The 56,632-nt window shown below is 69.0% G+C and carries 54 protein-coding genes and 1 tRNA gene (2 of these 55 only partly in view); 31 read left to right on the forward strand and 24 right to left on the reverse strand.

The annotated features are described in order from the left end of the window. The 4 genes in view from D0D37_RS03900 to D0D37_RS03910 are tightly spaced (each overlapping or abutting the next) and all read left to right on the forward strand, a layout consistent with a single transcriptional unit that may run on beyond the window. On the forward strand, positions 1-415 hold the 3' portion of the coding sequence (locus D0D37_RS03900) for a hypothetical protein (RefSeq protein WP_116199111.1). Its footprint begins 281 nt before the window's first position; the window shows 415 of its 696 coding nt (coding positions 282-696); its start codon lies off the left edge, out of view; the stop codon is at positions 413-415. Next, entirely contained in the window at positions 408-2,501 is a 2,094-nt protein-coding gene (locus tag D0D37_RS03905) for a cell division protein FtsK (protein WP_116199112.1), read from the forward strand. Before D0D37_RS03900 ends, D0D37_RS03905 begins: the two co-directional genes overlap by 8 nt. Further along, on the forward strand, positions 2,498-2,659 hold the full coding sequence (locus tag D0D37_RS46445) for a hypothetical protein (RefSeq protein WP_162834071.1): 162 nt from the start codon (positions 2,498-2,500) through the stop codon (positions 2,657-2,659). The genes D0D37_RS03905 and D0D37_RS46445 overlap by 4 nt, the downstream gene beginning before the upstream one ends. Then, entirely contained in the window at positions 2,649-4,400 is a 1,752-nt protein-coding gene (locus tag D0D37_RS03910; protein ID WP_116199113.1) for a recombinase family protein, read from the forward strand. The genes D0D37_RS46445 and D0D37_RS03910 overlap by 11 nt, the downstream gene beginning before the upstream one ends. Here the strand turns inward: D0D37_RS03910 and D0D37_RS03915 are convergent. Beyond that, positions 4,382-4,465: transfer RNA gene (locus D0D37_RS03915), tRNA-Leu, on the reverse strand. The genes D0D37_RS03910 and D0D37_RS03915 overlap by 19 nt on opposite strands. Positions 4,466-4,995: 530 nt before the next feature. Beyond that, positions 4,996-5,892, reverse strand: a complete 897-nt coding sequence (locus D0D37_RS03925) for an LLM class flavin-dependent oxidoreductase (RefSeq protein ID WP_208719784.1) — start codon at positions 5,890-5,892, stop codon at positions 4,996-4,998. Positions 5,893-6,048: 156 nt separating this feature from the next. Here D0D37_RS03925 and D0D37_RS03930 point away from each other — a divergent pair, with 156 nt between their 5' ends. Then, positions 6,049-7,617: a carboxylesterase/lipase family protein gene (locus D0D37_RS03930; protein ID WP_116199181.1), complete on the forward strand. Its 1,569-nt coding sequence runs from the start codon at positions 6,049-6,051 to the stop codon at positions 7,615-7,617. Between the two features lie 49 nt (positions 7,618-7,666). Here the strand turns inward: D0D37_RS03930 and D0D37_RS03935 are convergent, their stop codons facing one another. The 4 genes from D0D37_RS03935 to D0D37_RS03950 form a co-directional block, all read right to left on the reverse strand. Next, positions 7,667-7,969 carry an antibiotic biosynthesis monooxygenase family protein gene (locus D0D37_RS03935; protein ID WP_116199115.1) on the reverse strand — a complete coding sequence of 101 codons (303 nt, stop codon included), beginning with the start codon at positions 7,967-7,969 and terminating at the stop codon, positions 7,667-7,669. A gap of 11 nt (positions 7,970-7,980) precedes the next feature. Continuing rightward, positions 7,981-8,913 carry a TIGR03621 family F420-dependent LLM class oxidoreductase gene (locus D0D37_RS03940; protein ID WP_116199116.1) on the reverse strand — a complete coding sequence of 311 codons (933 nt, stop codon included), beginning with the start codon at positions 8,911-8,913 and terminating at the stop codon, positions 7,981-7,983. Positions 8,914-8,942: 29 nt separating this feature from the next. Continuing rightward, positions 8,943-9,767, reverse strand: a complete 825-nt coding sequence (locus D0D37_RS03945) for an AfsR/SARP family transcriptional regulator (RefSeq protein ID WP_208719785.1) — start codon at positions 9,765-9,767, stop codon at positions 8,943-8,945. Positions 9,768-10,078: 311 nt separating this feature from the next. After that, positions 10,079-11,515 (reverse strand): DHA2 family efflux MFS transporter permease subunit, encoded by a 1,437-nt coding sequence (locus D0D37_RS03950; protein WP_208719786.1) that lies wholly within the window; start codon positions 11,513-11,515, stop codon positions 10,079-10,081. Positions 11,516-11,910: 395 nt separating this feature from the next. On the opposite strand from D0D37_RS03950, the gene D0D37_RS03955 reads away from it, so the two are divergent. The 12 genes from D0D37_RS03955 to D0D37_RS04010 all read left to right on the forward strand — a co-directional run bounded on the left by D0D37_RS03955 (position 11,911) and on the right by D0D37_RS04010 (position 23,977). Beyond that, positions 11,911-12,861, forward strand: a complete 951-nt coding sequence (locus tag D0D37_RS03955; protein WP_208719787.1) for an aromatase/cyclase — start codon at positions 11,911-11,913, stop codon at positions 12,859-12,861. Continuing rightward, positions 12,858-13,316, forward strand: a complete 459-nt coding sequence (locus D0D37_RS03960) for a nuclear transport factor 2 family protein (protein ID WP_208719788.1) — start codon at positions 12,858-12,860, stop codon at positions 13,314-13,316. The genes D0D37_RS03955 and D0D37_RS03960 overlap by 4 nt, the downstream gene beginning before the upstream one ends. 2 nt (positions 13,317-13,318) lie before the next feature. After that, on the forward strand, positions 13,319-13,834 hold the full coding sequence (locus D0D37_RS03965) for a flavin reductase family protein (RefSeq protein ID WP_116199118.1): 516 nt from the start codon (positions 13,319-13,321) through the stop codon (positions 13,832-13,834). A 26-nt stretch (positions 13,835-13,860) separates the two neighbouring features. After that, positions 13,861-14,913, forward strand: a complete 1,053-nt coding sequence (locus tag D0D37_RS03970; protein WP_116199119.1) for an LLM class flavin-dependent oxidoreductase — start codon at positions 13,861-13,863, stop codon at positions 14,911-14,913. A 21-nt stretch (positions 14,914-14,934) separates the two neighbouring features. Next, positions 14,935-16,554 carry an FAD-dependent monooxygenase gene (locus D0D37_RS03975; protein ID WP_208719789.1) on the forward strand — a complete coding sequence of 540 codons (1,620 nt, stop codon included), beginning with the start codon at positions 14,935-14,937 and terminating at the stop codon, positions 16,552-16,554. After that, positions 16,551-17,414 carry an NAD(P)H-binding protein gene (locus tag D0D37_RS03980; protein ID WP_116199120.1) on the forward strand — a complete coding sequence of 288 codons (864 nt, stop codon included), beginning with the start codon at positions 16,551-16,553 and terminating at the stop codon, positions 17,412-17,414. Before D0D37_RS03975 ends, D0D37_RS03980 begins: the two co-directional genes overlap by 4 nt. A gap of 152 nt (positions 17,415-17,566) precedes the next feature. Then, positions 17,567-18,841, forward strand: coding sequence for a beta-ketoacyl-[acyl-carrier-protein] synthase family protein (locus tag D0D37_RS03985; protein ID WP_116199121.1), 1,275 nt, complete (start codon positions 17,567-17,569; stop codon positions 18,839-18,841). After that, positions 18,838-20,055, forward strand: a complete 1,218-nt coding sequence (locus D0D37_RS03990) for a ketosynthase chain-length factor (RefSeq protein WP_116199122.1) — start codon at positions 18,838-18,840, stop codon at positions 20,053-20,055. The genes D0D37_RS03985 and D0D37_RS03990 overlap by 4 nt, the downstream gene beginning before the upstream one ends. A gap of 19 nt (positions 20,056-20,074) precedes the next feature. After that, positions 20,075-20,362, forward strand: coding sequence for an acyl carrier protein (locus tag D0D37_RS03995; RefSeq protein ID WP_244223369.1), 288 nt, complete (start codon positions 20,075-20,077; stop codon positions 20,360-20,362). Between the two features lie 30 nt (positions 20,363-20,392). Continuing rightward, positions 20,393-22,111: an acetyl-CoA carboxylase, carboxyltransferase subunit beta gene (gene accD / locus D0D37_RS04000; RefSeq protein WP_116199123.1), complete on the forward strand. Its 1,719-nt coding sequence runs from the start codon at positions 20,393-20,395 to the stop codon at positions 22,109-22,111. Beyond that, positions 22,108-22,575: an acetyl-CoA carboxylase biotin carboxyl carrier protein gene (locus D0D37_RS04005; protein WP_116199124.1), complete on the forward strand. Its 468-nt coding sequence runs from the start codon at positions 22,108-22,110 to the stop codon at positions 22,573-22,575. The genes accD and D0D37_RS04005 overlap by 4 nt, the downstream gene beginning before the upstream one ends. A gap of 40 nt (positions 22,576-22,615) precedes the next feature. Then, positions 22,616-23,977, forward strand: a complete 1,362-nt coding sequence (locus D0D37_RS04010) for an acetyl-CoA carboxylase biotin carboxylase subunit (protein ID WP_116199125.1) — start codon at positions 22,616-22,618, stop codon at positions 23,975-23,977. Positions 23,978-24,028: 51 nt separating this feature from the next. On the opposite strand, the gene D0D37_RS04015 is transcribed toward D0D37_RS04010, so the two are convergent. Both D0D37_RS04015 and D0D37_RS04020 read right to left on the reverse strand, forming a co-directional pair. Continuing rightward, positions 24,029-24,931: an MBL fold metallo-hydrolase gene (locus D0D37_RS04015; protein WP_208719790.1), complete on the reverse strand. Its 903-nt coding sequence runs from the start codon at positions 24,929-24,931 to the stop codon at positions 24,029-24,031. After that, positions 24,928-25,398, reverse strand: coding sequence for a nuclear transport factor 2 family protein (locus D0D37_RS04020; RefSeq protein WP_116199126.1), 471 nt, complete (start codon positions 25,396-25,398; stop codon positions 24,928-24,930). The genes D0D37_RS04015 and D0D37_RS04020 overlap by 4 nt, the downstream gene beginning before the upstream one ends. A gap of 159 nt (positions 25,399-25,557) precedes the next feature. On the opposite strand from D0D37_RS04020, the gene D0D37_RS04025 reads away from it, so the two are divergent. From D0D37_RS04025 to D0D37_RS04035, 3 genes are read left to right on the forward strand one after another with little or no spacing between them, the layout of a single operon-like run. Then, positions 25,558-26,343 (forward strand): SDR family NAD(P)-dependent oxidoreductase, encoded by a 786-nt coding sequence (locus tag D0D37_RS04025; RefSeq protein ID WP_116199127.1) that lies wholly within the window; start codon positions 25,558-25,560, stop codon positions 26,341-26,343. Continuing rightward, positions 26,343-27,158: an aromatase/cyclase gene (locus tag D0D37_RS04030; RefSeq protein ID WP_116199128.1), complete on the forward strand. Its 816-nt coding sequence runs from the start codon at positions 26,343-26,345 to the stop codon at positions 27,156-27,158. The genes D0D37_RS04025 and D0D37_RS04030 overlap by 1 nt, the downstream gene beginning before the upstream one ends. After that, positions 27,155-27,892, forward strand: coding sequence for an SDR family NAD(P)-dependent oxidoreductase (locus tag D0D37_RS04035; protein ID WP_244223370.1), 738 nt, complete (start codon positions 27,155-27,157; stop codon positions 27,890-27,892). The genes D0D37_RS04030 and D0D37_RS04035 overlap by 4 nt, the downstream gene beginning before the upstream one ends. A gap of 57 nt (positions 27,893-27,949) precedes the next feature. Here D0D37_RS04035 and D0D37_RS04040 read toward each other — a convergent pair whose 3' ends face one another. From D0D37_RS04040 to xsc, 6 genes are all read right to left on the reverse strand, one after another. Further along, positions 27,950-28,249 carry an antibiotic biosynthesis monooxygenase family protein gene (locus D0D37_RS04040; RefSeq protein ID WP_208719791.1) on the reverse strand — a complete coding sequence of 100 codons (300 nt, stop codon included), beginning with the start codon at positions 28,247-28,249 and terminating at the stop codon, positions 27,950-27,952. Positions 28,250-28,364: 115 nt separating this feature from the next. Continuing rightward, entirely contained in the window at positions 28,365-29,084 is a 720-nt protein-coding gene (locus D0D37_RS04045; protein ID WP_116199129.1) for a sulfite exporter TauE/SafE family protein, read from the reverse strand. Then, positions 29,081-29,827: a sulfite exporter TauE/SafE family protein gene (locus D0D37_RS04050; RefSeq protein ID WP_116199130.1), complete on the reverse strand. Its 747-nt coding sequence runs from the start codon at positions 29,825-29,827 to the stop codon at positions 29,081-29,083. Before D0D37_RS04050 ends, D0D37_RS04045 begins: the two co-directional genes overlap by 4 nt. Positions 29,828-30,145: 318 nt before the next feature. After that, positions 30,146-31,510 carry an amino acid permease gene (locus D0D37_RS04055; protein WP_244223378.1) on the reverse strand — a complete coding sequence of 455 codons (1,365 nt, stop codon included), beginning with the start codon at positions 31,508-31,510 and terminating at the stop codon, positions 30,146-30,148. 295 nt (positions 31,511-31,805) lie between these two features. Further along, positions 31,806-33,170, reverse strand: a complete 1,365-nt coding sequence (locus tag D0D37_RS04060; protein ID WP_116199132.1) for an aspartate aminotransferase family protein — start codon at positions 33,168-33,170, stop codon at positions 31,806-31,808. Positions 33,171-33,375: 205 nt separating this feature from the next. After that, complete coding sequence (gene xsc, locus D0D37_RS04065; protein ID WP_116199133.1) at positions 33,376-35,184, reverse strand: sulfoacetaldehyde acetyltransferase; 1,809 nt, start codon at positions 35,182-35,184, stop codon at positions 33,376-33,378. A 145-nt stretch (positions 35,185-35,329) separates the two neighbouring features. Here xsc and D0D37_RS04070 point away from each other — a divergent pair, with 145 nt between their 5' ends. Genes D0D37_RS04070 through D0D37_RS04080 form a run of 3 tightly spaced genes read left to right on the forward strand, consistent with a single transcriptional unit; the run spans position 35,330 to position 38,803 of the window. Then, positions 35,330-36,175 carry an IclR family transcriptional regulator gene (locus D0D37_RS04070; protein ID WP_116199134.1) on the forward strand — a complete coding sequence of 282 codons (846 nt, stop codon included), beginning with the start codon at positions 35,330-35,332 and terminating at the stop codon, positions 36,173-36,175. 13 nt (positions 36,176-36,188) lie between these two features. Beyond that, the gene (locus D0D37_RS04075; protein ID WP_116199135.1) at positions 36,189-37,133 is read left to right on the forward strand and encodes an AAA family ATPase; all 945 of its coding nucleotides are present in this window, start codon (positions 36,189-36,191) and stop codon (positions 37,131-37,133) included. Continuing rightward, positions 37,130-38,803 carry a cobaltochelatase CobT-related protein gene (locus D0D37_RS04080; RefSeq protein ID WP_244223371.1) on the forward strand — a complete coding sequence of 558 codons (1,674 nt, stop codon included), beginning with the start codon at positions 37,130-37,132 and terminating at the stop codon, positions 38,801-38,803. Before D0D37_RS04075 ends, D0D37_RS04080 begins: the two co-directional genes overlap by 4 nt. A 43-nt stretch (positions 38,804-38,846) precedes the next feature. Here the strand turns inward: D0D37_RS04080 and D0D37_RS04085 are convergent, their stop codons facing one another. From D0D37_RS04085 to ald, 5 genes are all read right to left on the reverse strand, one after another. Further along, the gene (locus D0D37_RS04085; protein WP_116199136.1) at positions 38,847-40,286 is read right to left on the reverse strand and encodes a sodium:solute symporter family protein; all 1,440 of its coding nucleotides are present in this window, start codon (positions 40,284-40,286) and stop codon (positions 38,847-38,849) included. Then, positions 40,286-40,519 (reverse strand): DUF3311 domain-containing protein, encoded by a 234-nt coding sequence (locus D0D37_RS04090; RefSeq protein ID WP_116199137.1) that lies wholly within the window; start codon positions 40,517-40,519, stop codon positions 40,286-40,288. Before D0D37_RS04090 ends, D0D37_RS04085 begins: the two co-directional genes overlap by 1 nt. Continuing rightward, entirely contained in the window at positions 40,516-42,180 is a 1,665-nt protein-coding gene (locus tag D0D37_RS04095; RefSeq protein ID WP_116199138.1) for an amidohydrolase, read from the reverse strand. The genes D0D37_RS04090 and D0D37_RS04095 overlap by 4 nt, the downstream gene beginning before the upstream one ends. Positions 42,181-42,287: 107 nt before the next feature. After that, positions 42,288-43,751: a MocR-like pyridoxine biosynthesis transcription factor PdxR gene (gene pdxR, locus D0D37_RS04100; protein WP_116199139.1), complete on the reverse strand. Its 1,464-nt coding sequence runs from the start codon at positions 43,749-43,751 to the stop codon at positions 42,288-42,290. A 91-nt stretch (positions 43,752-43,842) separates the two neighbouring features. Further along, positions 43,843-44,958 (reverse strand): alanine dehydrogenase, encoded by a 1,116-nt coding sequence (ald, locus tag D0D37_RS04105; RefSeq protein WP_116199140.1) that lies wholly within the window; start codon positions 44,956-44,958, stop codon positions 43,843-43,845. Positions 44,959-45,162: 204 nt separating this feature from the next. Between ald and D0D37_RS04110 the strand changes: the two genes are divergently transcribed. Next, positions 45,163-46,152: a phosphotransacetylase gene (locus tag D0D37_RS04110; RefSeq protein WP_116199141.1), complete on the forward strand. Its 990-nt coding sequence runs from the start codon at positions 45,163-45,165 to the stop codon at positions 46,150-46,152. Continuing rightward, on the forward strand, positions 46,149-46,826 hold the full coding sequence (locus D0D37_RS04115) for a phosphonatase-like hydrolase (protein ID WP_116199142.1): 678 nt from the start codon (positions 46,149-46,151) through the stop codon (positions 46,824-46,826). Before D0D37_RS04110 ends, D0D37_RS04115 begins: the two co-directional genes overlap by 4 nt. A gap of 21 nt (positions 46,827-46,847) precedes the next feature. On the opposite strand, the gene D0D37_RS04120 is transcribed toward D0D37_RS04115, so the two are convergent. Continuing rightward, a complete protein-coding gene (locus tag D0D37_RS04120) occupies positions 46,848-47,411 on the reverse strand; it encodes a TetR family transcriptional regulator (RefSeq protein ID WP_208719793.1) in 564 nt (187 codons plus the stop codon). A 72-nt stretch (positions 47,412-47,483) separates the two neighbouring features. Between D0D37_RS04120 and D0D37_RS04125 the strand changes: the two genes are divergently transcribed. After that, on the forward strand, positions 47,484-48,653 hold the full coding sequence (locus tag D0D37_RS04125) for an FAD-dependent monooxygenase (RefSeq protein WP_116199144.1): 1,170 nt from the start codon (positions 47,484-47,486) through the stop codon (positions 48,651-48,653). On the opposite strand, the gene D0D37_RS04130 is transcribed toward D0D37_RS04125, so the two are convergent. The 3 genes from D0D37_RS04130 to D0D37_RS04140 all read right to left on the reverse strand — a co-directional run bounded on the left by D0D37_RS04130 (position 48,650) and on the right by D0D37_RS04140 (position 51,165). Then, positions 48,650-49,294: a cysteine hydrolase family protein gene (locus D0D37_RS04130; RefSeq protein WP_116199145.1), complete on the reverse strand. Its 645-nt coding sequence runs from the start codon at positions 49,292-49,294 to the stop codon at positions 48,650-48,652. The two genes, D0D37_RS04125 and D0D37_RS04130, sit on opposite strands and share 4 nt — an antisense overlap. Before the next feature lie 72 nt (positions 49,295-49,366). Next, positions 49,367-50,293, reverse strand: coding sequence for a LysR substrate-binding domain-containing protein (locus D0D37_RS04135; protein WP_116199146.1), 927 nt, complete (start codon positions 50,291-50,293; stop codon positions 49,367-49,369). 35 nt (positions 50,294-50,328) lie between these two features. Continuing rightward, a complete protein-coding gene (locus D0D37_RS04140) occupies positions 50,329-51,165 on the reverse strand; it encodes an alpha/beta hydrolase (protein ID WP_116199147.1) in 837 nt (278 codons plus the stop codon). A 145-nt stretch (positions 51,166-51,310) separates the two neighbouring features. On the opposite strand from D0D37_RS04140, the gene D0D37_RS04145 reads away from it, so the two are divergent. Genes D0D37_RS04145 through D0D37_RS04165 form a run of 5 tightly spaced genes read left to right on the forward strand, consistent with a single transcriptional unit; the run spans position 51,311 to position 55,428 of the window. Next, positions 51,311-52,768, forward strand: coding sequence for a 2-hydroxymuconic semialdehyde dehydrogenase (locus D0D37_RS04145; protein WP_116199148.1), 1,458 nt, complete (start codon positions 51,311-51,313; stop codon positions 52,766-52,768). Next, the gene (locus D0D37_RS04150; RefSeq protein WP_116199149.1) at positions 52,765-53,496 is read left to right on the forward strand and encodes a 2-keto-4-pentenoate hydratase; all 732 of its coding nucleotides are present in this window, start codon (positions 52,765-52,767) and stop codon (positions 53,494-53,496) included. Before D0D37_RS04145 ends, D0D37_RS04150 begins: the two co-directional genes overlap by 4 nt. A 2-nt stretch (positions 53,497-53,498) precedes the next feature. Next, positions 53,499-53,924, forward strand: coding sequence for a RidA family protein (locus D0D37_RS04155; protein ID WP_244223372.1), 426 nt, complete (start codon positions 53,499-53,501; stop codon positions 53,922-53,924). Next, entirely contained in the window at positions 53,921-54,445 is a 525-nt protein-coding gene (locus D0D37_RS04160) for a 3-hydroxyanthranilate 3,4-dioxygenase (RefSeq protein ID WP_116199151.1), read from the forward strand. The genes D0D37_RS04155 and D0D37_RS04160 overlap by 4 nt, the downstream gene beginning before the upstream one ends. Positions 54,446-54,447: 2 nt before the next feature. Further along, on the forward strand, positions 54,448-55,428 hold the full coding sequence (locus D0D37_RS04165; protein ID WP_116199152.1) for an amidohydrolase family protein: 981 nt from the start codon (positions 54,448-54,450) through the stop codon (positions 55,426-55,428). Positions 55,429-55,467: 39 nt separating this feature from the next. On the opposite strand, the gene D0D37_RS04170 is transcribed toward D0D37_RS04165, so the two are convergent. Then, positions 55,468-56,632, reverse strand: the 3' portion of a protein-coding gene (locus D0D37_RS04170) for an NtaA/DmoA family FMN-dependent monooxygenase (RefSeq protein ID WP_116199153.1). It continues 167 nt past the right edge of the window; 1,165 of the gene's 1,332 nt are visible here — the last part of the coding sequence; its start codon lies beyond the right edge, outside the window — the gene reads right to left on this strand; it ends in the stop codon at positions 55,468-55,470.

Genomic DNA, 56,632 nt, shown 5'->3' on the forward strand with positions numbered 1-56,632 from the left:
GGTGACGGCGCGGTATCAGGTGCGGACTGGTCCGTGGGTGCGGCGGGCGAAGTGGTTCACGCTGGCGGCGACGTATGTCATGAACACCTGGACCTCGTTCATGGCCGGTGAGGCTGCGGCGATCGTGCTGCATTCCGTTCCGCCGTTGGTGGTGTTTGTGGCGGTGGAGGCTGTCACTGATCTTCGGGACAAGCTGACCGATGCCGTGCTGGCGGCTGCTGGCGAGCGTCGAGTTGTTCGGCCGATCGAGGGCGGGCGGCGGAAGCTGTTCGCGGACTACCTCGCCGAGGCGCAGGCGGCTTGGGCTCCGGGCGTGGAGATCACGCCTGCGTGGGTTCGGCAGGAGACCGGGTGTTCGCGCGGGTTGTCGCCGCGGTTGGCTCGGGCGCTGCGCGCGGAGGTGGCCAATGGCTGACGATGCGTTGGTCAAGGCCGATCCGATGCTCGACGGCGAGCTGGTGGATGACACGTTGCCCCAGCCGCGGCCGCGGAAGCGGTTTGAGTCGTGGTGGCTGCGGTCCCGGTGGGTGCCGACGTGGTTGAAGGACCGGAGCCAGGCACGGCAAGCGGCGAAGGACTTCGTTGCGGGCGTGGTGCGTTCGCCGTTCCGTTGTCTGGGCGCGGTGGCGCGTGGGCTGGTTGCGGCTGCGCGGTGGTGGCGGGCCTGGGTGACCGTGCGGGATTTCCGGGAGGCGGCGGAGCAGTCCGAGAAGTTGGCGGACAAGTTCGCCGATATCCGGGTGCTGACGTTGTTTCGGTGGAAAGTCACCGGTGCGGTTGCAGCTGGAGCAGCTGCGGTCACGCTGATGGCTCACCTGGTCTACGGCACCGTTGCTCTTTGGGTTGCCGGTGGAGTCTTGGCGGTTGCGTTGGCCGTGCTCGGACGGCAGCGCGAAGGGAGTCCAGGGCGGAAAGCGGTTTTGGCCGGGCCTCGGACGTTGCGCTGGACGATGGATCCGCAGGTGCTGGTCGATGCGTTCCGGGACGCGAAGCTGGTGGGCAAGGACGAGACGTTGCGGCTGTTCGAGCGCGCGACGCGGATGGGCGACGGCTGGGCGATCACCGTGGATCTTCCGGCTACGCGGAAGGCTGCGGACGTGATCAAGAACCGTGAGGCGCTGGCATCGGCGCTCGCGGTGGATGAGGTGCAGCTGATCGTGGAGCGGGTGCGCGGTAACGGCGGGCACGCTGGCCGGGTCGCGATGTGGGTTGCCGATGAGGATCCGTACGCATCTGCACCGCGGAGGACGCCGTTGCTCGACGTGGCGCGGTGGGACGCGTGGCGGCCGGTCCCGTTTGGACGGGATGCTCGGGACCGGCGGGTGGATCTTCCGTTGGTGTGGACGTCGTTGCTGGTTGGGGCGATTCCTCGGCAGGGCAAGACATTCGCGGCGCGGTTGGCTGCGGCTGGGCTGGTGCTTGACCCGTTCACGCGGCTGTATGTGGCGGATTTCAAGGCTGGGAAGGACTGGGACGCGGCTGGGCGCGTGGCGCATCGGTTCATGTCAGGTGACGAGCCGCAGCATGTGTTGGCGCTGGTCGGGTGGCTGGTGGAGCTGGTCGGCGAGGTGCAGGGGCGGTTCCGGCGGATGCGGGAGCTGGACGACGAGACGTGTCCGGAGTCGAAGGTGACGCCGGCGATGTCGCGGGACCGGGCGTTGGACATGCCGATCACGGCGATTTTCGTGGACGAGGTGCAGGTTCCGTTGGAGGACCGGACGCCGGTCAAGGTTGAGGGCAAGACGTTGACGGCGGGCGAATACGTCGGCGAGTTGTTGACGTGGTTGGCGAAAAAGGGTCCGGCGGCCGGGATTGTGCTGGTGTTGGCGACGCAGCGGCCGGATTCGAAGACGATTCCGTCTGGGTTGCGGGCGGTGCTGGGGTCTCGGTTCGCGTTGCGGGTCATGGATTGGCGGGACAGCAACATCGTGCTTGGCGAGCAGATGAACACGCGCGGATATGACAGCAGTCGGCTGCTCGCGTCGCACAAGGGCGTTGGGATTCTCCGGCCGGACGGGGATGCACAGGCTGGCGGGGATGTGCTGGCGCTGACTGTGCGGACGTACTACATGCCGAATGAGGATTGGCAGAGGATCTGTCGCCGTGGTCGGGAGCTGCGTGAGGCAGAAGGGACGCTGACCGGGCACGCAGCCGGTGCGTCGATGCCGGAACTGGAGATGCCAGCCGCTCCGCAGATCGTTGCGGCTCCCCATGATGACGCGGTTCAGGAGCGGTTGCCGGAGCCGCTGCGCGCGGTGGTCGAGTACCTGGAGGACGTGGCGGACGATCGCGAGTTCGTCCCGACCTCAGAGCTGACGGCCGCGCTCGGTGTCGAGGCGAAGACGTTCGCGGCGCAGATGAGCGAACTGGGCTGCCGCCCGACGCGGTACCGCCTTACCGGCGACGACGGCCGAACTCGTCAGGTTCGCGGATACCTGATAGCTGAAATCGATCAGGCGCGACGCGAGGCGGCTTCGTTCGGCGTCGAGGGGGCGTCATGACGAGTTCCAGGACCGACGAGCAGGGCGTTGTGGTCATCTTGCCTGCGGAGATGCCAGTATTGACGCCAGTGGTGGCGCGCGGACTGCTTGCGGTCCTGGTCGAGTTGACCGACGTGCCGTACTGGGACCGTACGGATGGGGTGACCGATGACAGCTGATTTCGATATCGATCCGTGGGCAGTGCTGGACGATGCGCTCGGCGTCGACTCGGCCGTCGTTGCTGAGGAGCAGATCGGTTCGTTGGCGTTCTACGGGCGGTGCTCGACGGAGGACAACCAGGATCCGGAGACCTCGCTGGGTTGGCAGCTGGGGAACGCCACGAAGTTCGTTGGCCCGCTGGGCGGAGAAGTAGTTGCGCAGTACTTCGACGTTGGCCAGTCGCGTTCGGTGCCGTGGGAGCGGCGGGATGCGGGTGCGCAGTTGTTGGCCGCGCTCAAGGATTCACGGCGAGAGTGGACCGGCGTTGTGGTCGGCGAGGGGACGCGCTGCTGGTTCGGGAACCAGTTTTCGCTGATTGCTCCCCGATTCGCGGCGTACGGGGTGGATCTTTGGGTTCCGGAGCTGGGCGGGAAGTTCGATGCGCGCAATCCGTCGCACAAGATGCTGATGAGCGTGCTCGGTGGGATGAGTGAGTCGGAACGTCAGCACGTTCAGGCGCGGGTCCGATCGGCGATGGACGCGCAGGTGATTAACGAAGGGCGGCATCAGGGCGGCCGGGCACCGTACGGGTATCGAGTGGTGGACGGGGGTCCGCATCCGAATCCGCGGAAGGCTGCTGAGGGGTTCCGGCTGCGGGTGCTGGAAATCGATGAGCCTGTGGCGGATGTGGTGCGCCGGATATTCGCCGAGTATTTGGCAGGCGTGGGCGACCGCGTCATCGCTCGTGGGCTGAACCAGGACGGCATTCCGTGTCCGTCGAAGGCGCGGCCGGAGCAGAACCGGCACCGTCCGGGAGACGGCTGGCAGGGCTCGACTGTCCGGGCGATCCTAGAGAATCCCAGGTACACGGGTTACGCGGTTTTCGGGCGCTGGACGAAGCACGAGCGTCTGCTGAATCCGGACGACGTGAGCGCTGGTTACGTCGTGCGGTTCCGGAAGTCGGATCCGGGCACGGTGGTTCGGTCGCGGCGGCAGTCGCATCCGGAGATCGTGTCGGTGGAGACGTTCGCGCAGGCACAGCTGCTGCGGCGGTCGCGGGGCGCTGGCGGGATGCGTGGTATCGCGAAGCTGGAGCGGGACCGACCCACGTCGAAGAACGTCTACCTGCTGAAAGGTCTGATTCGCTGCGAGATCTGCGGCCGGAAGATGCAGGGCGCGCCGATCCGGAAGACGGTGTACTACCGGTGCATGGCCAGGACGTTGGCACCCGGATCACCCGCGCTGGAGAGCCACCCGAAGACGGTCAATCTGCGCGAAGACGTCGTGATGCCAGCGTTGAACGGCTGGCTGTGTCAGGTGTTCGACCCGGCGAACCGGGACGATACGGTCGCCGCACTGGTGGCTTCGCAGGGCGGGACGCACTCGACCGGCAGGGAGTCAGCGGAGAAGCGGTTGGCTGATGCGGAGTCGCGGTTGCGCCGACATCAGGCGGCGATCGAGGCGGGTGTGGATCCGGCCGCGGTGGTCGAGGCGATCAACACGGCGCAGGCGGAGCGGGAGGCGGCGCGCGCCGAGTTGCAGCACTTGCCCAAGGTGACCGTGATCGAGGCGGCGGAGGTCTACGCGCGGCTCGATTCGATGGACGACGTGGCCCGAGCGCTGAACTCGCGGACGCCGGAGCGGATCACGCGGGTCTACCAGGACCTCGGCGTGCAACTCCGCTATGACAATGAAAAAGAGGCGGTCGTAGTGACCGCCTCTCCCCGTGTGTCTAACGTGTGTGTCCGAGGGGGGACTTGAACCCCCACGTCCGTTAAGGACACTAGCACCTCAAGCTAGCGCGTCTGCCATTCCGCCACTCGGACTTGCTGATGAAGAGAGTATACGACGGTTGGGCACACCTTTTCAGGGGGGTAGGGAACCGCTCCGGCAAGCCACATGTAATAATCATATGTTCCGAGCATATGCGATAATCGGGAAGATTCCCCAGGTCGGTGTACCGTCGACTGCCGCTCCCAGCTTGGTCGGACGTTCTGTGGATCTTGTCGGGCAAAGATCCGGAGCGTCGATTGCGAGGGCTCACTCCGCTTCGGTGACGGGAGGCACTGGGTCGCGGAAGCGGCATCGCGGAGTTTCGCAGAGGCGCTTGTCGGACAGCCGAAGGTTCGTCGCGAGGCGGTGATGTCCGGTCCGGTCGGCTTGGTTGTGCGGGCGATCACGCCGGAGGAGCACGCGGTGCGTGGCGACAGTGGCCAGCAGCCAGGCAGTGCCGCTCGTGCGGAGGTCAGCAGGCACTGCCGTAGTCGGCCGGTTGGCGAGGCGGCGCGAGTCGGAACGCCCAAAGAGACCGGGTGGGACTGTTCCGGAGATCCAGAGCAGCCCCGCCGAGCACTCGTCATAGCAGGGCTTTGGCTTCCGCGGCCAGGGCCGTACGGAGTTCCCAGCTGTCCGAACCGATCGGGCTCAGCACGACATGTTCGACGCCCGCCTTCTCGTACTTCGCGATCTGTTCCGCGAGGTGCTCGGGCGGGCCGCTGACAACGATCTCGGTCGCCTGTTGCTCGGACAGTCCGAACTTGGCGGACAGCATCCCGGCGAGTTGCCGGTGTTCCGGTCCGCCCGGGGCTGAGGTGATCGCGGTGAACAGTTGCACTCCGGCGGCGGGTGTGGCGTTGCCTGCTTCGTCGGCGAACCTCGCCACGGTCTCCATGCTGTCCTGGATCTGTTCGGGCGTGAGCAACGCCGGCAGCCAACCCTGACCGTAGCGCGCGGTCCGCCGGAGGGCGGCCAGCGAATGGCCGCCTACCCACACGGGCGGCATCGGCACTGCGGGCAGCAGGGTTACTTCGGCGGCTTCGTTGTCCGGCAGGCAGGTCGGGTCCCCGGACAACAGGCGCGGCAGGGCGCGCAGCAGGGCATCGGTCCGGCGGCCTCGTCGCTTCAGCGGCACGCCCGCGGCGGCCCACTCGTCGGGGCGGTCGCCGCCGACGCCGACTCCCAGCAGGAGTCGGTCTTCGCTGAGGAAGTGCAGCGTGCCGATTTGTTTCGCCACCCACGCGCTCGGGCGCAGCGCCAGCTGCAACACGGCGAACCCCACGTCGATCCGCTCGGTCGCGGCCGCGGCGGCGGCCAGGGCCAGTGAGCTCTCCAGGGTGGCGTCCTCGGTGCTGAGATGGTCCCCGCACCAGAAGGAGTCCAGGCCGAGATCTTCTATCCGGCGCGCGACCGCGCCCGGATGGGGAACCGCGCCGTCATTGAGCGCGGAATGGTTGATCCCGACTTTCACCGTCATGCTCGTCTGCTCCAAAAACTGGTTGATTGAATCTGCGAAAGGAATGTAGAACCTCTAGTATGGTGAAGGTCAAGGAAGTCGCCTGATGAGGTGACGCAGCGGGTTTCGATGGTTCTGATGGCGCAGCGATGGTTCCGGCAAATGGGGAGGCATTGGATGTCAATACGGAAACGCGGCAGAATAAATTTCGTTCTTGTGGTTTGTTTGCTGGTCGGGTGGGGCCTCCCGGTCACCGCGGCGGCCGCGGCGGTGGGCCAAGCGGTGGAAACTGACAGCGGGCCGGTGAATGGTGCGGTCACCGCCGGGGTTCTTTCGTTTCAAGGAATTCCGTATGCGGCGGCCCCGGTTGGCGCGCGCCGCTGGGTCTCTCCGCAGGCGCCGCCGGCTTGGGCGGAGCCGCTGGACGCCACTCGTGCGCCTGCTGCGTGTCCTCAGCCGGGGAACGCGGGAGACGAAGACTGTCTGAAACTCAACGTATTTGCTCCGACGAGTGCTGGTGCCGCAAAGCGGCCGGTACTGGTTTGGTTTCACGGCGGCGGATTCGTCGTCGGCTCGGGTGCGCTTTATGACCCGGCGAGGATGGTTGCACGCGGAGATGTCGTCGTGGTGACGGTGAACTACCGGCTCGGGGTGTTCGGGTTTCTCGCTCATCGGTCGCTGGACGCCCCGGGCGGCCGGTCCGGCGACTTCGGGCTCGAGGACCAGCAGGCGGCGTTGCGCTGGGTGCAGCGCAACGCGGCGGCGTTCGGCGGGGATCCGGCCCGGGTGACCGCGTTCGGCGAGTCGGCGGGCGCGACCAGCCTCTGCGGTCAGCTTGTTTCGCCGCGCGCGGCTGGGCTGTTCCTGCGCGCCATCCTGCAGAGCGGACCGTGTGCGGTGCCGTTCCGAACCCGGGACGAGGCGGAGCCGGACGGCGAACGCGTGGCGGCCGCGGCCGGCTGCGCGGGCGCCGATCCGGCGGGATGCCTTCGCGGCCGTTCTCCCGCTGAACTGCTCGCCGCGGCGGGCAGTCAGGCCTGGCAGCCGGTCGTGGGAACGGCCGTGCTGCCGGTCCAGCCCGCGGATGCGTTGCGGGCGGGGGATCTGCCTCAGATTGACCTGTTGGTGGGCGGCAACCGGGACGAGGCGCGGTTCCTCGTCGGTCCGCGTTATGACGGCGCGGGCACACCGGTGACCGCCGCGCAGTATCCGGAGCTGATCCGGCAGGGCTACGGAGCCGCCTCGGACAAGGTGCTGGCCCGGTATCCGCTGGCGGGCTACCCGACGCCGAGCCTCGCGCTCGCGGCGGCGAACACCGACTATCAGGACGCGTTGCCGAGGATTTCGGTCTGCCCGACCCTGTGGACCGCCGAACTCGCCGCTCGGCACGCCCGGGTTCGCGCGTACGAGTTCTCGGATCGCACGGCACCGCCGCGGACGGACATTCCCGGGTTTCCCTCCGGTGCCCAGCACACCGCCGAGCTGCAGTACCTGTTCCGCTACGCCGAGGCCGGGGCGGAATTGACCGCGTCGCAACGAGCCCTCGGCGACACCATGATCGGCTATTGGACTTCCTTCGCACGCACCGGCGTTCCTGATTCGCCTGGCGCGCCGGCGTGGCCCCGTTTCGGCTCCAGCACAGACGTCCTTTCGTTCGCGGAAGGGCCGGGCGGGATCGCTCCGGTCGATCTCGCGGCCGAGCACCAGTGCGGATTCTGGGCGTCGCTGGGAGTTCCGGGGAGCTGACGGAAACGGCCGGCCCGGCTGATGCCGGACCGGCCGTTTCCTGGCCCTGTCACTCGCCGGAGGTGGGAGCGCCTTCGAAGACGACCTGGTAGACGTCCTGGTCGCTTTCCACCAGACCGGTCAGGTCCGCGAGCAACTCGGCGAACCGCTCGCCGCGGGCGGCCTGTTCGAAAGCTTCCGCCGTCTCCCATTCCGCGACGTTGAAGTACACGTCGGGCTGCTTCTGCGACCGCGCGAGCTGATACCGGATCAGGCCCGGCTGCTCTTCCATGTACCGGCCGGCTCGTTCGTAGAGCCGCTCGTAGGTCTCGGCGGAACCGAGCACGGTCATTTTGTTCACCAGCACGATCACGATCGTCTCCCTCAGCGCAGTTGTTCGATGACGTGGCCGAACTCGTCCATGAACGGTTCCAGCACGGTGAAATAGCTGAACCCGAAGCGTTCCCGCCGGGCGCGGACCCGGTCCGCCAGTTCGCGTCCCGAGCCGGCGAGCAGGCCCGGCAGTTCGAGCGCTTCGTTGTCGGTCATCCCGTCCGGGCGACCGCGGATGCCCCTCGTCGCCGCCCGCGGGTCGGCGGTGACGGCCACCGTGTGGACCAAGACGTTCAATTCGGGTCGACGGCCGGTTTCCCCGGCCGCTTTCGCCAGGAACTCGACCCGCTCGGCCATCGCGGGCGCGTCGACGAGCGTCAGCTCGCCCGACGACTTGCCGGGATCCTGGCGCAGGCCGCTGAACCCGACGATGTCCGCGTGCCCGGCCGCGAACCTGAGCATCCGGTCGCCGTTGGCTCCGATCAGCAGCGGCGGCCGGGGCTTCTGCACCGGGTCGAGGCCGAAACCGGGTTCCGCCAGCAGCCTGCCGACCTCGCGCACCAGCGTTTCCAGCCGGTCGACCCTGGTTTTCGCGCTCCCCCACGGCAGGCCCGCTGCCTCGAACTCGCCGCGGACGTACCCGGTGCCGAGCCCCAGCTCCAGCCGGCCGTCCGTCAGCCGGTCGATCGTCGCGATGTCGCGAGCCAGCAGGAGCGGGTTGTGAAAACCGCCGTTGAGCACGAAGGTCCCCACCTTCGGCCGTTCCGTGGCCTCGGCCGCGGAAACGAGCGCGGGCAACGGGGCCATGCTTGCCGCGTTGGCGGGGGAGGCGGGCAGCCGGAGGTGGTCGGAAAGCAGGAGCACGTCGTAGCCGAGCGATTCGGCTTTCCGGCACTTCGCGACGAATTCCCGTCGTGATCCGGTGGAAAGGAGATTGATTCCGAAACGAAGAGCGGGCGCGGAACCGCCCGATGCCGATGTCAAGGCGACCTCCGGTCGTGTTCCGGGAACGATCAGGTCTGGCTCGGGAAACTCGACGTGAGCGCGGGCTGCTGCCGGCTCTGGTAGTCGAGGGCCGGATCCATTCTCAGCATCGCCTCGTGCAGCCTGCTGATCCGGGCGGACGGGGTCAAGCCCAATTCCCCGGCGAGATCGCCGCGGAGCCGCCGGAAGACCTCCAGTGCCTGCACCTGCCTGCCGGAGCGGTAAAGCGCGAGCATGAACAAGGACTGGAGGTTCTCGTTCATCGGATCCTGGGCGGCTTCGGCTCCGAGTTCGCTGAGCAGTTCGCGGTGGTACCCCAGGCGCAGTTCCGCTTCGTAGCATTGTTCGGCGATCGAGGCTCTCGCCTCTTCCAGGCTGCGTACCTGGCCGCGCAGGATCGGGCCGAGGTCGACGTCGGAAAGCGCCGGACCGCTCCAGGCGGCGAGCGCCTCCCGGCTCAGCCGGGAGACCAGCGGGTCGTCCTTGGCCTGCCGGGCCGCGCGGGCCTGCGCGGCCCAGTCCCGGAAGCGCTCGAGATCGAAGGTGCCGGGCTGGACGACCATGGCGTAGCCCCTGGCGATGGTGGCCAGGTGCTTCCTCGCCCCGGCGAGCGAACCCAGCTCGGGGTCCGCGGCCAGCGTGCGGCGGATCTGCAGTACATAGGTCTGCAGGGTCTGCGCCCACGTTCTCGGCGGACGGCCTTCCCACAGTTCGCTCATGCAGGTTTCGGTCGATACCGGTTTGTTGGCGTTGAGCAGGAGCAGCGCGACGAGCTGACGTTGTTTGGGCGCGGTCGGCAGGTACGATTCCCTTCCGTTCGTAATGCGAAGGCCGCCGAGTACATAGAAACGCAATTGTTCCCCCCCAATGGCTATCACTAACTGAACATGCCGGTTCTCTTTCGCGACGCTGTGATGAAGTGCTGCGATAGTGCGTAAGCTCAAGCTTCGTTGATCGGCGGAAGATGGATCAATAGCCGAAGAGTGTGCCGTTTGTCTCAATAATGCGCGGCTGCAGCCATCTTTGAGCGTAGCACGTTTTTGGCTTGAGCGCCCGGGAGATCTGTTCGCTTCGGAATGGGCCGGGAGAACGGCGCGAAGTGCCACTGCGCTGTCCCAGGGGAATTCGACAGCGCAGTGGCACGACGACTCGGCGGTGCGGTTATTCAGCTGGAAGCGGGAGAAATCCGTTCTTCGGCTTCCGGCGTCGCCGAGCCGGCCCGGGGGCGCAGCAATACGAGCGAAAGCAATGCCGCGGCGAGTGCGACGCAGGTGGCCAGGAGGAAACCGTTCTGGAAACCTTCGGTCAGATACTGCGGGTTGTGTTCCGCGCCCGGACCGAAGCCGGCGGTCGTGGCCGCCGCGACCGACGCGATGATCGCGAGGCCGAGCGCCCCGCCGATCTGCTGGGTCGTGGTGATCAGGCCGGACGCCAGCCCGGCTTCCTGCGGGCGGGTGCCGCTCATCGCCGCGATCGTGACAGCGACCAGGGACAGTCCCATGCCGGTGCCGCAGAGGATCGACGGCCCGAGGACGTCGGCTGCGTAGCTGCCGCCCGGTCGCACCGACGCGAACCAGCCCAGACCTGCGGTCAGCAGGGCCAGTCCGGTGACCGCCGCCCACTTCGGGCCGAGTTTGCCGACCAGTTTCCCGGCGAGCTGGGAGGACACGACGATGGTCGCGGTGAGCGGAAGGTAGGCCAGTCCCGCCACCAGCGCGCTGAACCCGAGCACCTCCTGCAGGTACACCGCGATGAAGAAGAACATCGCCAACAGGGTCATGCTCAGCAGGATGTTGAGCACGTTCGCCGAGGTGACCGCCCAGTTGCGGAAAATGGAGAACGGGACGAGCGGATTCTTGACTCCCTTCTCGGTCACGACGAAGGCGGCGAAGAGCACGACCGCGACGGCAAGCCGCACGATGGTGCCGGTCGAGCCCCAGCCGGACTTCTCCGCGTCCACGAGGCCCCAGACCAGCAGCGCCATGCTGCCGGTGATGAAGACCGCGCCGGGCACGTCGATGCCCGCCGCGTCCTCGGCGACGCTCTCGCGCAGCAGGCGGGGAGCGAGCGCGATGGCGAGCACGCCGACCGGCACGTTGATGAACAGCACCCATTCCCAGCCGAGCCAACTGGTGAGGACGCCGCCGAGCAGCACGCCGCATGCGCCGCCGGCGCCGACCGCGGCTCCCCAGATGCCGAGCGCCTTGTTGCGTTCCTTGCCCTCGGAGAACGTGGTGGTGAGCAAGGAAAGCGCGGCGGGCGAGGTGAGCGCGGCGCCGAGTCCCTGCACCGCCCGCGCGCCGTAAAGCCATCCGGAACTCTGCGCGAAACCGCCGAGCAGCGAAGCGACGGTGAACAGGGCGAGGCCGAGCATGAACATCCGGCGGCGGCCCGCGAGATCGGCGAGCCGTCCGCCGAGCAGCAGGAAGCCGCCGAAGACGAGCACGTACGCATTGACCACCCACGAAAGCTCGGCGGCCGACATTTTGAGATCGGCCTGAATCGAGGGGAGCGCGATGTTCACGATCGAGCTGTCCACCACTAGCATGAACTGGGCGGACGCGAGAAGCGTCAAAGCGAGCATCTTGTTCGGCGACCGCACGCTTTGCGATTCCGTTGAAGAGGTCCCGTTCGAACCGCGGATTCCGAATTTATCCGCGCTCTTTCCCTGCGGATTTTTCATCGGTTCACCGCCGATCCGCGCTCGGTCGCGTAGCCGGCAATCGGCCCGTGCATGGAGTCCTCCTCAGTATGTATACCTGCTAAAAGTGTTGTGCTGCAAGCGAAAACGAGTGTGGCATCTCTAGTTATCTAGAGGTCAAGTCAACCATTCGAGTGTGAGTCAGGTCACAAGAAAATATGATTTATGCCGTGCGCGGCCTATTTCAGGAGTCGTGTACCGCGCCTCCAGGAAAGCCTCAGTGCGCGCTGCCAGCATTGGTCTTGCCCGGTTCGCGATGCCGCGCCCGGAAAAGACTCACGGGGACGGAGGCAGCCTTGCCTGAAGAGGAATGGCAGACGAGTGTGCACGCCGAGACGATCGGCGCGCCCGCCGACCGCATCTTCGCCACTATCAACGACGTCGAGAACTGGCCGCTGGTATTTCCGCCCATGGTGCATGTGGAAAAGCTCCGCGGCGGAGAGGCCGGAGAAAAGTTCCAGGTGTGGGCGACCGCGGGCGACCAGGTCAAGACCTGGGTCACCGGGCGGACGACGGAGCCCGGGTCGACCGCCGTGCGGTTCGCCCAGGAAACCTCTCCGCCGCCGCTCGCCGCGATGGACAGCGACTGGTCGGTCGAGCCGGGGCCCGGCCGGAGCACTGTCCGGATCCGGCACGAATACCGGGCGCTGACCGATGACGCGGAAAGCCTGGCCTGGATCGCGCGGGTGGTCGGCGAGAACAGCGCGCACGAACTGTCCGCCCTGAAAGCGGTAGCCGAGCAGTCCGGCGAAGACGGCCTTTCACTGTCCTTTGAGGACAGTGTGGTGATCGGCGGTTCTCGTGCGGACACCTACGCGTTCATCCGGGACGCGCGGGACTGGCCCTCCCGGCTGCCGCACGTGGACAGGGTCGACATCGCCGAACCGGTGCCGGACGTGCAGATCCTCGAAATGGACACCACGGCGAAGGACGGTTCGGCGCACACCACGCGTTCGGTGCGGATCTGCTTTGGCGAACGGAAGATCGCGTACAAGCAGCAGGTGCTGCCCGCGTTGCTTTCCGCGCACGTCGGCTGCTGGTTCTTCGACGACGTCGAGTCCGGAGTGCGGGTCACCTCGCGGCATGCGGTGGTGATCGACCCGCGGGCGGTCGAACCGGTACTGGGCGCCGGTGCCACGATCGGCAAGGCCCGGGAGTTCGCCCAGGCGGCTCTCAGCGGGAACAGCCAGATCACCTTGGGGCTGGCCAAGGAGTTCGCCGAGCGCGCCGCAAAGGCACGGTCGTGACCGCCCCGGCAGGCGACGGGACGGTCGCGACGGTGGACGCGACGGTCTACGCCGAACTCCAGCAGTTCTACGCCGGGCAGATGCAGCTGCTCGACGACGGGGCGGCTGACGAATGGGCGCGCACTTTCACCCTGGACGGGGTGTTCGAGCAGAACGTTCTTCCACGGCCGTGGCGGGGACGGGACGAGATCGCGGCGAAGATGCGGGCCGCAGTCGGGAAAGTCGCGGCGCAGCAGCTCGACCGTCGGCACTGGATCGGCATGGTGACCGCTCGGCTGGCCGGACCCGACGTGGTGCACACCCGCTATTACGCGACGGTCGTGCAGACGCGGAAGGGCGGTTCCGCGGAACTGCACCTCAGCACGTGCGCGGAGGACGTGCTGGTGCGAGACGGCGGTTCCTGGCTCGTCGAGCACCGTTCGGTGCGCCACGACGGCACGGCTGCGGAGGGATGACCATGGCTGTCGACGCCGGCAAATTCCGGGAGATCTTCGGTTCCCTGCCGACCGCGGTCGCTGTCGTTACCGCGGTGGGGGAGGACGGTGAACCGTGCGGCCTGACGATGAACACGGTGACCGCGGTGGCCAAGACCCCGCCGTTGCTCCTGGTCTGCTTGGACGAGACTTCGCAGACCCTGCGAGCGATCCGGCATTCGGGAACGTTCGTGGTGAACTTCCTGGCCGGGCACGGCAGCGAGCTGTCCGACCGGTTCGCGCGGAAGGGCCGGGGGAAGTTCGCCGGGTTCGACTGGCTCGCCGCGCCGTCGGCGGGCGGGGCGCCGATCCTCTCCGGGCACGTGCTCGCGCACGCCGAATGCTCGGTGCGCGAGGAGATCCGGGTCGGCGACCACTCGGTCGTGATCGGCCTGCTCGACGACGGCGAAGCGTACGACCGGCCTCCGCTCGTTTATTACCGCAAGAACTACTCCGCGTGGCCGATCGGCGGTCTCCGCGCGATTCCCACGGGGCGCTGACGTCCCGGAAACCCTGAGGAGGAACCATGAAGTTCGGCATCAACCTCGCTCCCAACGTCACTCCGGAGGAAAGGAGCGGCGCCCAGCTGTTCGCCGAGTTCCTCGAACTGGCGGAACTGGCCGAGGCTCTCGGCTTCGACCACGTGAAGACCGTCGAGCACTATTTCACGTCCTACGGCGGGTACAGCCCCGACCCGGTGACGTTCCTGGCCGCGGTGGCCGCCCGGACCGAGCGGATCCGGTTGGTGACCGGCGCGGTGCTGCCGGCGTTCACGCATCCGCTGAAGCTGGCCGGAAAGCTGGCCATGCTGGACAACATCTCGAAGGGGCGGCTCGACGTCGGCTTCGGGCGGGCGTTCCTGCCCGACGAATTCGAGGCGTTCCAGGTCTCCATGGACGAAAGCCGCGCGCGGTTCGAGGAAGGCGTCGAGGCGTGCCGCCGGCTGTGGGCCGAGGAGCACGTGGTGTGGGACGGGCAGTTCTGCCAGTTCGGCCCGGTGACGATGCTGCCGAGGCCGTTTCAGCAGCCGCATCCGCCGATCCTGGTCGCGACCGCGCGCACCCCGGAGTCCGCGGAGGCGGCGGGCCGCGCGGGCCACGGGGTGATGATGGTGCCCTCGATCAACAAGGTCGAGAAGGTCCAGGACATGCTCGCGTTGTACCGCAAGGCTTACGCCGGTGCCGGGCACGAGGGCGAGGGCCAGGTCCACATGACCTACAACACCTATCTTTCCGAAGACCCGGAGCGGGCCCGGATGCTCGGGAAGAAGTACGCCGACAACACGCACGACAAGCTCGTGGGCGCGGTGACGTCGTGGGCCACCACCCGGAGCGAGCAGTACCGCGGCTACGAGCAGATCGCGCAGAAGGCCAAATCGAGCAGCTTCGAAGACCAGATCCGCGAGACGAAGGTGCTCGTCGGCACTCCGGACGAGGTCGTCGGCCAGGTGCGGCAGATCCGCGAGTGGTTCGGCGAGATCACTGTCAGCCTGCAGCCGACCGCGGGGAACATGCCGGTCGCGGAATCGGCGCGCACCATGGAATTGTTCGCCGAGCACGTGCTGCCCCGGTTCGCCTGAGCGCCGGGGGAGGGGCGAGCAGTGACTGACGAGGTGCCGGCGTTGATCGTCGGCGGCGGACTGGCCGGCCTGACCGCCGCGCTGTTCCTCGGCCTGCACGGAGTCCGGCCGCTGCTGGTGGAGAAGCATCCGTCCACCTCGGCCGTGATGAAGGCCAGGGGCCAGTATCCGCACGTGATGGAGGCGCTGGCGATCGGCGGCGTCGCCGAGCGGGTCCGGGCGGCGGGCCCCGGCGGCAGCGAAGAGTTCTACATGGTCGTCGCGAAGTCCCTTGCCGGTCCGGTGCTGCACAGCATCATGACCAACGGGGAAATGTCGATGCGGCACGTGTCGCCGCAGGACTGGGCGATGGCGAGCCAGGAGCGGACCGAACCGATCCTGGCCGAGCGGGCCGGGGAACTCGGCGCCGAGCTGAGGTTCTCCACCGAACTGGTGTCGTTCGAGCAGGACGGCAGCGGCGTCACCGCGGTGCTGCGGGAGAACGGCGCGGAGCGGACGGTGCGGGCCGGGTATCTGGTCGGCGCGGACGGACGGCGCAGTCCGGTCCGCGAAGGGGCGGGCATCGGCTCGCACGGCCGGGGCGTGCTCGGGCATCTGCTGCGGGTGTTCTTCGACGCGGACATGTCCGGTCCGCTCACGGAACTCGAAGGCGTCGCGGACGGCGAGCGGTTCGCGTTGTTCCATTTGCTGGACGACAGCATGCCCGGGGTCTTCTACACCACGGACGTGCCCGGCCGGTACGGCTACATCCGCGGGCTGACCGACGAGCCCGTCGACTGCCGGGAATGGCCGCCGGAACGGGCCGCGGGTCTGGTCCGGCGCGGTCTCGGGATGCCGGACCTCGACCTGCGGGTGACCGGCGTTGGCGAGACGCCGCTGGTGGAGAGCATCGCGGACCGGTTCACCGAGGGCAGGGTGCACCTGATCGGCGACGCCGCGAAGGTCGTCCCGGCCCCGGGCGGGCTCGGCGGCAGCACCGCGATCATGGACGGGTTCTATCTCGCGTGGAAGCTGGCCGCCGTGATCCGGGGCGAGGCAGGCCCGGGCCTGCTGGACAGTCACGACGCGGAGCGCCGGCCGGTCGCCGAGATGATCGCCGAGCAGCAGTTCGCGAACACTCTGCAGCGGCTCGCGCCGGGCTTGGACGACGGCACCGCCGCGGAGATCGTCAGCCCGGTGACGCAGGTCTTCGGTTACCGGTGCGCGCACGGCGCGGTGGTGCGGGAGCCGGACGACCGCGGCGAGTTGCTGGAAGACCCGGCGAAGCCGACCGGACGTCCGGGGTCGCGCGCTCCCGACGTGCCGCTGGAGCCCGGCGGCGAGGCGGATTCGACGATCGGCCTGTTCGGCCACGGGTTCGTGCTGCTGGCCGGGCCTTCCGAGGCCCGGCTGCTGGATTCGGTGCCGGAGATCGCCGGACGGCTGGGAATTCCGTTGCGGGGCCGACGGGTCGGCGGGCCGGGACAGCGGGCGGTGGCGGACCGGTGGGCGCGGGCATACGGGGTGACCGACTCCGGCGCGGTGCTGGTCCGCCCGGACCGGTTCATCGCGTGGCGCACGCCGGGGCCGGCCGCGCCGGCCGAACTGGAGCGGGCGCTGCGGATCGTGCTGGACCGCCCTGCCGAGGCAGGTGCGGGATGATCCTGGTGACGGGGGCGACAGGAACGGTCGGCGGCGCGGTGCTGGCCCGGCTGAGCTCGGACGGCGTGGCGGCGACCGCGCTGACCCGCAGGCCGGCGGCGGCTCGGCTGCCGCCGGGGACCCGGGTCGTCGCGGGAGACCTTGGCGCGCCGGAGAGTTTGCCGCGCGCGCTCGCCGGGATCGACAGCGTGTTCCTGATGTCGCCGGGCCACTGCAAGGCATTCCACGACGCGAACCTCGTCGATGCGGCCGCGGAAGCCGGGGTGCGGCGGATCGTGCAGCTGTCTTCGGCCGGGGTGGCCGAAGCAGCGGACTCCGGCGAGGACAACGCGCTCGCCCGCTGGCACCGCGATGCGGAAGACGCGCTGCGCTCTTCCGGGCTCGAATGGACGATCCTGCGACCGGGGGAGTTCATGTCGAACGCACTGGCGTGGGCGGAGTCGATCCGCGCGGACGGAACGGCCGCCACCCCGGCTCCGGACCTGGTGCAGGCTCCGGTCGATCCGGCCGACATCGCCGCGGTGGCGGTGGAAGCGCTGCGCGAGCCCGGACACGCCGGCAAGACCTACGCGCTGAGCGGACCGGAGCAGCTCAGCGCTGCCGACCAGATCGCAGTCCTCGGCGCGGTGCTGGGCCGCGGCGTCGAGGTCCGGCCGATTTCCCTTGCCCAGCACCGGTCCGCGATGGCGCGGAGGCATCCGGAGGAGACGGTGGCCGGGGTGCTGGAGGCGCTGGAGCAGGCGCTGGCCCGGCCGGGAAACGTCCGCGCCGAATGCGTGCCGACGGTGCCCGGACTGCTCGGCCGCCCGGCGGCGACATTCCGGCAATGGGCCGTTCGGCATGCCTCGGCGTTCGCCTGACCGCGTTTTACCGCGCGGTCTTGTGTTTCCACAGCGGTGCCTTAGTTTTCCTGTACCCGCCGCTGAAAGAATAGTTTCACGGGCCGGGAAACCCCGTCCCGGATTCGGTATGCCGCCACGAGGCGGTCCGTTCAGGAAGGTGTGGACAATTCATGTCGAACGCCCGACGAGTGGTGATCACCGGAATCGGGGTCATGGCTCCCGGCGGCGGCGGAGCCAAGGAGTTCTGGGACCTGATCTCCGCCGGCCGTACTGCGACCCGCCGGATCACACTGCTCGATCCCGGACCGTACCGGTCTCAAGTGGCAGGCGAATGCGATTTCGACCCAGCGGCGCACGGCCTCGGTCCGCAGGAGATCCGCCGGATGGACCGGGCGGCGCAATTCGCGGTGGTCACCGCGCGCGAAGCGGTCGAAGACAGCGAACTGGAATTCGCCGCGCTCGATCCCGGCCGGGTCGGTGTCGCGGTCGGCAGCGCGGTGGGCTGCACGATGAAACTCGAAGAGGAATACGTGGTCATCAGCGACGGCGGACGTTCGTGGCTGACCGATCACGAATACGCGGTTCCCCATTTCTACGACTATTTCGTGCCGAGTTCCCTGGCGGCCGAGGTGGCCTGGACGGTCGGGGCCGAGGGGCCGGCCTCGGTCGTCTCCGCGGGCTGCACCTCCGGGCTCGATTCGGTCGGCTACGCCACGGATCTGCTGCGCGACGGCGTGGCCGACGTGATGATCGCCGGTGCGACGGACGCTCCGATCGCGGGCATCACGCTGGCCTGTTTCGATGCGATCAAGGCCACCACGCCGCGCAACGACGAACCGGGCGCCGCGTCCCGCCCGTTCGACCGCAGCCGGAACGGCTTCGTGCTGGGCGAGGGTTCCGCGATGTTCGTGCTCGAGGAGTACGAACACGCGCAGCGGCGCGGCGCGCACATCTACGCCGAGATCTCCGGGTACGCCTCGCGCTGCAACGCCTACCACATGACCGGGCTGCGCGCGGACGGCCGGGAGATGGCCGCCGCGATCACCGCGGCGCTGGGCGAGGCACGGCTGCCGGGGACGGCGATCGACTACGTCAACGCGCACGGCTCCGGCACCCGGCAGAACGACCGGCACGAGACCGCGGCGTTCAAGTCGAGTCTCGGCGAGCACGCCTACCGGACCCCGGTCAGCTCGATCAAGTCGATGGTCGGGCATTCGCTCGGCGCGATCGGCTCGATCGAGATCGCCGCCTGCGCGCTCGCCATCGAAAACGGAGTCGTCCCGCCGACGGCGAATCTGCACGAGCCGGATCCGGAATGCGATCTTGACTACGTGCCGCTGACCGCGCGGGAACGGCGGCTGTCCTCGGTGCTGAGCGTGGGCAGCGGGTTCGGCGGCTTCCAGAGCGCGATGGTGCTGACCAAGCCGGAAGGCGCGGGGTCGTGACCGCCGGTGCCGTGATCACCGGGATCGGGGTCACCGCGCCGAACGGCATGGGAGCGGACGAGTTCTGGTCGGCGACGCTCGCGGGCCGGAGCGCGATCGGCCCGATCACCCGCTTCGACCCGGCGCGGTACCCGTCCTCGCTGTTCGGCGAGATCCGGGATTTCCGGGTGCACGAGCATCTGCCGAGCAGGCTCGTGCCGCAGACCGACCGGATGACGCAGCTCGCGCTGGTCGCCGCGGACTGGGCCCTGGCGGACGCGAAGGCCGACGCCGCGGAGTTCGACGAGTTCGAGATGGGCGTCGTCACCGCGAGCGCGTCCGGCGGGTTCGAATTCGCCCAGCACGAACTGGAAAAGCTGTGGAGCAAGGGCAGCGAGTACGTCAGCGCGTACCAGTCGTTCGCGTGGTTCTATGCGGTCAACACCGGCCAGATCTCGATCCGCAACGGAATGCGGGGTCCCAGCGGGGTGGTGGTGACCGACCAGGCGGGCGGGCTCGATGCGGTGGCGCAGGCGACCCGGCAGCTGCGCAAGGGAGTGCGGCTGGTGGTCACCGGCGGGGTGGACGGTTCGCTGTGCCCGTGGGGCTGGGTGGCGCAGCTCGCCACCGGCTCGCTCACTCGCGCAGCCGAACCCGAGCGGGGTTACCGGCCGTTCAGCGCGGCGGCCGACGGATTCGTGCCAGGGGAGGGCGGAGCCATCCTCGTGGTCGAAGACCGCGCGGCCGCCGCCGCACGCGGGGCGCGCTGCTACGGCGTGATTTCCGGCTATGCGGCCACTTTCGACCCGCGCCGGGACAGCGGCCGCGTACCGGGTCTGCGGCGCGCGGCCGAACTGGCCATCGAGCGGGCCGGGATGACGCCGGGCGAAATCGACGTGGTCTTCGCGGACGCGGCGGGCCTCCCGGACCTGGACCGGATCGAGAGCGCCGCGATCACCGCGGTGTTCGGGCCGTACGGGGTTCCGGTGACCGCGCCGAAGACGATGACCGGCCGGCTCTATTCGGGTGCGGCGTCGCTCGACCTGGCGAGCGCGCTGCTTTCCATCCGGGACCAGGTTGTCCCGCCGACGCTGTACGTCGCGGAGCCCGCCCCGGAGCACACGCTCGACCTGGTGCGGGACACGCCGCGGAGCGCCCGCGTCGGCGCCGCGCTCGTGCTGGCCCGCGGTCGCGGCGGATACAACTCGGCCATGGTCGTCCGGGCGGCGGAATGAGCGCGGAACGAGCCGCGGAATGAGCACTGATCGGAAGGACTCGGAAATGGCGGAATTCACCCTGGACTCCCTCAAACGCCTGCTGCGCGAGGTGGCGGGCGAGGAGGAGGGCGTTGATCTGGACAGCGAAATCGCGAGCGCGACCTTCGAACAGCTCGGGTACGACTCGCTGGCGCTGCTCGAAGCGTCCGCTCGGATCAAGCGCGAGTACGGCGTAGCGCTCGCGGACGACGACGTCACCTCGGTCGGTTCCCCGTCCGAGCTGGTGGACCTGGTGAACGAAGGCTTGAACGTCACGGCGGGCTGAGCGGGCCCGCCGAGCAGGAAGGAGCTTCACGTGACGGGAACCCTGACACGCCGCGTCCCCGCAGACCAGGCCGAGTGGGTCGTCTGCGCGGGGTGCCGCGATCTGATCTACGGCAAACGGCTGTCCCGGTCTCTCGGGGTGTGCCCGGAATGCGGGAGGCACCGCCGGGTGGACGCCCCGGAGCGGATCTCCCAGCTGCTCGACCCGGGTTCGGCGGAGCTGCTCGGGTTCCGGGCCGACGACGCCGACCCGCTGGGCTTCGTGGACTCGAAGCCGTATCGGCAGCGGCTGGCCGAAGCACGCCGCGAGACTGGGCTCGACGAGGCCGTGCTGTGTGCGCGCGGAACCGTCGAAGGCCAGCCGGTGGTCGTCGCGGTGATGGACTTCCGGTTCATGGGCGGCAGCCTCGGCAGCGCGGTCGGAGAGCTGATCACCCAGGCCGTGGAAGAGGCCCTGCACACCCGAACCCCGCTGCTGGTGGTGACTGCCTCCGGCGGTGCCCGGATGCAGGAGGGCGCGCTGTCGCTGATGCAGATGGCCAAGACCAGCCAGGCGTTCGCACAGCTCGACGAGGCAGGGGTGTTCACTGTCTCGCTGATCACCGACCCGACGTTCGGCGGGGTGGCCGCCTCGTTCGCGTCCCTGGCCGACGTGCTGGTGGCGGAGCCGGGCGCGCGGATGGGCTTCGCCGGGCGACGGGTGATCGAGCAGACCATCCGGGAAGAACTGCCCGCGGATTTCCAGACCGCCGAGTTCTTGCTCGGCCACGGGCTGGCGGACCTCATCTGTCCGCGCGGCGAACTGAGGAGCACGATCGCCAGGCTGCTGTCGACGGGCAACCGGCACGTCGGGGCTTCCGGACCGGCGGCGGAGATCGGCGACGCGCTGGTGCGGGACCCGGCGGCGCTCGAAGCGCGGGATCCGTGGCAGGCGGTGCGGTCGGCGAGGGCGCTGGACCGGCCGACCGCGCGGGACTACTTCCACCGGATGCTGGACGAGTTCGTCGAACTGCACGGCGACCGGCTCTCCGCCGACAGCGCCTCCCTGGTCGGAGGGCTCGGCCGCCTCGGCGGGATTCCGGTGCTGGTGCTCGGCCACCAGAAGGGGCACGATGCGAGCGAACTCGCCGCGGCGGGGTTCGGGATGCCGCAGCCGAGCGGCTACCGGAAGTCCGCGCGGCTGATGCGGATCGCGGCGAAGCTCGGGCTGCCGGTGATCGCCTTGGTGGACACGCCCGGCGCGCATCCCGGCGTGGCGGCCGAGGAACAGGGCCAGGCGATCGCGATCGCGGAGAACCTCCGCCTGATGGCGGGGCTGCCGGTGCCGATCGTGGCGGTGGTGACCGGAGAGGGCGGCAGCGGCGGCGCCCTCGCCCTCGCCGTCGCGGACGCAGTGCTGATGTGGGAGCACGCGGTGTACTCGGTGATCAGCCCGGAAGGCTGCGCCGCCATTCTGTGGAAGGACGCGCAGGCCGCGCCGAAGGCCGCCGCGGCGCTCGGCGTGAGCGCCGAACGGTTGCTGGGCCTCGGCGTCGTGGACGCGGTGATCCGGGAACCCTCCGGCGGCGTCCAGGCCGATCACCATCTCGCCGCCGAACGCCTGCGCGCGGTGCTGCTCGGCGAACTCGGCAGGCTGGCCGGGCAGGAGCAGATGGAACTGCTCACCCGGCGGCACGCCCGGTTCCGCCGGTTCGGCGCGGCGCGGCGCGGGACGGATTCCCGCCGAGCGGACGGAGGACTGGCCGGATGACCGACCACGAGAGCACGACCGAGAACACCGTCCAGCGTCTGGTCGAGGTGGTGTGCACGCACGCGTCCGGCTTGCTGTCCGGGGTGCGGCATCCGCCCGCGGTCCTGCGGCTGCGCGCGGCCGACGTGGCGGTGGAACTGGAATGGCCGGTCGCGGCGAACGACGAACAGGCGGCTGCCGGGCCCGTCGCGGCGGACCCGGCCGGGGATCCCGCCGACGACCTCGAATACCTGCTCGCCCAGACCGTCGGAGTCTTTTACCACGCCCCCGAGCCCGGTGCGCCGCCGTTCGTCAGCGAAGGCGACGTCATCGTGCCCGGCAGGCAGGTGGGCATCATCGAGGCGATGAAGATGATGATCCCGGTGGAGGCCGACCGCCGCGGCCGGATCGCGGCGGTCCTGACCGAGAACGGCGCCTCGGTCGAGTACGGGGCCCGGCTGTTCGCTCTCGCGCAGGCCGGCTAGTGCAGTTTCCCTGCCCGTTGACCGACGACGAGGAGTGGCCGTGTTCGGTTCGGTACTGATCGCAAACCGGGGCGAGATCGCCCTCCGGGTGGCCCGGACGTGCCGGGAGCTCGGCATCAAGTCGATCGCCGTGTATTCCGCGGCCGACGAGGACTCGGCGGTGGTGCGGTTCGCCGACGAGGCTGTCCGGATCGGGCCCGCCGCAGCGAAGGCGAGCTATCTCTACATCCCGGCGGTGATCGAAGCGGCGCTGAAAACCGGGGCCGAGGCCGTGCATCCCGGCTACGGTTTCCTTTCCGAGGAACCGGATTTCGCCGAGGTCTGCGCGAGCTACGGCCTGACGCTGATCGGGCCGCCCGCCGAGGTGATCCGCAAGCTCGGCGACAAGGTCGAGGCCCGCACGCTGATGGCCGCGACCGGGATGCCGCTGCTGCCGGGCAGCCTCGAACCGGTCGCCGCCGCCGACGAGGCCCGGCGGATCGCCGACCAGATCGGGTACCCGGTGATCCTCAAGGCCGCGGCGGGCGGCGGCGGCAAGGGGATGCAGGTCGTCTCCGAACCCGGCGAGTTCGCCTGGAAATACGGCGAGACGACCAGGACCGCGCTCGCGTTGTTCGGCGACGCGCGGGTGTATCTGGAGCGGTACCTGAACCCGGCGCGGCACGTGGAGATCCAGGTGCTGTGCGACGCCCACGGCAACGGGGTGCACCTGGGGGAACGGGACTGCTCGGTGCAGCGGCGGCACCAGAAGCTGGTCGAGGAGACCCCGGCACCCGGGCTCGATCCCGCGCTGCTCGCCGAGATGGGCCGGGTCGCGGTGCGCAGCGCGCTCGCCGCGGGCTACGTCGGCGCGGGCACGTTCGAGTTCCTGGTCGGCGCGGACGGCACGTTCTCGTTCATGGAGGTGAACAGCCGGATCCAGGTCGAGCACCCGGTGACCGAAATGGCCACCGGGCTGGACCTGGTGCGCGAGCAGATCCGGGTCGCCGCCGGGCTGCCGCTGGGGTTCGCCCAGCGAGACGTGGTGCGCCGCGGCTGCGCGATCGAATGCCGGATCAACGCCGAGAACCCGGCGCGGGGTTTCGTCCCGGCCCCGGGGGTGCTGGCCGAGTTCGTGCCCGCGGGCGGCCCGTTCGTCCGGGTGGACACGCACGGCTATGCCGGATACCGGGTGCCCGGCGCGTACGACTCGCTGCTGGCCAAGCTCGTCGTGTGGGCTCCCGACCGCGAGCAGGCGCTGGCCAGGATGCGGCGCGCGCTCGACGAGTTCCGGGTTTCGGGTCCGGGACTGAGCACGACGACCGGGTTCCTGCGGAGCCTGCTCGACCATCCGGCGTTCTGTTCGGCCACGCACAGCACTTCGCTCGTCGACGAGATCCAGTCGGCTCCGCAAGCTGTGTGACCCGCACGGCCCGGCCGGGAAACCGGCCGGGCCGTGCGGTGCTGTCGGGTGTCAGGCGTGGCACACAGGGAGCCCGCCGTGGTGGGCGACCATTTCCGCGAAGACGCCGACGACGTCGAGCGGCACGCCGGGCGCCGCGCCGCGGTGTTCGGCGAACGCCCGATGCAGATTCGCCACCAGTCGCTCGGAGTCCCGCAACCCCGCGAACTCGCCGAGATCGGCCTCGGCGGCGGCTTCGAGCGGGGTGCGCCCGCCGGCGATCGCGTCCGCCGCGATTCCTTGCAGCCACCGCAAATACCGCGCGTTGGCGTCGAGCACCTCGGGTCCGGCCAGCGACCCATGACCGCAGACGACTGTCTGCGCGGGGAGTTCGCGAAGCCGCTCCAGCACCGCCAGCGATCCGGAGACCGAACCCATCAGGACGAACGGCGTGCAGCCGGACAGCGCGATGTCGCCGGTGAACAGCACGCGCTCTTCGGGCAGCCACACCACGACGTCATTGGTGGTGTGGGCGGTGCCGAGGTGCAGCAGTTCGATCGTCCTGTCTTCGCGGTGCAGCACGAGGCGCTCGGCGAAGGTAGTGGTCGCCGGTTTCAGCACCACGTCGCCCCATCCGACGTCCGGCCACAGGTTCTGCAGCGCGAGGCCGTTCTCGATCGCCTCGGCACGGCCCAGTTCGTGCGCGATGATTTCCGTCTCCGGACCGAAGACGAAATTGCCGAAGGTGTGATCGCCGTGGCTGTGGGTGTTGACGACGGTGCGCGGCCGGACGTCGGTCACGGTGCCGATCGCGGCACGCAGCGCGCGGGCCCTCGATTCGGTGGCGGCCGTGTCGATCACCGTGGTGCCCTCGGCCGAGGGCACCACGCCGGCGTTGTTGAGACACCACCCGCCGTCCGGTTGCAGGTAAGCGAAAACGCCGTCCGCGACCTCGACCAGACCGGGGCGCGTCACGAGGTCTCCAGCACCGGAGCGGCGTGGCCCTTGCGGTCGAGGCTGACCTGGCGGCTCCGCACCAGCCAGCCGCCGCCGCGGCGGAAGAGGACGTCTTGGCACACCGTGCTTGCCCAGACCCGGCTGGTCTCTTCCGGCAGGGTTTCCACCACCAGCACATAGGAACGCGCGACGAGCGAGCCGTCCGGCCTGCCGTCCGCGTGCAGCCCGGTCAGCAGATGCCGGTGCACCGCGCCCCGGCACCGGCGCTCCTCGACCCCGGCCCTGGTCAGCTTTTCGATGGCAGCGCGGCCTCCGAGCGGTTCGGGCAGGCCGGTGGACCGGAAAACGCCGTCGTCGGCGAAGGTGTCCAGCCATTCGGCCACCCGGTTTTCGTCGAGCAGGAACATCTGCCGCGCGTAGAAGTGCTGGACATTCAGGAGAACGTCGTCGGAAACCGGGATCAGTTCGGGAACGAGACTCGTCATGGCATTCCTTTGCGGTCGGGCGAGCGTTCTCGGACGATGTTTTCAAAACCCGCTGGAGCGCCGGTAAACGCGCGGGCGTCCTTACCATTCGTCTACCCGGAACTCATCGGCGGCGGAGAAGCTGGGAAAGCACCATTCGCCCGAGGAGAAAGGACCGCGATGACCCGGGGAGACAAGCAGCACGCGATCGTGACCGGAGGGACGAGCGGCATCGGGCTGGCGGTGGCGGCCGCGCTCGCCTCCGGCGGGTTCAGCGTGTTCCTGTGCGGAAGGGACAAGCAACGCGTCGTCGACACGGTGGCAGACTTGCGGGACAAGGGCTTCGACGCGGACGGGACCGCCTGCGACGTCCGCGCAGGCACCGCCGTCAAGGACCTCGTGCGCGGCGCGACCGAACGGTTCGGCCCGGTCGACGTGCTGGTGAACAACGCGGGACGGCCCGGCGGCGGGCCGACCGCGCAGATCACCGACGAGGTGTGGTTCGACGTCATCGACACCAATCTGAACAGCGTCTTCCTGGTCACCCGGGAAGTGCTGAACGCGGGCGGAATGCTCGAGCGGGGCCGGGGCCGGGTGATCAACATCGCGTCGACCGGCGGCAAGCAAGGAGTCGTGCTCGGCGCGCCGTATTCGGCGTCGAAACACGGCGTGGTCGGGTTCACCAAGGCGCTCGGGCTGGAATTGGCGAGGACCGGGGTCACCGTGAACGCGGTCTGCCCCGGATACGTCGAAACCCCGATGGCCGGGCACATCCGCGGGAATTACGCGCGGATCTGGGGCACCACCGAGGAAGACGTGCTCGAACGGTTCGAGGCGAAGATCCCGCTCGGCCGCTACACCACTGCCGACGAGGTCGCCGGGCTGGTGTCCTATTTGACCACCGAGACCGCGGCTCCGATCACCGCGCAGGCGATCAACGTCTGCGGCGGGCTCGGGAACTACTGATGGCCGCCCCGGAAACCGCGACGGGCACGGTCAGCGTCGTCCACGAGGGGACGGTCTCGCTGCCCGCCGATGCGGTCTACGCGCTGATCGCCGACGTGGCGAGGTGGCCGGTGCTGTTCGGGCCGACGGTGCACGTCGAGCACCTGGAACGGGGCGGCGGCGCCGAACGGTTCCGGATCTGGGCCACCGCAAAGGGAGAGGTCAAGAACTGGACCTCGTTCCGGAAGCTGGACCCGGTGCGCCGGACGATCGAATTCCGCCAGGAGGTGTCGCAGCCGCCGGTGGCCCGGATGGGCGGCTACTGGCGAATGGAGGACCTGGACGGGCAGCGCACCCGGGTGGTGTTCGGGCACGAATACCGGGCGATCGACGACGATCCGGCCAGCCTCGCCTGGATTTCCGAGGTGGTCGACCACAACAGCAAGGCGGAACTGGCCTCACTGGAGGAATCCGCGAGGCGGGGCCTCGACCTGGCCGCGCTGACAGTGTCCTTTGAGGACTCCGTCGTCGTGCCGGGCGAGCCGGCCGCGGTCTGCGAATCGGTGTACCGGCACCAGGATTGGCGAGGCATGGACCTGGCACTGTTGCCGCCGCGGCACATCGCCTACAAGCGTGCTTCGCTGCCGTCCGGGATTTCCGCCTATGTCGGGCGCTGGACGTTCGACGAAGCGGCAGAAGGAGTCAAGGTGACGTTGCGGCACACCGCGGTCGTGGAAAGCCCGGAGCTTGCCGAGTCCGCGGTGGCTCCGCTGCGCACGCAGGCGGCTCGGGACCTTCAGCAGGCAGCCGATCGGCCGAAAGCGGCAGGCGCGTGACCGCGGTGGTGGTGACCGGTGCCGGGTCGGGCATCGGCCGCGCGGTCGCCCACGGTTTCGCCGCCGAAGGCGCCGGCGTGCTGGCGGTCGGCCGGACCGGGAGCAAACTCGCCGAGACCGCCCGGAACCGGCCGGAAATCCGGCCTTTCGCCGCCGACATCACCGCCGACGGGGCCGCGAAACGCATCGCGGAGGCCGCGGCGGCGGAGTTCGGCCGGATCGACGTGCTGGTCAACAACGCGGCCGTCGTGGTGCGGGCGCCGCTCGGCGGCATCGACGCGAAGCAGGCTCGCGAGCAGGTGGAGACGAACCTGGTCGCCCCGTTGCTGCTGGCCCAGGCCTGTCTGCCGTGGCTCCGACTCAGCGCGGGCACGGTGGTCAACGTCAGCACGTCCGGCGCGGTCCGCGGCTGGCCGATGAACTCGGTATACGGAGCCAGCAAAGCGGGGCTGGATTTCCTGACCCGGACCTGGGCGGTCGAACTGGCGCCGCAGGGCGTCCGGGTTGTCGCGGTCGCGCCCGGCCCGGTCGACACCGAGATCGCGGAGAACTCGGGTTTCTCTGCCGAGCAGATCGTCCGGCTGCGGGAGACGCAGCGGGCCAAGGTGCCGCTGGGCCGGATCGGCCGTCCCGAAGAGATCGCTTGGTGGGTGCGCACTCTGGCCCGCCCCGAGGCCGGTTTCGCGACGGGTGCCGTCCTGGCCGTGGACGGCGCGGCGAGCGTCGCGATGTGACCGGCGGACACGGCAGAAGGGCCGGGGAGCACCCGGCCCTTCTGCGGTGTCCGCCGGTCACGCCGCCGCGGCGGCCCCGTCCTGGACGACGGTGGCGATGTGCGGGTCGCCCTTGATGAGCGGGAACACCTTGCTCACCCGGGCATGGAACTCCGGATCGGCCATCGCCTTGTCCAGCGCCGCGCGGTCGGTCCATTCGGCGATGTTGAAGTAGACGCCCGGGTCGGCGACCGAGCGCAGGAACTTGTAGCTGACCAGACCGGGTTGCCCCAGCATGAACTCGGCCACTTTCGCGTACGCCGATTCCAGCTCCTCGGCCGATCCGGTCAGGATCAGCTTGTTCATGAAGACGACCACAGCGCGGCTCCTTCGACAATTCGGCTCGGAACGTGACTGTGACCATCAGAGCATCGGCGGGTGAGGCCTTGGTGGACCCGTGGTAGGGCAGGCGGGCGCTTTCGCCACGAGACGGTCAGGCGCTGATCATCGTCACGACGCCGGACGCCACGATCAGCCCGACGATCGCCCGGTCGAACACCGCCCTGGGAACCCGGCCGATGAGCCTGCCGCCGACAATGTTCCCGGCCAGCGCGGCGACGACCAGTACCGGCAGCCGCGTGCCCAGTCCGGCGGTGTCGAGGTGGCCCGCGGCCGCCAGGAGGATCAGGGACAGGCAGTTCGTCACCACGAAGTAGCCCGCCAGGTCGCCGACGAACGTGCGCGGCGGGACCTTCGCGGAGGCGAGCAGGACGGCCGGCGGCGCGCCGTTCAGGGATGTCGTCGTGGACAGGTAGCCGCCGAGCAGGCCGGCGGCGGTCTGCTTGACCGCGGTCGCGGGGTGGGCCTGGCGGGTCGGGCGGAGCAGGAGCCGCAGGCCCGAGAGCACGACCACGGTGCCCGCCATGATGCGCAGATCGTGCGGCGAAAGCCAGTGCACGGTGAGCGCGCCCGCGGCGGCGCCGGGGAGGCTTGCCGCGCCGAGGACCGCCACGCGTCGCCAGTCGATGTGGTTCCGCTCGCGGTGGAGGACGGCCAGCCTGGTGATCATGGTGGCGATCAGGTTGATCACCACCACCTGCGGCAGCGGGAGCCCGATGAGCAGCAGCAGGGGCGTGCCGACCAGCGAGGCGCCGAATCCGGTGAGTCCGCCGATGAGGCCCGCGAAGGCCACGGCCAACGCGGCCAGGATCACGCGACCACCGCCTGGCCCACCAACGCGAGGGACAGCACCGCGAGGATTCCCAGCACGATCCGGCGGACATCGCCGCCTCCGCGGCGGTACAGCCAGGTTCCGGCGGCGACTCCGGCAAGCGCGACGGGGAGGAAGAGCGCGGTTTGCCGGAGGACGTCACCGGTGAGCAGGCCGCCGGTGCCTGCGGTGGCGACTGTCATCGAGTCGGCTGCCAGGAAGAAGACGACCAGGCTCGCGCGGTTCGCTGCCATCGGCAGCGGAGACGCCAGGTACATCAGGACGACAGGCGGGCCGCCCATTCCGCAGGCGCCGTTGAGGATTCCGAAGGCGGTGCCTGCTCCCGCTAGGCCGGGTCGGCCGGGGAGGCGGCGGGTTCGGTGGGTGACGGCTAGGGCTAGCGCTGAGATTCCTACTGCCAGTCCGACGGTCAGCCTTGTTGCTCGTTCCGGTAACGCTGCCAGGAGCCAGATTCCGAGTGGCAATCCCAGGAGAGCACCGGTCAGCAGCCAGCGTACGGAGAGGCGGTGGGCGTCGGGCCAGGCTTTCGGCAGCAGGGTCACGCTGCAGGCTATTTCCAGCAGGAGTGTGCTCGGGACTACCGCTGGTGGCGGCAGGACCAGGCATAGGCAGCTCACCCACACCAATGACGCGCCGAAGCCGGAGTAGCCGCGGATCAGGCCTCCGGCGAGCAATGCGGCGACGGCGAAGGTCATTGCCGCGGGGGACAGCTGCCAGAAGGTCATCGGACGGCCTGGGCGGGATGCGGCATCAGACCTCCACGGCGCGGGCGGACGGGTTCACCTTGGGGCACGCCTGGTCGTGGCGGTAGGTCCAGAATCGCGGCATCGCGGGGTACCAGAGATGGGCGGCCCGGGTGCGGAGCGCGAAGGAACCGGTTTGGCCAGAGGCTGCTCGGACTGCGAGGGACCGGCAGACCGGGACCGGCTGGATGGCCAGCCGGTCCCGGGGCTGGCCGGGCCAGGATTCAGAGCTGGCGTCCAGCCGATCGGGACCGCCTCGGCAAGGATCGCTTGCCCTGCCATGGACTGCGGCCGAACTGGTCAGGTCGAAGCGACGCCGGCCTCGCCCCGTGTGGAGTCCGTTTCCGCCGTGACTGCGGGACCGGCCGGTCGGCGCTTCCGGACCTGGTACGCGATCAGGATCAACGCCAGGGTCACCGCGCTCAGCCAGAATTGCGAGCGGGTCGTCGGTAGGAACGCCATGGCCAAGATGACCGACGCCATCAAGGCGATCGTCGCGTAGCTGAGCCACGGGAACAGCCACATTTTCAGGCTCAGCGCGCCGGGATCGGTGTTCTGCAGCCGTTTCCGCAGCCGGACCTGGGCCAGCGCGATGGCGAGGTACACGAACAGCGCGACCGCGCCGTAGGAGTTCACCAGGAACTGGAAGATGAGGTTCGGCGAGGTGTACGCGGCGATGACGGAGACGTAGCCGATGACCGTTCCGGCGATGATGGCTCGGCGGGGGACGCCGCTGCGGGACAGTTTCGTGAACATCTTCGGGGCGTCGCCGTTGCGGGTCAGGGCGAAAAGCATCCGCGAGGACGTGTAGAGCGCCGAGTTCAGGCAGGAGAGCACTGCCGTCAGCACGATCGCGTTCATGATCGTTGCCACTGCGGGGATGCCGAGGACGTCCAGGACCGCGGCGTACGGGCTGACGGCGGTGTCGGGGGCGTTCCAGGCCTTGACCGCGACCACCACGAAGACCGAGCCGACGTAGAACAGCACCACGCGGAACACGATGGAGCGCATGGCTTTGGCGATCGCGCGGCGCGGTTCGGCGGACTCGGCGGCGGCGATGGTGACGATCTCGGCACCGGTGTAGAAGCCGACGCAGGGGACGACTGCGGCTAGCACCGCGCCGATGCCCATCGGGGCGAAACCGCCATGGGAGACCAGGTTGCCCAAGCCTCCGTGGGCTCCGGGCCAGACGCCGAACAGGTACAGGGCTCCGACCACCAGGAAGACCAGGATCGCGATGACCTTGATCGAGGAGAACCAGTACTCGAACTCGCCGTAGGACCGCGCGGAGACCAGGTTCGTCGCGGTCAGCAGCAGGAGCAATCCCAGGCTGAGCACCCACAGGGGCACGTTCGGCAGCCACAGCTGCAGGATCCGGCCGCCGGCCACCGCTTCCACGGCCACGACGATCACGAAGAAGTACCAGTACATCCAGCCGACGGTGAAGCCCGCCCGGTTGCCCATCGCCTCCCTGGCGTACACGTAGAACGAGCCGAGCGCGGGCCGCGCGACGGTCATTTCGGCCAGCATCCGCATGATGAGCACGGTGATCAGGCCGGCAATGAAGAACGAGACCACCGCCGCGGGCCCGGCCGACTGGATGACCACGCCGCTTCCGACGAACAGGCCGGCGCCGATCACGCCGCCCAGTGCGATCAGATTCATGTGGCGTTGCTTCAGGCCCGGTTTGAGACCGCTCTCGGCGGCTGTTTCCGGTGCAGAACCCACGTCTCCTCCTTCCGGCGGAGCCGGGGGGACCTCGATGTCCCCGCGCCGGCCGCCGCCGCGATGTGCTGAGAGCTGCTGTGTGGTTCCCGTCACCGTAAGAAGGAACAGGCCCCTCCGCGAGAGCCAGATACCACCGATGCTCTGGGACCAGAACGCACCGGTCCCGGACAGCACGACGGGCGCCGGGTGCCCCGTGTCCTACGAGGTACCCAGCGCCCGTCCCGGCTATCCCTCAGGGCTGGATCGCCTTCTCCACGTCCGTGAGCATGCCGTCGACGCCGTGCAGCAGCTCGTCCAGCACGTCCGTGTCGGCCACCAGAGGGGGCGAGATCATCAGCATGGTCGCGCCCCGGTCATCGCCGCGGAGGATGACTCCGGTGCGGCGGAACGCCTCCGGCAGGACCTCTCGCAGGACCGTCAGCGACTCCTCGTCGGTCAGCTCGCGGCCGCCGTCGCGGTCGGCTGTCAGCTCGATCGCGTAGAAGAAACCGGTGCCGCGGACGTCCTTGACGCACCGGTGCGCGTCCTTCAGCGACTCCAGGGCGGCGTGGAGCTTCGGGCCCTCGGTGAGCACGTGCTCGGGCACCTTCTCGTCGCGCATCGCGCTGATGTTGGCGACCGCGATGGCCGTCGACACCGGGTGGCCGCCCCACGTCGCGCCGTGGGTGAACACGCCGCCCTTGGGGGAGTCGTACAGCTCGGTGACCAGCTGCTCGCGCACGATCACGCCGCCGAGCGGGGCGTAGCCCGAGGTGGAGCCCTTGGCGAAGGTGATCAGGTCCGGTACGACGCCGGTGAGGCCGTGGCCGAAGAAGTGGCCCAGGCGGCCGAACGAGCAGATGACCTCGTCGGATACCAGCAGGATGCCGTACTTGTCGCACAGCGCCCGCAGCGCCGGCCAGTAGCCCTCCGGCGGGACCAGCGCGCCCCGGCCGTTCTGGACCGGCTCGGCGAAGACCGCGGCGACCGTCTCCGGGCCTTCCTCGAGGATGACCGCCTCGATGGCGCGGACGCAGTCCAGCTGGTCGGCCGGGCCGCAGTCGCCGGTGAAGCCGAGGGTGTTCGGGACGTGCCGGATGCCCGGCAGCAGCGGGCCGAACGGCTCCTTGATCTTGGGCAGGCCGGTGACCGACAGCGCGCCCATCGTCGTTCCGTGGTAGGCCATTTCGCGGCTGATGATCTTCGTCCGCTCCGGGGCGCCCTGGCTGCGGTGGTACTGCCGGACGAACTTCAGCGCGGTCTCGACCGCCTCCGAACCGGAGTTCACGAAGAACGTGGTGCCGAGGTCGCCGGGGGCAAGGTCGGCGATGATCCGGGCCGCTTCGATCGACGGCGGGTGCGCCGAGCCCCAGTTGCTGGCGTAGGCGAGGGTGCCGACCTGGTCGGCCGCGGCCTTGGCGATGTCCGCGCGGCCGTGGCCCATGTTGACGCAGAACAGCCCGGCGAGGCCGTCGAGGTGACGGCGGCCCTCGGTGTCGATCAGGTAGCTGCCCTCGCCGCGGACGAACACCGGGAACTCGCTCTGCCAGGTGTCCTTGCGCGTGAAGTGCGGCCCGAGGTGTCGGCGGGCAGTGGCCCGCAGCTCCGTGACGTTCACCTGGCGACCTCCTGTGTGTGCGGAACGGGAATGTGTCGACGATCGCAATCTTTCTGGTCCACGCCCAGAGCCAGAAAGAGGCCGATCGCCGGTGCCAGATCGGGGGCGGGCGTGAAAAAGCCCGGCCGGGCGCAAGGGCTCGGCCGGGCAGGGGGGTCGTGAGTGTTCGTCACGGTTCTAACCGGGATGAACACTCACGAGGTGCTTACACGTAGTCCTGGTACTTCTCCAGGAACCGGACCGGCTTCGAGAGCGCGTCGCGGCGGAACGGGTCGCCCAGCTCGCGGGTGCACATGATCTCGATGACCGTGGTGCGGCCCTCGTTCATTTGCGCGTCGACGGCCTTCTGCAGCGCCGGGCCGACGTCCTCGAGCTTGTCCACGACGATGCCGTCCGCGCCCATCGCCTGCGCGATTCCGGCGAAGCTCTCGCTTTCCAGTTCTCCCGCGACGAAACGGCGGTCGTAGAAGTCGACCTGGTTCTTCTTTTCCGCGCCCCACTGGCGGTTGTGGAACACGACGGCGGTGACCGGGATGTCGTGCCGCACCGCGGTCATGACCTCGCCCATGCTCATGCCCCACGCGCCGTCACCGGCGTACGCGATCGCTGGCCGGTCCATGGCGGCGGCCTTGGCACCGATGATGGTCGGCAGCGCGTAACCGCAGTTGCCGAAAGACATCGGCGCGAAGAACGACCGCGGCTCCTCGAAGCGCAAGTAGCTGTGCGCGACCGAGTTGATGTTGCCGATGTCGGTGGACACCATCACCCGCGCGGGCATGGCCTTCTCCAGCTCGCGCAGGACCTGGCGCGGGTGCAACCAGTTGCCCTCTTCCTGCTCCTGCTCGGAGATCATGTCGAGGGAGTAGGGGTCCTTCTCGTGGGTCCACTCGGTGAGTTCTTCTTCCCACGCGTCCTTCTCGGCCTTGATGCGCCCGGCGCGTTCGTCGCGGGTGGCGTCGCTGGCGAGCGTGCGGTCGGCGAGGCGCTCGGTCAGCGCGGCCGCGGCGGCCTTCGCGTCGCCGCAGATGCCGACGGTGATCTTCTTGACCAGGCCGAGCATCTTGTGGTCGGCGTCGATCTGGATGATCTTCGCGTTCTTGGGCCAGTAGTCCATGCCGTGCTGCGGCAGGGTGCCGAACGGCCCGAGCCGGGTGCCGAGCGCGATCACCACGTCCGCCTGCGAGATCAGCTTCATCGCGGCCTTGGAGCCCTGGTAGCCGAGCGGGCCGCACCACTGCGGGTGGCTGGCCGGGAAGCTGTCGTTGTGCTGGTAGCTGTTGACGACCGGCGCGCCGAGGCGTTCGGCGAGCGCCTTGCACTCGTCCACGCCGTCGGACATCACGACGCCGCCGCCGGAGATGATCACCGGGAATTCGGCGCTGGCGAGCAGTTCGGCCGCCTGGGCGAGACTCTTGTCGCCGCCGGGGCCGCGGTCGAGCCGCTGCGGCTCCGGGATCTCGGTCTCGATCTCGCCGTAGAAGTAGTCGCGCGGGATGTTCAGCTGGGTCGGGCCGAGTTCCGCGTGCGCCCGGTCGAAGGCCCGCGCGGTGTACTCGGCCATCCGCTTCGGGTTGTTGACGTGCGCCTGGTACTTGGTGAACTCCTGGAACATCGGCAGCTGGTTGGCCTCCTGGAAGCCGCCGAGGCCGGTGCCCATCGTGCCCGCCTCGGGCGTGATCATCACGACCGGGCTGTGCGCCCAGAACGCCGCGGCGATCGCGGTGACGCAGTTGCTGATGCCGGGCCCGTTCTGCCCGATGACCACGCCGTGCCGTCCGCTCACCCGGGCGTAGCCGTCGGCCATGTGCGCGGCGCCCTGCTCGTGCACGACCGGGACGAGCCGGATGCCGGCGGGCGCGAAGATGTCCATCGCGTCCATGAACGCCGAGCCCATGATGCCGAAGATGTCGGTGACGCCGTTGGCCACCATCGTCTCGACGAAGGCCTCCGACGGGGTCATCTTCGCCGGCCCGCTGACGACGGTGCGGCCGTCGCCCGTCTTCCTCTCCGCCATGATTGAACTCCTTCGACGCTGAAAGTCTTGGTTTTCGGTACGTGAGGTTCGTAAAAGCTGAACGCGATGGACGATAGGACGCCACGCGCGGGAGGTCAACCGGTAGTGGATGGAAAACGAGACAGGATGTGCTAGTTTTCGGAACGTGAGTGAGTTGCGGAAGACCAGCGCCGTGGAACTCGTGCGCGAGCCGGACGGCGCGGGCCTCGACGGAGACACCCCGACCATGCGGCTGTTCTCGCTGCTCGAGCTGATCGCGGCGAAGGACCAGCTGGTGACGCTGCAGGGCCTGGTCGAGGAGACCGGCCTGCCGAAGCCGACGCTGCACCGGATGCTGCAGCAGCTGGAAGGCGCGGGCCTGCTCGTGCGCCAGGCCGACGGGCGGCATTACGGCACCGGCGACCGGCTGCGCCGCCTCGCGGAGAACCTGCTGCTCAACGCGACGCATCACGGCGCCCGGCGCGCGGTGCTCAACCACCTGGTCGACGAGCTGGGGGAGAGCTGCAACATCACCGCGCTGTCGGGCAGCGAGATCGTCTACCTCGACCGCGTCGAAACGCCCGAGCCGCTGCGGTTCTACCTGCGGCCCGGTTCGCGCGTGCCGATCCACTGCTCGGCCAGTGGCAAGATCATCCTCTCGCAGATGAGCCCGGCGCAGCGGCGCAAGCTCCTCGCGCACGCTCCGCTCAAGCAGTACACGGCCAAGACGGTCACCGATCTCGACGCGCTGGAGGAGGAGTTCGCCCGCATCCGGCGCGACGGATTCGCCCTCGACGACGAGGAATTCCTTCCCGGGCTCGTGTGCGTGGCGGTGCTGGTCCCCAGCCGCACCGGACGGTCGAATCTCGCGGTGGCGGTGCAGGCCCCGGTCATGCGGCTCACCGCCGACAAGGCTTTGCAGGCGCTTCCCGCGTTGCAGCGGGCCGCCGAAGCGATCAAGGAGGTCGAGGCCGAGGGGTCGGCCGACGACGCCGACAGCATCCCGTCCTGACGGAGGTTTTCCGATGAACCCGTTGAACGGCAACGGTCCCGACGCCCGGATCGCCGTGCGCGACGCGTTCGGTCTCGACTCGTCCATGACAGTCCCGTGCTTCTCCGAAGCCGACGAGCACGTGCCCGAGGTCGACCCGGCCTATCGGTTCAACCCGGACGTGACGCTCGCGTTGCTGGCCGGGTTCGCGCACAACCGGCGCGTGCTCGTGCAGGGATTGCACGGCACCGGCAAGTCCACGCACGTCGAACAGGTCGCGGCGCGGCTGAATTGGCCGTGCCTTCGGGTGAATCTCGACGGTCATATCAGCCGCCTTGACCTCGTCGGCAAGGACGCGGTCGTGCTGCGCGAAGGCAAGCAGGTCACCGAATTCCGCGAGGGGATCCTGCCGTGGTCGCTGCGCCGGCCGACCGCGCTGATCCTCGACGAGTACGACGCGGGACGGCCGGACGTCATGTTCGTCATCCAGCGACTGCTCGAACGGGACGGCAAATTCACGCTGATCGACAGCAACACCGTGCTGCGCCCGCATCCGGGTTTCCGGCTCTTCGCCACGGCCAACACGGTGGGGCTGGGCAATCTCAACGGGCTGTACCACGGCGTGCAGCGGCTCAACCACGCGCAGATCGACCGGTGGAACATCGTCGCCGCGCTGGATTATCTGCCGCCTGAGGAAGAAATCGCGATCGTGCGGGCGCGCGTGCCGGGGCTGTCCGGGTCGTTGATCGAGGCGATGGTGGCGGTCGCCGGATTGACCCGCGAGGGGTTCCGGGCGGGCGATCTGTCCGCGCTGATGTCGCCGCGCACGGTCATCACCTGGGCGGAGAACTGCGAGATCTTCACGGATCCGGCGGTCGCGTTCCGGTTGACGTTCCTGAACAAATGCGACGAGGCCGAACGGCCGGTCGTCGCCGAGTACTTCCAGCGCTGCTTCGACCAGGAGCTGGCCGCGGCGTGAGCACGCCCGAGACGCGGCGGCGCCAGCAGGTCGAGGAACTGTCCGCGGCGGCGATCCGGGCGGTCAGCGGGTCGCCGGACGCGCATTTCCGGGGCGGGCGCCTGCATCGCGGGACCCGGCCGGTGCCGCTGCCCGCGCCGCATTTGCGGGCGGAGGACGAGGATCTGCCGTCTTTTCGCGGTGCGGCCGACGGGATGGCGCTGCACCTGAGCCGCTCTGATCGGGAGCTGCACCAGCGGTTGCGGCCGGAGGGCGGCGTCGAGCGGCTGTTGTTCGAGCTGCTGGAGCAGTTCCGGGTCGAGTCGTTGGTTCCGGCCGGTTTTCCTGGCATAACGGCGAATTTGCGGCGGCGGCACGAACGGTGGTCGCTGTCGGCGCACCACAATGGACTGACTGAGACGGCGCGCGGTGTGTTGATTTACACCGTCGCGCAGGTCGCGCGGGCTCGGATCACTGGCGAGCCAGTGGTGGAAGAGACCGAGGATCTGATCGAGGCGACTCGGGCAGCCATCGCGCCGATGATCGGTACGCAGTTGGCTGGGCTTCGGCGGGACCGGACTGATCAGGCTGCGTTCGCCGAGCATGCGCGGGCGTTGGCTGAAGCGGTCGCGGCGTTGCTGGAGCCGGAGAAGTCCGAAGAGGATGAGGACGAAGCGGAAACTGCGGCGTACGCGTTGCTGCTGGATTTCGACGACGAAACCGGCAGCGAGGAAGGCGGTATCGCGGGTCTCGGTGACCACAAAGGACCGGTGGCGGCTGGGCAGTATCGGGTTTTCACCACTGCCTACGACCGCGAGGATCGGGCGGGACCGTTGGTGCGGCCGGAATTACTGCGGGAGTTGCGCGAACGGCTTGATGCGCGGGTGGCGAAGCAGGGCGTCAACGTGGCTCGGCTCGCGCGAGAACTCACGGCGGTACTTGCTGAGCCAGAACGGTCCGGGTGGGACGGGGCGCAGGAGGAAGGCCAGATCGACGGCCGGGCGCTCGCGCGGTTGATCGCGACGCCTGCGGACCATCGAGTTTTTCGGGTCGAGCGGACGGAACCGGTCGCGGATGTGCTGGTCACGTTTCTGATCGACTGCTCAGGGTCGATGAAGGCGCACCGGGAAACCGTTGCGGTGCTTGTTGATCTCTTCGCTCGCGCGCTCGATCTCGCCGGTGCCAGCTGCGAGATTCTCGGCTTTACCACGGCTTCCTGGCACGGCGGCCGGGCACGGCGGGACTGGATGCGCGCTGGGCGGCCGAAACAGCCGGGGCGGCTCAATGAGCGTCGGCATCTGGTGTTCAAGGACGCTGCGACACCGTGGCGGCGCGCTCGACGGGACGTCGCGGCGTTGCTCAAAGCCGATCTGTTCCGCGAGGGCATCGACGGCGAGGCGTTGACGTGGGCGGCTGAGCGGGCACGGGCGTGCGAGGCGCGGAGGCGGTTGGTTTTCGTGCTGTCGGACGGAAGTCCGATGGACGGTGCGACTGTGCTGGCCAATGAGGAGCGTTACCTCGACCGCCATCTCGTGCAGGTGGCTGATGGGCTGGAGCGGAGCGAGACGGAGGTGTATGGGATCGGGGTCGGGCTCGATCTTAGTGCGTACTACCGCCGCAGCGTGGCGCTGGACGCCGCGGAAGGCACGGGGTTTCGTGCCTTCCGCGAGATCCTCGGCTTGGTGTCGTGAGTGTTTATGCCGGTTCTAACCGGCATAAACACTCACGACGTCCTCAATGTGCGGCTGCCGCAGCCGGACTCGCTGACGCCTCCGTACCACTCTCCAAGGCGATCGGAGAGCGTCGCTTGCCCGGTGCGAGCAGGCTCCAGCCGAACACGATGACCAGGTTGACGCCCATCGACACCAGACCGGTGTTGAGGCCGCCGAGCGTCACGCCGGTGGCGTACAGGACGACCGCGGTCACCACTCCGACCACCATGCCCGTGGCGATCGCGGCGGTGCGGACCCGCCGCGCGAACAGGATCGCCAGCCAGCCCGGCACGACCTGGGCGAGCAGGTTGTAAGTCAGGTTCAGCACGGTGAGCATGAGCGTCGAGGCGGTCAGCGTGAGCACGGCGGCAAGCACCAGGAACACCGCCACTGCCACGACCGTCCAGCGCCGTTGTGCGGCGGGGCGGACGTTCGGGGCCAGGTTGCGGCTGACCATGCCGCCGATCGCCAACGCTGTCGCGGACAGCACCAGCACGCCGGACAACGCGGCACCGGCGGCCACGAGGCCCAGAACCGGTTCCGGGAGAAGGCCTTTCGCGGTCACCATGAAGACCGTGTTCGGGTTCTTCAGCCCGGGATGCTGTTTCAGCCCGTAGTAGGCGGCGAAGACGAGGAACGGGTAGATCAGCATGTACAGCGGCATCCACACCGTCGAACTCTTCACCGCCCGCTCGGAACGCGCGGGGAACACGTACGCGCCACCGAAGCCGAGGTAGAAAACCACGCTCTGGAACAGGATCGTGGTCATCGCGAACCAGAGATCCTGGCCGCCCATCGTGGTTTGCGCTCTGGCCAGCGCCTCCGGCCCGGTCACCCCGGACGTCCCGCCGGCGACCAGCACCGCGGCCAGGCCGACGAGCACGACCCCGAGCAGCATGAACGCGTCCTTGAGGATCGACACGAACGCGGGGGAGCGGATGCCGGACACGGCGATGTAGGCGAACGCGATGACCCCGGCCAGCAGGACGCATTGCACGGGCGTGAGTTTCAGCCCGAGGTTGCTCAGCACCACCTGCAGGCCGATGAACTGGTACTGGCCCCACGGCACCAGCGCGATCAGCATCGTGACGCAGGTGATCAGTTCGAGTGTCCGGCTGCTGTAGTGGCGGCCGAAAACGTCCGGGACGGTCATCGCGTCGTGTTTGCGTGCCGCGCGCCAGACCAGCGGGGCGAGAAAATAGCCCAGCGAATAGGCGAGCAGGATGTAGCCGAGGAACCAGATTCCGTAGCTCGCGCCGTGGGCGTAGATCCCGCTCGGGAAGCCGATCATCGTGCCGATGCTGTACACCTCGCCGACCGCCAGGAAGTACAGCAGCCACGGCGGGAACGAGCGGCCGCCGACCAGGAATTCGGAGATCCCGCCGCCGCGCGACGAGCGGCCCGCCCACAGCGCCAGCAGGATCGAGAGCACCATGACGACGGCGACAATGAGAATCAGCATTACTGGTCCTCCTTCGCTGCGGGCTTGTCGGCCGGGTAGTGCTGACGGTCGAAGAATCGCCAGCTGATCCACAGGCAGAGCGTGGTCAGCGGGAAGCAGAGGAACATCCAGAAGAACACGAGCGGGAACCCGGCGACGGTCGCGGGCGAGCCCGCCACCAGCGGAGTTCCGCCGAGGATCGCGACCGCGGGGATGCCGAGCCCGATGCACAGGCTCGGCCAGCTCCGGATCATCGGACGCCTCCGGTCTCGACGGGATCGCGTTGCCAGACCAGCTGTCCGCCGATCACCGTGGCGTCGACGGTCAGGTCGCGGATCCGGCTCGGGTCCACTGCGGTCGGATCCTCGGACAGCACGATGAGGTCCGCGAGTTTGCCGATTTCGAGGCTGCCCTTGCTCTCCTCCTCGCCGGCCAGATAGGCGGCGTCGATCGTGTACCCGCGCAGGGCGGCTTCGACGTCGATCGCCTGTTCCGGGCCTAGCAGCTGGCCGCTGCTCGTTTGCCGGGCGACGGCGCACCAGATGCCTTCCAGCGGCGGCACCGGCGTGACCGGGGTGTCGGAGTGGAGTCCGAAGTGGATTCCGCGGGAGCGGGCCGACGCGAGCGGGCTGATCCGGCGAGCGCGTTCCGGGCCGAGGAACACGTCCCGGTGCCGGTCGCCCCAGTAGTAGACGTGCTTGATGAAGAAGGACGCGGCGATGCCGTTTTCCGCCATCCGGTCCAGTTGATCTTCGCGGGCGGTCTGGCAGTGTTCGATGCGGTGCCGTCGGCCGGTGCCTTCCGGTGCGCCGAGGCGGGCGTAACCGTCGATGATGGCGTCGATCGCCGCGTCGCCGTTGCCGTGCACCGCGACCTGCCAGCCCGCGGCGTCGAGCGCGGCGATGCGGCGGGACAGTTCGTCCGGTTCGAGCAGCATCATGCCGTGGTCGTCGGGGGCGCAGGTGTAGCCCTCGGCCAGGCAGCCGGTGCGGCCCTGGATCGAGCCGTCCGCGACGATCTTGATGCCGTTCATGGTGAATCCGTCCGGATTGGACGGATCCGGCGATTCGGGGGTGCCCTCGGCGAGGCCGGGCAGGAGGGTGTGGAACAGATAGCCGTGGATGCGGGTGTGCAGCTTTCCCGCCTGGGTCAGCATCCGGTACGCGGCTAGTTCCTGTTCGCCGCCGATCAGGCCGATTCCGGTGTCGTGCACCGAAGTGACGCCGTTCCGCAGGTACTCGGCGTCGGCCAGCTGCAGCGCTTCGGCCAGTTCGTCGGGGCCTTGCGAGGGCATCGCGGAGTTGACGAGGAATGCCGCGGTCTCGATGAGGAGGCCGGTCGGTTCGCCGCGTTCGTCGCGGGCGATGACGCCGCCGGGCGGGTCGGGAGTGGCCGCGGTAATGCCGACGGCTCGCAGCGCGGCGGAGTTCGCCACGCTGAAATGGCCGGTCACATGAGTGAGCAGGACGGGGTTGCGCGGGGAGACCGGGTCCAGGTCGTGCCGGGTGGGGTGCCGGTTGTCGGCGAGCAGCGTGTCGTCGTAACGGAAACCCTTGATCCATTCGCCGGGGCCGAAATCGCGCGCCGCCTGCCGGACGCGGTCGGCGATGTCGCTGATCCGGTCATTGGGCGGGCTTCCGGCGTCGACCGGGGCGGCCAGCGCCATGCCGAAGAACGACGGATGGTTGTGCGATTCCACGAAACCCGGGACGACGGTGCGTCCGGCGAGGTCGAGCACTGTCGTTTCGGGACCGGCGAGGGCGGCGATCGCGCGGTCGTCGCCTATTTCGGTGACCCGGCCGTCGCGGGCGGCGAGCGCGGACGCCCGCGTCCCGCCTCGGTCCAGGGTCAGCACCGTGCCCCCGAGCACCACCAGGTCGGGGGCCGGACGAGCGGATACCGCGGGTTCGCCCACGATGGGACCTCCTTGTCCACGTGTCCTGCCCCCAAGACAGTGCCGGGGGAGCTGGCCCGCGAACAGGTCCAGAAAGCTACGCGCGCGTGGTGCCAGCGCAGGGCCGGTCAGGCGTCGAGCAGCTCCCGGCAGACGTCGCCGAGCAGCCGGATCCCGGGGTCGATCGCGGACGGCGGCGTGGCGGAGAAGCCGATGCGGAAGTGGTTGCGCGGCGGGTCCTCGCCGAGGAAGAAGATGTCGCCGGGTTCGATGAGGATTCCCAGCTCCTCCGCGCGCTCCACCAGGAGGCGGCAGTCCAGTTCGGACGGTCCGGTCATCCACAGGCTGACGCCGCCGGGCGGGTACGGGCCTTGCGCCCACGGCAGGTATTCGGTGACCGCGGCGCAGGTGGCGGTCCACTTGCGCATCAGTTTCGTGCGGTAGCGGCGCAGGGAACGGTGGTACTCGCCGCTTTCGATGAGCAGCGCCAGCGCCCGTTGCAGCTGGCCGGGCGGGTGGCGCAGGACGTACCGGCGGGCTTCGCGCAGCGCGCGCACCAGTTCGCGCGGTCCGACCAGGTAGCCGAGCCGCAGGCCGGGGGAGAGGAACTTGGAGAAGGTGCCGAGGTAGACGGCGTCGCCGGAGTTGTCGAGGGCCTTCAACGCCGGGGTCGGGCTGCCTTGGTAGCGGAATTCGCTGTCGTAGTCGTCTTCTACGACGACCGTGCCGGACGCGGCGGCCTGGGCGAGAAGCTGGCGACGGCGGCCGATGCTCAGGGTCGCATTGGTGGGGTGCTGGTGGCTGGGGGTGAGGTAGAGGAGGTCGACACCATCCAGCGACTCAGGCGGCTGCAGACCGCGGGAGTCGACGTCGATTCCGGTCACGTGGGCGCCGGTGCGGAGGAAGATGTGCCGGGCGTCGAGGTAGCCGGGGTTTTCGATGGCCACGACCTGGTCCGGGCCGAGCAGCACCCGGCCGAGCAGGTCGAGGCCTTGCTGCGAGCCGACGGTGATCAGCACTTCGTCGGGATCGGCCTCGATGCCTCGGGTGGTCAGCAGTTGGCGGCACACCATCTCGACCAGCATCGGGTCGTCGGAGCCGACGCTGTCCTGCAGGCTGTGGAAGACATGCGGCCGGTAGAGGGCGTCGCGCAGGCAGCGCGTCCAGGACCGGGCTGGGAACGCGGTGATGTCGACCTGTCCGGCGAGGAACGGGTACGGGTAACTCGCCCAGTCGGTGCGTTTCTCGATGTGGGCGACGTCGGCGTCCGGGAACCGGCGAACCCGGCCGGCCCAGTCGATGCGCGATTCGGTGTCTCGTTCCTCGACCGCGCAGTGCGGGCGCATCTCGCCGTTGACGAACAATCCGCTGCGCTCGCGGCTTTCCACGTAGCCCTCGGCGACCAGCTCCTGGTAGGCGAGGTTGATCGTGTTCCGGGAAACGCCCAGTTCGACGGCCAGCTCCCGCGAGCTGGGCAGCCGGCGGGCCGGGTCGAACGTGCCGATGGCGATCCCGTGCTCGATCGCTCGCCGGACCTGGCGGTACAGCGGTTCGTCCGACGAGCGGTCGATCTCGATCAAGGTGCGTGGCAAGTGCGCTCTCCCAAGTGGCCGGCGTGGAGCGGGTGGGCTGAAACGTAACTCGCAGTGGCCGGTTTTCCCAGCCCGCGCCACGCCGGGAGGCTCAGGCCAGCGCGTCGGCGACGTCGGTGACGGGCAGGCCGTGCGCCACGGCGACCGGCTCGTAGGTCAGCGCCCCGGCCACCGTGTTCACGCCGCCGCGGAGTTCCGGCGTGTCCTGCACCGCGGTCCGCAGGCCCTTGTTCGCGATCTCCAGCGCGTAGGGGAGCGTGACGTTGGTGAGCGCGTGCGTGGAGGTGTGCGGGACCGCGCCCGGCATGTTGGCCACGCAGTAGAACACCGATTCGTGCACCCGGAAGGTCGGGTCGGCGTGGGTCGTCGGGCGCGAGTCCTCGAAGCAGCCGCCCTGGTCGATCGAGATGTCCACGAGGACGCTGCCCGGCTTCATCCGCGAGACCGTCTCGTTGGACACCAGGCTCGGGGCCTTCGCGCCCGGGACGAGCACCGCGCCGATCACCAGGTCGGCTTCGAGTACTGCTTGCTCGATCGCGTACGAGTTCGCCGCGGCGGTGCGGATGCGGCCCTGGTACATCCGGTCGGCGGCGCGGAGCTTGTCGACGTTCTTGTCGAACAGCACGACGTCGCCCCAGGTCCCGGCCGCGACGGCGACCGCGTTCATCCCGGCGACGCCCGCGCCCAGCACGACCACGCGGGCCGGCGGCACCCCGGAGACGCCGCCGATCAGCACGCCGCGCCCGCCGTTGACGCGCATCAACGTCTGCGCGCCGACCTGCGGGGCCAGCCGTCCGGCCACCTCGCTCATCGGGAACAGCAGCGGAAGGGAACCGTTCGGCAGCTGGACCGTTTCGTAGGCCACCGACGTCGTGCCCGCGTCGAGCAGGGCCTTGGTGCAGGGCTCGCTCGCGGCGAGGTGCAGGTAGGTGAACAGCAGCTGGTCGGAACGCAGCCGGTGGTACTCCTCGGCGACCGGCTCCTTGACCTTCAGCACCATGTCCGCGGTGCCCCACACGTCGTCCGCGTGGTCGAGAAGCTTCGCGCCGGCGGCCGTGTAGTCCTCGTCGCGGATGGACGAGCCTTCGCCCGCGCCGCGCTCCACGAAGACCTCGTGGCCGGCCGAGGTGAACTCGTGTACTCCGGCCGGCGTCGCCGCCACCCGGTATTCGTGGTTCTTGACCTCGCGAGGCACACCGATCTTCATCGCCTGCTCCCATCTGCCGTGTGTGGTCCGACCGAGAGTGCGGGAGGACTGGCCACCGCGAAAGTGCCAGAAACCGCTCGGTCGACGGGTCCAGGCTCGGGGCCTTCTGGACCTGTCAACGGGTGCTGTTCTGGCTCTGTCCCTTGGGGCCAGGGGCCGAGATCCTGCTCGGGGAGCACTGCCGTCCGCGAGGGAGTTTGCGAGATGACCATGGCCCCTCTGGCCGAGACCTGGCGGGACCGCGTCGGCGACGCCCGTCCTCGGATCGCGCTTGCCGACGGCGCTGATCCGCGTGCCGTCACCGCGGCCGCCCACCTGGTCGAGCGCGGCGAGATCGAGCCGGTTCTGGTGGGGCCTGCGGCGGAGATCGCTGCTGTTGCGGCGGAGCTTGGTTTCTCGGTGCCGCCTTTTCTGGACACTGCCGCCCTGGCTGGCGATGACGCTGTCCTCGCGCGGCTGGCTTCGGCGTTTCCTGACCGGGTGGAGACGGTTCGCGACGATCCGGTCGCTCTCTCCGCTGCGCTTCTCGCGTTGGGCCGGGTGGATGCCTGCCTTGCTGGCGCGACGCGACCTACGTCCGATGTGCTTCGGGCTGGGCTGCGGATTGTCGGCCTCGCTCCCGGCGTCCGGACTTTGAGCAGTTGTTTCCTGATGCTGTTGCAGGACGGCCGCTCGCTCACCTTCGCTGACTGTGCCGTGGTTCCGGAACCGGATGCGGACGCGTTGGCGGACATTGCCGTCGGCGCGGCTTCGACGCACCGCGCGCTGACCGGGACCGAGCCGGTTGTGGCGATGCTGTCGTTCAGCACCCAGGGGAGCGCTAAGCATTCGGCGGTGGACAAGGTTCGACAGGCTACTTCGCTGGTGCGGGAACGTCTTCCCGGTGTGGACGTGGACGGCGAACTGCAATTCGATGCCGCTGTCGTGGACGCGGTGGGGGTGGCCAAGGCTCCGCGGTCGACTGTCGCTGGGCGGGCGAATGTGTTGGTGTTCCCTAATCTTGACGCGGGGAACATCGCTTACAAGATCGCGGAACGGCTGGGCGGAGCGACTGCGCTCGGGCCGATTCTGCAAGGCGTGGCAGCGCCGCTGCACGACCTTTCGCGCGGCTGCAGTGCGGCCGATATCGAGACGATGGCCCTGATCAGCGCGGTGCACGCGGTGACCGGGCGGGAAGTGGAGGGGGTCCGATGACGCGAGGTGTGGAGCTGGTCGTGCTGGACATGGCTGGCACGACGGTTCGTGATGACGGTGCTGTCGAGGCTGCTTTTTCCGCGGCGCTGGAATCGGTGGGGGTGCCTTCCGACTCTCCGGAGCGCGAGGATGCGGATGCCTACGTCCGCGACACTATGGGGCAGTCGAAGATCGAGGTCTTCCGGGCGCTTTTTCCCGCTGACGGGGTTGCGGAGAAGGCTAATCAGGTTTTCGAGAATGCGTTTGCCGCGCAGGCTATCGAGGTCGCTGCGCCACTTCCCGGTGCGGAGGAGGCGATCGACAAGTTGCGTGCGCAGGGGCGTCGGGTGTGTCTGAGCACGGGGTTCTCGGCTGCCACGCGCGATGCGTTGCTGCGGCGGCTGGGGTGGACGGATCTGGCCGATCTGGTGGTGTGCCCAGCGGACGCCGGCGGGCGGGGCCGACCGTTCCCGGACATGGTGCTGACTGCGGTGCTGCGGTTGGGGATCACGGATGTGCGCGCGGTTGCGGTGGCGGGGGATACCGGATTCGACATGCTGACCGGACGCCGGGCCGGGGCGTCCGTGGCGGCTGGGGTGTTGACCGGGGCGCATGACGAAGCGACGTTGAGGGCGCACGGGGCCACGCATGTGCTGGGGTCGGTGGCTGAGTTGCCTGCGGTTCTTGAAGGCTAGGAATTTGAACCGCCGCTGGAGTCAGGCGGGCGGCGCGACCGCTGTAGCGATCAACGCCCTAGCAGCGATCTCGATCCGTTCCTCGTCCCCAGTCACGATCCGGTCCAGGCACAACCCCCGCAGGCCGGAGATCAGCAGGCTTGCCCGCGCGGCTGCCTCCGGTTCGGTATAACCCAGTTTCCGGTACACCGGCACCAAAGGATCCACCATCGCGGTGATCGTTTCCCGGGCGACTTCCAGGTACCGCTCCGGTTGCGTCGGGGCCAGGGCCAGCACCTGGAACAGGATGTGGATCGGCCGTTGCTGGCGGCCTCGGGTGATCGCTTGCCACAGGGCCAGGGCCGCGGCGCTGAGGGATTCCGCGTCGTGCACGGAGCGGAAAAGCTCGGTGACGTCCGGGCGGCTCGCGGCGATCGCTTCGGTGATCAGGTTTTCCCGGCTGCCGAAGTAGTACAGCAGCATGCGCTTGCTCGTCCCCAGCGCTTCGCCCATCGGCGCGAGCGACAGGTCCGCGATGCCGTGCGTCGCCAGGTAGTCCACGGCTTGCTGCAGCAGTTCGGCGCGGCGGCCGGTTCCGGAAGTCACCCCTTGACTGTACCGATCGGTACGCCGTACCGTCCATTCCTGTACCGATCGGTACATGGCGGAGGAGGGCTGATGGCGGGCAAAGCACTCTCGGTGGCGATCGTCGGCGGCGGGATCGGCGGGCTGACGTTCGCGCTCGCGTTGCGGCAGCGCGGGATCGGGGCGGAGGTGTACGAGCGGTCGGCCGAATTGCGGGAGGTCGGGGCGGCGGTGGCGTTGGCTGCCAACGGGTCCCGGGTGCTGCAGCGGCTTGGGTTGCGGGACGAGTTGGCCGCGTGTTCCGCGGTGCCGACAGAACTGGTTTACCGGCATTGGCGGGACGGGCGGCGGGTGGTCGCGTTTCCGATCGGGGACGCCTATGAAGAACGGTTCGCTGGGCCGTATTTCGGGGTGCATCGAGCGGATTTGCAGCGGATTCTGGCTGACGCGTGGGGCAAAGTCCATCTTGGACGGCAGGTGACCGCGGTGGTTTCGGCCGGGGCCGGGTATCGGCTCGAGTTTGCCGATGGGACAAGCGAAACCGCTGACGTGGTGGTGGGCGCGGACGGGGTGCATTCGGCCGTCCGCAAGTGGGTGGATGACGCGCCCCTTGCCCGGTACTCGGGTTCGAGCGGGTTTCGCGGGCTGGTGCCGGTGGCGCAGTTGCCGTCGTTGCCGGACCCGGGGGCGATGCAGTTCTGGTTGGGGCCGGGCGGGCATCTGCTGCATTACGCGATCGGCGACGGGTCGGTGGTGAATTTCCTTGCGGTGCTGGACGAACCGGCCGAGTGGGCGGGGGAGTCGTGGACGGAGGACATTCCCCGGGAGCGGATCGAGACGGCCTTCGAGGGCTGGCATCCGGCGGTGCGCGAGATGGTCAGTGCGACGACGTTGTATCAACGGTGGGGATTGTTCAGTCAGTATCCGCTCAACCGTTGGCATCGCGGCGGAGTGGTGCTCCTCGGCGACGCCGCACACGCGATGCTGCCGCACCATGGGCAGGGTGCGAATCAGACGATCGAGGACGCGGTGACGCTCGCCGAGTGCCTCGCGCGGGATTCGCGCGAGGCAGCGCTCGCCAGGTACGAGAAGCTGCGGCGGCCGCGGACTCGGGCGGTTCAGCGGAGTTCGTGGGTGGCGAACGCGCTGCTGCATCTGCCGGACGGTCCGGCGGCTGACGCCAGGGACGTCGAACTGGGACGGATCGGCGAGACGGTGGCGTGGATCCACTCGCACGACGCGTTGGCGACCGCTAGGGGCTAGGCAGCCCCTTTTGCCGCGAGCGTCTTGAATTCGGTGCTCGTCAGGACGTCCGCGGTGGACTGAGCGAGGACGACCAGCGTGGCGGCGTGCACCTCGGCGGCGGACATCGCGCCGTGGCCCAGGTCGGGGTGGTCGTAGGTGGCGCACGCGTCGGACAGCACTCCGGTGCGGAAGTCGCGGAACATCGCGTCGCGGATGGTGGCGTGGACGCAGTCCTCGGTGGTCACTCCGGTGGCGATCAGGGTGTCCACGCCGCGTCCGCGGAGCTGCATCTCGAAATCGGTGCCGTAGAAGGCGCTGTAGCGGTGCTTGGGGATCAGCGGCTCGTCGGGACTGCGGTCCACTTCGGAATACAACGCGGCGCCGGGAGTTCCGTCGATGAGCGCTTGACCTTGCGCGATCGGCGGGTACAGGTCGGCGAACCGGCCCATGTCGGAGCCGTCGGGGCGGTGGACGTGCGCGGTGAAGAACACGGCGATGCCCGCGTCGCGGCAGAACCGGACGGTGTCGTTGAGGACGGGGATCATAGCGCGGCCGGCCGGGGATTCCAGCGGGGCGCCCGGAGCCAGGAAATCGTGCTGCATGTCGATGACGACCAGTGCGGTGCGGGCCGGATCGACGGTGGACAAGCGGTAACCCATGGAAGCTCCTTCCGCGGAGGTCCATGAGGTATCACGGTTTGACGCCGGTCGTCAAGAAAACGACAGAAAGCGTCAGGCGTCTTCGATCTGCGCGGCGACGGTGCGCAGGGACGCGATCAGCGCCTGCGTGGCCGGGTTCAGCCTGCGTCCGGCGGCCAGGGTCAGGCCGACGCTGTGCCCGATGTTCTCCAGCGGCGTCGGCAGGGTGACCAGCCGCGGGTCGTCCACGCCGAGCAGGCCGGGCAGCGCGGCGACCATCGCGGTTTCGGTGAGCAGTTGCCGGACGGTGAGGAACGACGTGGCCTCGACGCGGTTGGCGGGCAGGTCGAGGCCGTGCTGGGCGAACAGGCTTTCCAGCTCCTGGCGCAGCATCGTCTCGGTGCCGGGCACGATCCACGGGAAGTCGGCGAGGTCCTCCAGCGAGACGCTTTCGCGCGCGGCGAGCGGGTGGTGCACGCCGGCGACGACGCGGATCGACTCCTGGTACAGCGCTTGCCGCCGGGTGTCTTCGGTGCCGGGACCGCTCAGCCTGCCGACGATCACGTCCACGCGGCCCGCGGTCAGCTCCACGAGCAGCGATTCGGGCGTTCCCTCCCGGACGACGACGGTGACCAGCGGGTGGTCTTCTTTCAGGTGCGCGATGGCTCGTGGCAGCAAGAGATTCGAGCCCGCGAGATGGATACCGGCGACGACCCGGCCGCGCGTCGCGTCGGCGATCTCCACGACGTGCCGGGCGGCGTGAGTCAACTGGGCGAGCACGGCGCGCGCGTGTTCGGTGAACGCGGTCCCGAACTCGGTCGGTGTGATTCCGCGCGGCCCGCGTTCGTAAAGCGGCACGCCGAGGATGGCTTCGAGATCGTGCAGGCCGCGCGTGACGACCGGCTGCGTGACGTGCAGGGCGGCGGCCGCGCCGACGACGCTGCCCTGCTCGGTGAGGGTGTCCACCAGCACGAGGTGCCTGAGCTTGAGGCGGCCGTCGAGCAGGCGGGGCATCTCCATTCCGGCGACAGTACTGGCCGGACCCGGTTCCAGCGTCATGGGCGGACGAGCCGGATCAGGGCGCGGCTGAGCGCGGAGCCGGGGTCGGCCAGGTCGAGGAAGACGTCGAAGTGGTTCCGGCCGGGCACGACGGTCCAAGTGCTGGGGACGGGCCAGTGTGCGTGGAAAGCCTTGCTCTGCCGGTGGAATCCGGCGGCTTCGTGTTCGGCGACCGCGACGTGCAGGGGTGCGGTGCCTGGCGGGGCCAAGAGGGGGCTGAGGGCTTCCGCGCGGGTCGGGTCGAGGGTCAGCCACGCGTTGGCGAACGAGTCGACGAGCGGGCGGAGGTCGAAGAGGCCGCTGATCGTCATCGCGCCTTTGACGACGTCCTCGGGCAGTCCGGCTGCGCGTTGCCATCCGCTGACGACGGTCATCGCGGTCAGGTGTCCTCCGGCTGAGCTGCCGACGACGTGGATGCGGTGCGGGTCGAGGCCGTGTTCGGCGCCGTGGCGGTACACCCAGGTGACGGCGGCGCGGACCTGGCGCACGATCTCTTCCAGGGGAGCGGCGGGAGCGAGGGTGTAGTCGGGCACGACGGTGGCGATTCCGGCGTCGGACAGAACCCTGGCCAGGAACGCGGTGTCGTGGCGCGAGAGCATTCGCCAGTACCCGCCGTGGACGGCGAGGACGACGGGGCGCAACTGTCCTGGCGAGGTGCCCCAGACGTCCAGCCGTTCGTCGCTGAGCGGGTCGAAAGCCAGGTCAGTTTCGCCGTCCAGACCGGCGGTGGCGGATTCGGAGGCGGAGCGATAGCGGGCCATCACGGCGTCGAACTCGGTCTCGGTCACCGTGGCCTGCGCGCTGTAGTCGCGATCGACGTTCGGATGGCTCACGGGATCCATCCTTCGCCGCCGCCGTCATGCCTGGCCAATGCTCATTTCGGCGAAAACTATGCCGAGACAGGCATGCCCAAACAGCTATGGCAGCGGCGGCAAAGAGCATTGGCCAGGCATTCCTGGCGTCCCTACGGTCAGTTTCATGGCTGCGGAACTCCACAACGTCGTCGGCGGGACCCGGGTCGCCGGGCGGCGCACTTTCGAGAAGTTCGACCCGGTTGACGGGTCGCTCGTCGCGCACGTCCACGAGGCCGGACCGGATGTGGTCGACGCTGCGGTCGCCGCGGCGCGCGCCGCGCTGGACGGGCCGTGGGGGCGTGCGTCGGTGGCTGAGCGCACCGCCTTGCTGCGCCGGATCGCGGACCGGATCGAGGAGCGGTGCGAGGATTTCGTCGCCGCCGAGGTTCGCGACACTGGCAAACCGGAGCACCTGGCTCGCGACCTGGACGTCGCGCGGGCGGCGACGAACTTCCGGTCTTTCGCCGACACGGTCGCGGCGGCCGGTCTCGACTCCTTCCTGACCGACCTGCCGAACGGCCGGAAGGCGCTGAACTACGCGGTGCCCAAGCCGCTCGGCGTGGTCGCGGTGATCGTGCCGTGGAACCTGCCGCTGCTGCTGTTGACCTGGAAGGTCGCGCCCGCGCTCGCGTGTGGCAACGCGGTGGTGGTCAAGCCGTCCGAGGAGACACCGTCGACCGCCACCTTGCTCGCCGAGGTGATCGCGGAAGCGGGCGCGCCGGCCGGAGTGTATAACGTCGTTCACGGCTTCGGGCCTGATTCCGCCGGCGAGTACCTCACCACGCACCGCGGCATCGATGGCGTGACGTTCACCGGCGAATCCCGGACCGGCTCGGCGATCATGCGCGCGGTCGCTCCGTCGGTCCGGCCGGTTTCCTTTGAACTGGGCGGAAAGAACGCGGCGGTGGTGTTCGCGGATTGCGATCTCGAGAAGACTCTCGACGGCCTCGCCCGGTCGGTTTTCCTGAACACCGGGCAGGTGTGCCTGTGCACGGAGCGGGTTTACGTCGAGCGGTCCGTCTTCGACGCGGTCGCGAATGGGCTCGCCGAACGGGCAAAGGCGTTGCGCCTGGGGCGTCCGGACGATCCCGGCACCACGACCGGTCCGTTGATCTCCCGGCAGCACCGGAAGAAAGTCCAGTCCTATTTGGACCTTGCGGTCGCCGAGGGAGCGACGGTGCTGACCGGCGGCTCGGTTCCGGAACTCGGGCCGGACCTCGCGGGCGGTTCCTGGATCGAGCCGACCTTGTGGACCGGGCTGGACAACTCGGCGCGGGTCGTGCGCGAGGAGGTCTTCGGGCCGGTCGCGGCGCTGATCCCGTTCGACACCGAGGAAGAAGCCGTCCGGCTGGCGAACGACACCGACTACGGGCTCGCCACGGCCGTCTGGACCACCGATCTCGAGCGAGGACACCGCGTCGCGCAGCAGATGCGGGTCGGGATGGCCTGGGTCAACACCTGGTACCTGCGCGATCTCCGCTCGCCGTTCGGCGGTGTCGGCCTTTCCGGCATCGGCCGGGAGGGCGGCCTGCACTCGATGCACTTCTACACCCAGCCGACGAATGTGTGCGTGCAGCTATGACCATCGAAGAACGTGCGGCGCTGCTCGACCGGGCGACCGCCACCGGACAGGCGATTCCGCAGCTCACCAGCGACGAACCGATGAGCCTGGCGGCGGCGTACGCCGTACAGCACGCGGGAATCGCGTTGCGCGAAGGGCGCGGCGAGAAGCTGGCGGGGGTCAAACTGGGCTTCACGAGCAAGGCGAAGGCCGAGCAGATGGGCGTCTCCGACGTCATCATCGGCTCGCTGACCGACCGGATGCGGATCGAGAACGGCGGGACGTTCGACGTCAGCCGCGGCGTCCATCCGCGGGTCGAGCCCGAGGTCGCCTTCCGGCTCGGTCCGGACGCCGAGCTGGTCGCTGTCGCGCCCGCGCTGGAGATCATCGACAGCCGGTACCGCGACTTCCGGTTCAGCCTGGCCGACGTCGTCGCCGACAACACCTCGGCGTCGGCCTTCGTACTCGGGCCGTGGACGCCCATCGGCGAGGTGGACGCGCTGGCGGTTGACCTGCTCTTCGACGGCGAGACTGTCGCGAGCGGCTCGACCGCCGACATCCTCGGCGACCCGCTGCGGGCACTCCCGGCGGCGCAGCGGATGGCCGCCGCGTACGGGCACCGGCTGCTCGGCGGGTCGGTGCTGCTGGCTGGCGCGGCGACCGCGGCGGTGGCGCTGAAAGCGGGAACGCACGTCGAAGCGCGGGTGGCCGGGCTCGGTTCGGTTTCCGTTCGGACGAAGGAGGGATGAGCGTGGCGCAAGCCCATGTCGTCGCCGGGAAGGCGACGCCGCGCGGGCGGTTCCCGCACGTCAAGGTGGTCGGAGACCTGGTGTTCGTCTCCGGCACCAGCAGCAGGCGGCCGGACAACACGTTCGCCGGAGCCGAGGCCGACGAGTTCGGTGTGACCACTTTGGACATCCGGGCGCAGACACGCGCGGTGCTCGAGAACATCCGCGACATCCTGGCCGCGGCCGGCGCTGGGCTCGAAGACCTCGCGCAGCTGACGGTGTTCCTGGTCAACATGAACGATTTCGGCGGGTACAACGAGGTCTACGGCGAGTTCTTCGACGAGACCGGTCCGGCGCGCACGACCGTCGCGGTGCACCAGCTGCCGCATCCGCATCTGCTCATCGAGATCCAGGCGATCGCCCGGATCCCCGGCAAGGAGGAACGATGACCGCCATCCCGCCCGTGTTCGATTTCGCCGCGTGGATCAAGGAACACGAGGACGAGCTGAAGCCGCCGGTCAACAACAAGCAGATGTGGGCCCCGATGGGCGATTTCATCGTGCAGGTCGTCGGCGGGCCGAACCAGCGCACCGACTACCACCTCGACCCGTACGAGGAATGGTTTTACCAGTACAAGGGCGACATGCACGTCAACCTCATGACCGACGACGGCCCGCGGCGGGTCGACATCCGCGAGGGCGAGATGTGGATGCTGCCGCGCAACGTGCACCATTCGCCGCAGCGTCCGCAGGAGGGTTCGATCGGGATCGTGATCGAGCGGATCCGGGAAGAAGGGACGCTCGAGAAGTTCGTCTGGTTCTGCTTGGAGTGCGACGCGAAGGTGCACGAGGTGGAGCTGCAGGTGCGGGACATCGTCGACGATCTGCCGCCGGTGTTCGAGCAGTTCTACGCGTCCGAGGAAGCCCGGACCTGCGGGGCCTGCGGGACGCTGCACCCGGGGAAGGGCTGAGCGTGCGCGCGATCGACGTCCACAGCCATTTCGTCCCGCACGGCTGGCCCGACCTCGGCGAGGGAATGCCGTGGCTGCGCGCGGAAACCGAACGCGAGGCCATGATCATGGTCGGGTCGGAGGAGTTCCGCCGGATCCGGTCCGACTGCTGGGACGCGTCCGTGCGCCTGAGCGACATGGACGCGGACGGCATCGAGGCGCAGGTCGTGTCGCCGACGCCGGTGTTCTTCGGCTACGAAACCAGCCCGGGGCAGGGGGAGAAGATCGCGCGGGTCTTCAACGATCTCGCGCTGGAGATCTGCGCGCCCGCGCCGGACCGGCTGATCCCGTTCTGCCAGGTTCCGTTGCAGGACACCGACGCCGCCTGCCGCGAACTGGACCGCGCGGTCGCGGCCGGGCATCGGGGCGTGGAGATCGGCAACCACGTCGGCGACCGCGACCTCGACGACGCGGGCGTGGTGACGTTCCTGCAGCACGCGGCGTCGCTGGGCGTGCCGGTGTTCGTGCACCCGTGGGACATGCCGCTCGCGCCGCGGCTGGACCGCTGGATGGCGCGGTGGCTGACCGGGATGCCCGCGGAGACGCACCTGTCGATCATCGCGATGATCCTCGGCGGGGTGTTCGATCGGGTGCCGTCGAGCTTGCGGATCTGTTTTGCCCACGGCGGCGGGTCGTTCGCGTTTTGGCTGGGGCGGTTGGAGAACGCTTGGCATCAGCGGGCGGACATCATCGCCACGTCGGAGCTGCCGCCGTCGGAGTATGTGGGGCGGTTCAGTGTCGATTCGGTCGTGTTTACCGATGCGGCGCTGCGGAATCTGGTCGACACGCTGGGGGCCGGGCAGGTGATGGTGGGGAGTGATTACCCGTATCCGCTGGGGGAGCGTCCGGCTGGCGGGGTGGTTCGGCGGGCGGAGTTCCTGGACGAGGCCTCGCGGGAGCTGCTGCTGCGAGGGAACGCGGCGCGGTTCCTTGGTGGTCCGTGAGGGGAACCCTGAGGGAATCAGAGTCCGTGAAGGTTCCCCTCACGGACTTGAAGACAACCCAAGGTGGTCCCGCAGGGTAGGCCCGCTGTAGTCCTCCCGGAAAACCCCTCGTTCCTGCAGCCTCGGCACCACCTGGTCGGCGAACTCGTCCAGCCCGCCCGGCGTCACGTGCGGGACCAGGATGAACCCGTCCGACGCATCCGCCTGCACGAGTTCGTTCATGGCGGACGCGACAGTCTCGGCGGAGCCGATGAAGTTCTGCCGTCCGGTGACCTCGATGATCAGCTCCCGGCTCGACAAGTGCTTCGCCTCGGCCAGTTGACGCCACTCATGAGCAGTCGCGATCGGGTCGCGGTGCATGCGGACGCTCGCTCGGCCCTTCGAGATCAGGTCGCCGACCGCCGGGTCGAAGGACGGGAGCGGGCCGTTCGGGTCGTGGTCGCTGAGGTCGGTGTTCCAGAGCTGTTCGAGGAACTTGATCGCGGTCTGTTCGCTGACCTGCTGCAACCGGACCTCGTGGGCGAGTTCGTGCGCTTCGGCGTCGGTGTCGCCCAGGACGAAGGTGGCGGCGGGCAGGATGACCAGCTCGTGCGGGGCGCGGCCGTATTTCGCCAGGCGGCCCTTCACGTCCTGGTAGAACGCTTGGCCTGCTTCGAGCGTGCCGTGGCGGGTGAAGATGGCGTCGGCGGTCGCGGCGGCGAATTCGCGGCCTTCTTCGGAGTCTCCGGCTTGGATGGTGACCGGGCGGCCTTGCGGGCTGCGCGGGACCGGGAAACGGCCGGAGATGGCGAAGTGGTCGTCGTGGTGGGCGAAGGCGCCACCGTCGGCCAGGAAGCGGCCGGATTCCTTGTCCGCCAGGAGTTCGCCGCCGCGCCAGGAGTCGAAGAGTTCCCACGCGGTGCGCAGGAAGGTCTCGGCTCGGGAGTAACGCTGGTCTTGCGGCAGGAAGCCGCCGCGGCGGAAGTTTTCGCCGGTGAACGCGTCCCAGGACGTGACGACGTTCCAGGCGGCCCGGCCGGCGGAAAGGTGGTCCAGGGAGGCGAACTGGCGGGCCACCTCGAACGGTTCGTTGAAGGTGGAGTTGATGGTCCCGGCCAGGCCGAGGCGGTCGGTGACGGCGGCCAGCGCGGAGAGGACGGCGAAGGTGTCGGGACGGCCGACGACGTCCAGGTCGTAGATTTCGCCGTTCTGTTCCCGCAGCCGC

The organism is Amycolatopsis circi (assembly GCF_003385235.1).
Classification (GTDB): Bacteria; Actinomycetota; Actinomycetes; order Mycobacteriales; family Pseudonocardiaceae; genus Amycolatopsis; species Amycolatopsis circi.

What these genes read in the sequence shown, in the direction of transcription:
- D0D37_RS04145 (WP_116199148.1), top strand. Translation starts at nt 51,311, where the DNA reads ATGGCTGCGGAACTCCACAACGTCGTCGGCGGGACCCGGGTCGCCGGG.
- D0D37_RS03985 (WP_116199121.1), top strand. Translation starts at nt 17,567, where the DNA reads ATGTCGAACGCCCGACGAGTGGTGATCACCGGAATCGGGGTCATGGCT.
- D0D37_RS03970 (WP_116199119.1), top strand. Translation starts at nt 13,861, where the DNA reads ATGAAGTTCGGCATCAACCTCGCTCCCAACGTCACTCCGGAGGAAAGG.
- xsc (WP_116199133.1), bottom strand. Translation starts at nt 35,184, where the DNA reads ATGGCGGAGAGGAAGACGGGCGACGGCCGCACCGTCGTCAGCGGGCCG.
- D0D37_RS03905 (WP_116199112.1), top strand. Translation starts at nt 408, where the DNA reads ATGGCTGACGATGCGTTGGTCAAGGCCGATCCGATGCTCGACGGCGAG.
- D0D37_RS04130 (WP_116199145.1), bottom strand. Translation starts at nt 49,294, where the DNA reads ATGGGTTACCGCTTGTCCACCGTCGATCCGGCCCGCACCGCACTGGTC.
- D0D37_RS04050 (WP_116199130.1), bottom strand. Translation starts at nt 29,827, where the DNA reads ATGACCTTCTGGCAGCTGTCCCCCGCGGCAATGACCTTCGCCGTCGCC.
- D0D37_RS04030 (WP_116199128.1), top strand. Translation starts at nt 26,343, where the DNA reads ATGGCCGCCCCGGAAACCGCGACGGGCACGGTCAGCGTCGTCCACGAG.
- D0D37_RS46445 (WP_162834071.1), top strand. Translation starts at nt 2,498, where the DNA reads ATGACGAGTTCCAGGACCGACGAGCAGGGCGTTGTGGTCATCTTGCCT.
- ald (WP_116199140.1), bottom strand. Translation starts at nt 44,958, where the DNA reads ATGAAGATCGGTGTGCCTCGCGAGGTCAAGAACCACGAATACCGGGTG.
- D0D37_RS03925 (WP_208719784.1), bottom strand. Translation starts at nt 5,892, where the DNA reads ATGACGGTGAAAGTCGGGATCAACCATTCCGCGCTCAATGACGGCGCG.
- D0D37_RS04135 (WP_116199146.1), bottom strand. Translation starts at nt 50,293, where the DNA reads ATGGAGATGCCCCGCCTGCTCGACGGCCGCCTCAAGCTCAGGCACCTC.
- D0D37_RS03930 (WP_116199181.1), top strand. Translation starts at nt 6,049, where the DNA reads ATGTCAATACGGAAACGCGGCAGAATAAATTTCGTTCTTGTGGTTTGT.
- D0D37_RS04160 (WP_116199151.1), top strand. Translation starts at nt 53,921, where the DNA reads ATGACCGCCATCCCGCCCGTGTTCGATTTCGCCGCGTGGATCAAGGAA.
- D0D37_RS04110 (WP_116199141.1), top strand. Translation starts at nt 45,163, where the DNA reads ATGACCATGGCCCCTCTGGCCGAGACCTGGCGGGACCGCGTCGGCGAC.
- D0D37_RS03910 (WP_116199113.1), top strand. Translation starts at nt 2,649, where the DNA reads ATGACAGCTGATTTCGATATCGATCCGTGGGCAGTGCTGGACGATGCG.
- D0D37_RS03980 (WP_116199120.1), top strand. Translation starts at nt 16,551, where the DNA reads ATGATCCTGGTGACGGGGGCGACAGGAACGGTCGGCGGCGCGGTGCTG.
- D0D37_RS04125 (WP_116199144.1), top strand. Translation starts at nt 47,484, where the DNA reads ATGGCGGGCAAAGCACTCTCGGTGGCGATCGTCGGCGGCGGGATCGGC.
- D0D37_RS04075 (WP_116199135.1), top strand. Translation starts at nt 36,189, where the DNA reads ATGAACCCGTTGAACGGCAACGGTCCCGACGCCCGGATCGCCGTGCGC.
- D0D37_RS04085 (WP_116199136.1), bottom strand. Translation starts at nt 40,286, where the DNA reads ATGCTGATTCTCATTGTCGCCGTCGTCATGGTGCTCTCGATCCTGCTG.
- D0D37_RS03965 (WP_116199118.1), top strand. Translation starts at nt 13,319, where the DNA reads ATGGCTGTCGACGCCGGCAAATTCCGGGAGATCTTCGGTTCCCTGCCG.
- D0D37_RS04115 (WP_116199142.1), top strand. Translation starts at nt 46,149, where the DNA reads ATGACGCGAGGTGTGGAGCTGGTCGTGCTGGACATGGCTGGCACGACG.
- D0D37_RS04090 (WP_116199137.1), bottom strand. Translation starts at nt 40,519, where the DNA reads ATGATCCGGAGCTGGCCGAGCCTGTGCATCGGGCTCGGCATCCCCGCG.
- D0D37_RS04025 (WP_116199127.1), top strand. Translation starts at nt 25,558, where the DNA reads ATGACCCGGGGAGACAAGCAGCACGCGATCGTGACCGGAGGGACGAGC.
- D0D37_RS04055 (WP_244223378.1), bottom strand. Translation starts at nt 31,510, where the DNA reads ATGAATCTGATCGCACTGGGCGGCGTGATCGGCGCCGGCCTGTTCGTC.
- D0D37_RS04020 (WP_116199126.1), bottom strand. Translation starts at nt 25,398, where the DNA reads ATGACGAGTCTCGTTCCCGAACTGATCCCGGTTTCCGACGACGTTCTC.
- D0D37_RS03995 (WP_244223369.1), top strand. Translation starts at nt 20,075, where the DNA reads ATGAGCACTGATCGGAAGGACTCGGAAATGGCGGAATTCACCCTGGAC.
- D0D37_RS04005 (WP_116199124.1), top strand. Translation starts at nt 22,108, where the DNA reads ATGACCGACCACGAGAGCACGACCGAGAACACCGTCCAGCGTCTGGTC.
- D0D37_RS04150 (WP_116199149.1), top strand. Translation starts at nt 52,765, where the DNA reads ATGACCATCGAAGAACGTGCGGCGCTGCTCGACCGGGCGACCGCCACC.